This is a genomic window from Microbacterium esteraromaticum (assembly GCF_028747645.1).
GTDB classification, from domain to species: domain Bacteria; phylum Actinomycetota; class Actinomycetes; order Actinomycetales; family Microbacteriaceae; genus Microbacterium; species Microbacterium esteraromaticum_C.
The window spans coordinates 1,991,468-2,049,138 of record NZ_CP118100.1 but is presented as its reverse complement, the minus strand read 5'-3'; the positions used below and the strand labels follow the sequence as shown (position 1 = coordinate 2,049,138).

The following is a 57,671-nucleotide window of genomic DNA, read 5'->3' as shown; positions in this document are numbered from 1 at the left end:
GCGACCACCGGATCGAAGCCCAACCGGTCGACCAGCGTCGAGACGACGGCGAGATCGCCCTCGTCGTCGCCCGCGATCGCGATGGCCTTGCGCCCCGGCGCTCCCGCCGGGCGCGCCTCGTCTTCGAGATCCTGATACCCCATGTGCCCGAGCGCCTTCACTACGCGTGCACCCGGCAGATGCCGCTGAACCAGCTCGCTCGTCGATGAGCGCGGATCCTCAAGATCAGGACGGATACCATCGGTCGCCCACCAGTAGTTCATGGCGTCGATCACCAGCATCCCGTGCAGTTCATCCGCGGGTACCTGCGGAAGGCGACCGAGCGGGAGCGCTAAGACGACAGCATCCGACTCGGCGATCACCGACGCCGGCGTCGTCGCCTCCGCGCCGACGGCCGACATCGCCGCCGCGATCAACGCGGGATCGCGTGAGGTCGCCACCCGCACCCGGTACCCGGCGGATGCCGCCAACCCTGCCAGTACCGAACCGAGGCGCCCCGCGCCGAGGATCCCGAGCGCAACGATCGGGCGCGCATCGCGCTGCCCGGCGCGTTGCCCGCTACTCTGCCCGTCCGAGCCCGTCTGCACGCCGCCATCGTACGCCGTGCTGGGCGCGGGGTCGGAATGATCCCGCGACTGTGGCGGTTGCCCCTGGCATGAGCGCCACCACCCCGAACGCGACCGCGCAGCGCGCAACGTTCGAAGCGATGATCGCCGCCGATCCGCAGCGCCTGCGGCGACGCAGCATCTCGTTGGGCGTCGCACCCGGCGACGCCGACGACGTCGCCCAGAACGCCCTGCTGCGCGCCTGGCGTTCGATCGAGCAGCTCGAGACACCGGGTGTGGGCGCGATGTGCTCGTGGCTCGACACGATCGCGCGCAACGCGGCGAGCGACCTCGCCCGACAGCAGGCGCGACGCCGCACGGATGCCGTCGACGACGATCCGGTCGGGCTCACCGACGTCGCTGATGAGGTCGAGATGCGTCGCATTCTCGACGGGGCGCTGCAGGCGATCCACGCGCTGCCGGCCGAGCTGCGTGAACCTCTGCTGCTGAGCGTCGTCGACGGACTCTCGGCGACCGAGATCGGCGAGCGGCTACAGGTGACTCCCGCCGCGGCGCGCCAGCGCATCAGCCGCGCACGCCGATCACTGGCCACGTGCCGACGAGCGGGGATGTCGGAGCACGTCTGACCGCCGACCGGTGAACGCAGAGGGGCGGTGTTCCGTTCGGAACACCGCCCACACGTTCGGTGCGATCAGGCCGTGCCGAACGGGTTGTCGATGACGTAGCGCCAGCCATGCTCGTCGTCGTGCACGGCAACGTCTGCCGTGGTGCCCGACAGCGCGATCTGCGACCCGTCGGGGCCGGTGCCCTCGATGGTCCAGTCGGCGACCGCCAGACCCGCCTCACCGGTCTGGAAGACGTGACGGACGGTCATCGTGATCGGCAGATTCAGCGACAGGAACTGCTCCAGCGCGCCGCGAACGGCCGCTTCGCCCTGCACGGGCTGCCCCGGTGCCGGCACGAAGACGACATCGGGGGCATTGAGGGCCATCAGGCCGTCGAGATCGCGGGCGTTGAACCGCTCCGCGAAGGCCAGGTTGAGGGTGTCGAGGGTGGTGACCTTGTTCGTCATGGTGCTTCTTTCGCTGTGAGTGGATGCCGCAGAACGGCCTGTACAGAGGAAGACGCCCGATGGCGGAACGTGTGACAGATTCGTCAGCCGAGAACTCCAGAGGTTCGGCGCACTGCCGTGATGCGTTCAGATCAAAGGCCGTCGCCGAGGCCTCGCGTCAGCCGAGCATGGAATGCACTCGTGAAATCGTTCATGCCGACGAACTCGACACTCTTCCCATGCTGCTCGTACTTCGTCTCGATGGCGTCGAGTGCCGCGACGGTCGATGCGTCCCAGACATGAGACTTCGAGAAATCGACCACCACGCGCTCGGGATCGCCGGCGTACTCGAACATCGTCGTCAGGTCGTTGCTCGAGGCGAACAGGAGCTGGCCCTCCACGGTGTAGTGCGCGACCTGAGTACCGTCCTGGTCGACGACCTCGCGCTTGACGTCGACAAGGTGCGCGACGCGGCGGACGAACATGACGCTGGCGACGAACACTCCGACCACGACACCGATGGCGAGGTTGTGCGTAGCGACCACCACCGCGACAGTGATGACCATGACGGCCGTCTCACTCTTCGGCAGCTTCTTCAACGTCGACGGCCTGATCGAGTGCCAGTCGAAGGTACCGACCGACACCATGATCATCACGGCGACCAACGCCGCCATCGGGATGATCGCGACCACGTCGCCGAGCACCACGATCAGGATCAGCAGGAACACCCCCGCCAGGAAGGTCGAAATGCGCGTGCGAGCACCCGAGGCCTTGACGTTGATCATGGTCTGCCCGATCATGGCGCAGCCACCCATGCCGCCGAACATCCCCGAAGCGAGGTTTGCGACGCCCTGGCCCCAGGACTCCCGAGTCTTGTTCGAGTGCGTGTCGGTGACGTCGTCGACGAGCTTCGCGGTCATCAAGGATTCCATCAGGCCGACCAGCGCCATCGCGAGAGCGTAAGGAGCGATGATCGACAGGGTCTCGAAGGTGAATGGCACGTTCGGGATGAACAGCTCGGGAAGGCTACGCGGCAACTCGCCCTCGTCGCCGACCCGGGGCACGCTGATCGCGAAGACGAGCACGGCGGCGGTGACGATGACGATCGACACCAACGGGGCGGGGACCACCTTGGTGAGCTTGGGCATGAACACCATGATCAGCAGGCCCACCGCGACGAGCGGGTACACCAGCCACGGCACGTCGATCAGATGCGGCAGTTGCGCGGTGAAGATGAGGATCGCCAGAGCGTTGACGAATCCCACCATGACGCTGCGCGGGATGAATCGCATCAGCTTCGCGACCCCGAGCGCGGCGAGCACGATCTGCAACACCCCGGCGAGCAGCACGGTGGCGATGAGATAGTCCATGCCGTACTCGCGGGTGAGTGGCGCGACGACGAGCGCGATCGCGCCCGTCGCGGCGGTGATCATCGCGGGGCGTCCGCCGACGAACGCGATCGTCACAGCCATGATGAACGACGAGAACAAGCCCACCTTGGGGTCGACTCCGGCGATGATCGAGAAGCTGATCGCCTCGGGGATCAGCGCCAGCGCCACGACGAGACCGGCGAGGACTTCGCGCGTGAGGATGCGCGGGGTCTTCAGCGCGGTGAGTACTGAGGGCTCGGGCCGATACCGATTCCGGTCGTCGGCGGTCGTGGCAGCTGTCGTCATGAGGCGTGCCTCCAGGGTGGGGTGGGGCCGATGTGACACATCGAAGAGTGAGTGTGCGCTCTGCGCGCGCCCGACAGGATCCCGCTGGGGTCTTCGGTCGGAATGAAGCCCGCCAGATCATGCGGGCGTGAACGTCAACCCTAACGCAGGCGCTCGGATACCCCCCTCGAACACGTGCGTGCGACCGGCCCCTCACACCGATGGGGCGACCGGGCTCAAGAGCCCCAGCGTGCCTCCGACACATGCGGCGGGTGGCTGCCGGTGTCGTACACACGCACCCAGCGCACGTCCACGGCGAACAGCGCGTATCCGTCATCGAGGGCGCGTGAACTCGGGAAGTGGCGGCAGTACTCCTCGCCGAGCCGGGCGCGCTCCGCACCCTGCGTCGCGCGGGCCTCGCCCTCGAGCTGCACGGTGACAGCGGCACCGGTCACGGCCACGGCGATGCGCGGGTCGCGGGCGATGTTGGCAACTTTGCGCGAGTCGACTGCCGCGTCGAACACCAGCACCGCATCATCGCCGGCGTACATCACGACATACGCCGCCTGCGGTTCGCCCTGCTCTCCGACCGTTGCCACGACCCCCGACCCGCAGACGCGGACGAAGTGGGCGACGGCGGCTCGGTCTGCAGCATCGATGCTCATGCTCTGAAGCTACGCCGATCGGCGTGGTCGCGCGAGGTCTTTTTTGAGGATGAGGTTGTCTCTTCGAGAAGAGGCCCTCGCTCGTCTCAGCGGAAATCCCTCGACCGGTGCGTCACACCGGTGCGCAGGTCTTCGAACGCATCGGCGAGCACGTTGATGACGCCCTCGACCGAGCGCTCCAGGATGCCGCGCACGATCAGCGCCGGTGAATCACGCGCCACCCGCCGATACCGGTTCCAGACCCCCATCGAGCACACCACGTTGACCAGCCCGTGCTCATCCTCCAGATTCAGGAAGGTGATGCCGCTCGCGGTCGCCGGACGCTGCCGGTGGGTGACCAGACCGGCCACCTCAATACGGCGCCCCTCTTCATGCGAGCGCAGCTGATCCGACGAGAGCACCCCACGCTCGGCCAGCGCCGCACGGAAATGCGTGATGGGGTGGTCGTCTGTCGAGATGCCGGTCGCCCACAGATCCGCCGCCAGCAGTTCATGACTGCTCTGGTCGGCGAACAGAGGCGGTTGCACCGATACAGCAGTGCCCGGCAGGAACCTGGCGCGATCCTGGGCTGCGGCCCCGGCCATCCAGATCGCCTCGCGCCGGCTGATCCCCAGGCAGTCGAAGGCTCCGGCCGTGGCCAGCGCCTCCAGTTGCGCCGCCGTGGCATCCGTCCGCCGCACCAGATCGTGCAGATCTCGAAAGGGACCGTGCTGCTCCCGCGCGGCGACGATGCGTTCGGCCAGGGCTGAGCCGATCCCACGCACACCGGCCAGCCCCAGGCGCACGGCGAACCGGCCGTCGCGGCGGTGGGCGGCCGACTCATCCGGCGCATCACGGTCGAACGGGCGCGGCTCGGGCGGATCGACGGTGCGTCGGCAGGAATCCAAGCCGGTCGGCCCCGGTGACGCCGCATCCGTGAGCAGCGCCAGGTCATCGGTGGCGGACGAGGCGTGCAGATCGGGGCGCAGCACCTGCACGCCGTGCCGTCGGGCATCGGCGGTCAGCGACGCCGCCGAGTAGAACCCCATCGGCTGAGCCCGCAGCAGCCCCGCCAGGAACGCGGCGGGATAGTGCAGCTTGACCCATGAGCTGGCGTACACGAGCAGCGCGAACGACAGCGAATGCGACTCGGCGAACCCGAAACTCGAGAACGCCTGGATCTGCGCGTAGATGCGGTCGGCGGCATCGCCCACCAGCCCCTTCTCGGCCATGCCCCGGTACAGCGATGCGCGGATGCGATCGATCCGCTCCAGCCCCCGCTTCGATCCCATCGCCCGGCGCAGCAGATCGGCCTCATCGGCCGTGCAATCGCCGAGCACGGTGGCCATTTGGATCAGCTGCTCCTGGAACACCGGGATGCCCAGCGTGCGCCGCAACACCGGCTCCAGCGCCGGATGGGCATAGGTGACCTTCTCGTGCCCCAGCTTGCGGCGCACGAACGGATGCACCGCACCACCCTGGATCGGGCCCGGCCGGATGAGCGCGATCTGGATCGCCAACTCGTAGAACTGCCGGGGCTGCAACCGCGGCAGCAACCCCATCTGCGCGCGGGACTCGACCTGGAACACCCCGATCGAATCCGCCCGGCACAGCATGTCGTACACCGCGGGCTCCTCTTTGGGCAGCGTCTGCAGCGTCCAGCGCTCGCCCGTGGCCCGGGCGATCAGATCGAAGCTGTGCTGCAGGGCCGAGAGCATCCCCAACCCCAGCAGGTCGAACTTGACCAGCCCCATCCACGCCGCGTCGTCCTTGTCCCACTGGATCACCGTGCGATCGGCCATGCGGGCGTTCTCGACCGGCACGACCTCGCCGACCGGGCGGGCGGTGAGCACCATGCCGCCGGAATGGATGCCCAGATGCCGCGGCGCCTTCAGCAGCTCACCCGCGTAGCCGAGCACATCAGCGGGGATGTCGGTGTCGGCGGACGCCTCGATTCCTGCGCCCCATCCGTCGACCTGCTTCGACCAGGCATCCTGCTGACCGGGGGAGTGCCCGAGCGCCCTGGCCATGTCGCGCACCGCGTTCTTCGGCCGGTACTGGATGACATTCGCCACCTGCGCCGCGCGCTCGCGCCCGTAGCGCCGGTACACCCACTGAATGATCTCTTCGCGCCGGCCGGAATCGAAGTCGACATCGATATCGGGCTCCTCTTCGCGGGTGGTCGCCAGGAACCGCTCGAATGGCAGCCGGTACAGGATCGGATCGACCGCCGTGATGCCGAGCAGATAGCAGACCGCGCTCGCCGCCGCCGACCCCCGGCCCTGGCACAGGATGCCACGACGACGGGCCTCTTCGACGATCTCGTGCACGATCAGGAAGTACCCGGGAAAGTCCTTCTCTTCGATCACGTCGAGCTCGCGCGCGATGCGCGCCCGCCCCTCGTCATCGAGTCGCGGATATCGGTGCGGTACGGCGGCCCACACCAGCGCGCGCAGATGACTCATGGTGGTGTGCCCCTCGGGAACGGGCGTCTGCGGCAGGGCAGGGCGCGCTCGCCGCAACGGGAACGCGCACTCCGCGGCGATCCGCAGGCCGTGCTCGATCGCCCCAGGGTAACGGCGGAAGCGACGGGTCATCTCGGCGCCGCTGCGCAGATGCGCGCTGCCGTGTGAGGGCAACCAGCCATCGAGATCGTCCATGCTGCGGGTCGCGCGTACCGCCGCGACCGCCTCGGCGAGCCCGGCCCGGTCGGGCCCCGCGTAGTGCACGTTGTTCGTGGCGACCACCGGCAACCGCAGCTCACGGGCGAGGTCTGCGAGAGCATCGTTGCGACGCGTGTCGAGCGGATCGCCGTGGTCGATCAGCTCGACGGCGATCTGGTCGTGCCCGAACAGATCGATCAGCCGGCGCAGCGGCGTCTCGGCATCGCCCTGGGCGAGCCCCCGCCGCACACCTCCTTTGCGGCAGCCGGTCAGGATCGTCCACTGCCCGTCGGCGCTGGCCGCAAGATCATCGAGGTCGTACAGCGGGCGCCCCTTCTCGCCACCACGCAACTGGGCGCGGGTGATCGCCCCCGAGAGGCGGTGATATCCCTCGACGCCGCGGGCCAGCACCAGCAGATGATCACCCACCGGATCGGGCACACCGCCCTGCGGGGCGGGCAGATCGAGCGACAACTCGGCGCCGAATACCGTCTGCACCCCGGTGAGCTCAGCGGCCTCGGCGAAACGCGCCGCGCCGTAGAAGCCGTCGTGATCCGTGATCGCCAGTGCGGTGAGGCCCAACGCCTCGGCCTCGGCGAGCAGATCATCGGGGGAGGAGGCCCCGTCGAGGAACGAAAACGAACTGTGCGCGTGCAGCTCGGCGTACGGCACGGCATCATCCGGACGGGAACGCGGCGGAGGCACGACAGGAGGGCGGTGCCTGCTCAACGGACCGGGATCGGCACGCTTCGGGGAGGGCTCGGCGGATGCCGGTGCCTGCTCGCGAGTGGGAGCGCTCAGCGTGCGCTCCAGCTCGGCCCAGGAGAGCTTCGGATTGTTCCAGCCAGCCATCAGCGGTACCGCCCCTCTGCCCACCACCGACCCTCGGAGCAGAACACCAGCCATGCACGCTGCCGCGCATCCACCAGTTGGAAGCGGTGCCCGGCCTTCGCGCGCTCGCCGTCCCACCGGCGCTCGTGCAACGGCCAAGGGCCCGCCCAGGCGACGATCTCGCTGCCCTCCAGCAGCGCAGGGGGATCCGACAGCTCCCCGCGTCCATCGACTGCGACCGACTGGCCGTCAGACGCGGTCACGGTGATCGGGTGCGCGGGGGCGAACACCTCGGCGGGCAGGGGGCCCGGCAGGCGTCCTGGCCAGGGCAGGGCGGGGTCGCGCTCGAGCACCGGTCGCTCGCCCCAGGGTGTCAGCACCTGCCGATCGGTGAGCATGCGCCCGCCCGACACCGTCGCCGTGACCACTCCACGGTGGCCGAGTAACGTCTGCACACGTGAGACGGCGTGATGCAGACGCTCATCGGTGCCCGAACCGAACAGGCCGGGTTGATGGCGGGCGGCGTCGTCGACCGAGAGCGGGGCGATCCGCACCGATACGATCCCGCGGAACGATCGGGCGGCGTCGATCTCTGCAACGGGTGTGCGCTCGATGAGCGTTTCGAGCTGCCAGCGCACCCGGTCGACCAGTTCACTCGCGTCGAAGCAGGTCGGATGCAGCCAGGGCCGCGAGAACACGCCCCCGTCGTCATCGGTGAGGTCGATGCGCACCTCGGTGCACACCAGCGAGGCGTCGGCGAGGCCGAGCAGCACGGCATCCGCTGTCTGACGCACCGCGAACGCGATCTGATCCGACTGCGCCAAGGGGGTGTCGAACTCGACCGTGCGCGACAGTTCGGGATCGGGCGGACGGCTCGAGAGCGGACGGGAATCGGCGCCCCCGGCCAGCGCGTGCAACCGGGCTCCCTGCTCGCCGAGCCGATCGCGCACCATGACGGCGTCCAGCGCGGCGAAACCGCCGAGAGTCGAGATGCCGAGCCGGTGCAGCAACCCGGTCAGCGCCTCATCGCCGAGCACCGGCAGAGGCAGTGGGGCGAGGAAGTCGCGCGACCCCCCGGGAGGGACGGCCACCCAGGCAGGAGCGCCCTCGGTGCCGGCCGCAGTGCGCGCTGCCAGCTCAGCCGTGAACGCCCCGTCGGCGACACCGATCCGAACCTCGGGGTACCCCGCTTCGCCGAGCACCGCGAGCAGCGCAGAAGCAGCCTCGGCCTCGCCGCCGTGGTAGCGCGACACCCCGCGCGAGCGCAGGCCCGCGAGCCCCGGCCGCAGCAGATGTACACCGGGCACATGCTGCTCGATCAGACGCAGCACCGGGACGAAGGCGCGTTCGTCCACGGCAGGGTCGTGCGGCATCATGCGCAGCGCGGGCGCACGACCCTGCGCCAGTCGGCGGCGCTGGCCGATGCGCACACCCTGCTCGCGCGCCGACGCGGTACAGGCCACGACAGTGTTGCCGTGCACGAGAGCGGTGGGCGGGTGCGGCGGCGGAGCCCCGAGCGCCGCGCGCAACGGCCAGTCGGGGAACCACAGCACGTGCATTCTGCTCGGTGCATCCATCAGGCCACCGCCCAGCTCGGATGGTTCGGCAGCGGGGTCTGCTCGCGGTCGATGCGGCGCACAGGTGCGACAGGCAGAACAGGCGCGACAGGGGCGATCGGCGCCGGCTCGATGCCGCCCAGACTGCCGGGAAGCCGCACCTGCAGGCTCTGCGGGCGCGGCGAGGTGCGGGTCTGCGCCGTCACCGTGACCGTACGGTCCGACAACAGCCCCCAGCCCTCACCGATCCCCTCCCACTGCGGGTCGTGCAGGCTGATCATCCCCTCGCTCTGCGGCCACTGCGCGGTGCTCAGCAGCGTGCATCCGCGATCGCGCAACCGGGCGGCGAGCCGCGCGGCTTCCTGATCGCGCACGGCAGAGCCCGGGCTCATCGCGATCAGCGGTACCACCTCGGCCAGCGCCGATACCACCGCCAGCCACCGATCGCCGGGATCGGGCACGAGGATCAGCCGCGAGAGGTCGATGCCGAAGGCGGCGGCGGCCTCGAGTCCCAGTGTCGGCATGCCGACCGCCGCGCACCAGCCGCCGCGACGCGACGAGGCGCTCATCAGGGCGAAGATCAGGCTCGGTGACGGCGAGACCGAATAGACCGCCCCGGTGTGCAGGCCCCGTTCGGGGAGCAGGTCCTGCAGGGCGGCATCCACCGGGATCACGGCATCGTCGCTGCGCCGGCGCTGCATGCGCCCGATCTCCCGGCGCAGCCGGAGGATCTCTCCGGCCCGTCGGTCGGCGGGGGAGGTCATCGTCGTCGCGATCGCTCCGTCAGGCATACACCCATCCTCGAATACATGTTCGAACAGTTCAAGTCCACCTCGAACGCTAGTTCGCACATCCGACATTCGTGGTTATCCACAGCCCGGCCCGAGCAGACGCGCCGATCGCTAGCCTGCGAGGGTGTCCCTCCACTCCATCGCCGTGATCGTCGTGCACCTCGCCCTGGCGGGAATCGGCGCGTGGTTGATCGTCATCGACGCCCGCACGCACCGCCTGCCCAACCGCATCGTCCTGCCGACGCTCGGGGCGCTCGTGCTGCTGGCGATCATCGAGGCGCTCGCGACAGGAGACGGGGAACGGCTGGTGCGTGCACTGCTGGGTGGGCTCGCGCTCGGCGCCTTCTACGCCGTCATGCACCTGATCTCGCGGCAGGGGATGGGCGGCGGTGACGTGAAGCTCGCGGCCGTGATCGGGCTGGTCCTCGCCTGGCACGGCTGGCAGGTGCTGGTGCTCGGCGCCGCCGCAGCGTTCCTGCTCGGAGCCCTCTACGCCATCGTGCTCATGCTGCTGCGCCGCGCGAACCGGCACACCCGCATCGCCTTCGGGCCCTGGATGATCATCGGGGCCGTCCTCGCCATCGGCCTGGCCTGACGTGGCAGACGCAAACCCGCCCATACGAGGAAACCCACCCCGATCGGCGAACACGGCGCTATGGTGAGCACATGGCACTCGCACGACTCCACGGCGGCCCGCTGGACGGGCAGATCCTTCCGCTCGACGATGTCGAGCAGCAGACCCTGATCGTTCCCTACAGCGAAACGCAGGTGATGTACCGGCGCGAAGGCGAGGCGACCCATACGGGAGCCGACGACGGCCCCACCGAGGTGGCCTTCTGGTTCGCCGAGGCCAGCGACGACATCACGCCCAGTGACGACTGACCCGCAGCGCACGTTCGAGGTCGAGCGCAAGTACGACGCCGACGCCGACACCGCGCTGCCCGTCTGGACGGATGTGCCCGGTGTCACCTCGGTCAGCGCCGGAGAAGCCCGCGAACTGGATGCCCGCTACCTCGACACCGCCGATGCCGTACTGGCCCGGAACGGGGTCGCCCTGCGGCGCCGTACCGGGGGGACTGACGCCGGGTGGCACGTCAAGGGCCCGCGCCAGGGCGACGGCCGCCTCGAACTCGGCTGGCCATTGGACGAGGACGGACGGATTCCCGAGGCCGTCACCGAGTTCGTCGCGCAATGGACCACCGACGAGCTGACCCCCCTCGCACGCATCGAGAACTCCCGGACCGCCTACCTGCTCAGCGGCCCCGACGGTGTCATCGCCGAGTTCGTCGACGACCGGGTGCGCGCCACCGATCTGCGCGCCGAGCCGCAGGTGCGGCGCGCATGGCGTGAATGGGAGATGGAGCTGGGGCCCGCGGCGCCGGCCGACGAGCACGGACGCGCCGTGTTCTTCGACGCCGTGGAACGTGCGGTCGCCGCGGCAGGTGGGCGTCCGCCCTCGTCGGGTTCGAAGCTCGCCCGCGCACTCGGGCTCTGACGGCGGCCGCTCGGCAACGCTCACCTCGGCAACGCTCACCTGGGAAACGTGCACGACGGTAACGCACACGGCGGCTTCGCGCACAAGCCCTTTCCCCGGGCAGGGTGGCGTGCTTCAGTGGGGCCATGCGCCCACACGTCCAGCTCCGCTCCCTGCAGACCCTCGTCCCCGACGTGCCGCTCGAGCAGGGCGCCGTCCGCGACGTCTTCGCCGGTCAGCCCGGGATCTCACGCCTGACCAAACGGCTCGTGACCGCCTCGTTCGACGGTTCGGGAATCGAGACCAGACACACCGTGCTCACCGAGCTCGACCTCACCGCCGATGCGCCGGACCCGCAGTTCTACGACCGCGAGTCCGGCGCTCTGCTCGTGCCCGGCACCAAGGCCCGCAACGAGACCTACGCGCGTGAGGCCGACCGGCTCTTCGTCGCGGCGGCGCAGGGCGCGATCGCCGCTGACCCCGACATCACGGCATCCGACGTCACCCACGTCGTCACGGTCTCGTGCACCGGATTCCACGCGCCGGGACCCGACTACGCGATCGTGCGCGGGCTCGGACTGTCGGATGCCGTGCAGCGCTACCACCTCGGATTCATGGGATGCTACGCGGCCATGCCCGCGCTGCGCGCGGCGACGCAGTTCTGCCTGGCCGACCCCACCGCTGTGGTGCTCGTCGTCAGCGTCGAACTGTGCACGCTGCATCTGCGCTCGTCGGACGACCCCGACACGATCATCGCGTCATCGTTGTTCTCGGACGGCGCCGCTGCCGCCCTGGTGACGGCCCGATCGTTTGAGACCGACGTGCCCGCCTTCTCACTCGACGGGTTCCACACCGCGATCGTGCCCGACGGCAAGGACGACATGGCCTGGACGATCGGCGACAGCGGCTTCGAGATGGTGCTCTCGACCGCGGTGCCGCAGCTGATCGGCGAGAACATCGACGAGGCGCTGCGCCCGCTGTGGGCCGCGGAGGACGCACTGGTCGAGGCGTTCGACGATGGACGGATCGGCGCAGCCGTGCAGCACTGGGCGATCCACCCCGGTGGGCGCAGCATCCTCGATCGGGTGCAGGGGCGCCTGCAGCTGAGCGACGGGCAGCTGCATCCGGCTCGCGAGGTGCTGCGCACCTGCGGCAACATGTCCAGCGCCACGGTGCTGTTCGTGTTGCAGCGCATCCTCGATGACCCCGACGCGCTCGCCGGACAGCGTGTCGCCGCGATGGCGTTCGGGCCCGGGTTGACGGCAGAGAGCGCCATGCTGACCGTGATCGGCGGGACCGGTGGCGGTTGATCTGCGCGTGCGCGCCGTCGACGCGCGGGAGCAGATGGATGCCGCCGATGCCGACCCGCGGATGCTGGCGCGCACCTATGCGCGCTTCGCGGCCGTCAACGCCGTCGTCTCGGATCCGCGTGGTCTGTACCGGCGCCTCGTGCGCCCGAGAGCCCGGCGAGGCGCTTGCGGCGGCGCGCTGCGCGTGCTCGACATCGGCTGCGGCGGAGGCGACCTGGCACTCGCCCTGGCGCGGCGCCTACGGCGGGACGGGCACCCCGCGCAGGTGACCGGAGTCGACATCGATCCGCGGGCGGTGGAGTGGTCGACCCGGGCCGACCCCGAGGGGCTGGTGCAGTGGCGCTGCACCTCCAGTGCCGACCTCGTCGACGCCGGGGACCAATACGACATCGTGCTGTCCAATCACGTGCTGCACCACCTGACCGAGAGCGGACTGCACGCACTGCTGGCCGAGTCGCGTCGGCTCGTGCGCACCGGCGGGGTCGCCGAGCACAGCGACATCGCCCGCAGCCGAACCGCGTACGCGCTGTTCGCCGCCGCGACCTGGCCAGTCGCCGGCAACGTACTGGCCGGGTCGTACATCCGGGCCGACGGGCTCACCAGCATCCGACGTTCCTACACGCGCGCCGAGCTCGCCGCGCGCGTACCGCCGGGCTGGCGCGTCGAGAAGCGGATGCCGGCGCGCCTGCTGCTGCGCTGGGAGGCGCCCCATGGGGCGCCCTGACGTGATCATCGCGGGCGCCGGACCGGTGGGCCTGCTGCTCGGTTGCCTGCTCGGCGCGCGCGGTGCCCACGTGGTGATCTGCGAACGGCGCACCGGCACCGATGACCGCACGCGCGCCATCGGCGTGCACCCGCCCGGACTCGACGCCCTCGATGCCGCCGGCGTCGGCACAGCCCTGCGCGCCGAGGCGGTCGCGCTGGAACGTGGCGAGGTGCATGCGCGCGGTCGGATGCTGGCATCCATCGCCTTTCCCGCGGAGCGCACCGTGCGGATTCTGCCCCAACGACGCACGGTCGCGCTGCTGCGGGAACGACTGCACGCCCTCGGCGTCGAGGTGCGCACGGACTGTGACGTCACTCAGGTGAGTCAGGACAGGGGTGGGGTGAGCGTCGGCCTGCGCGGCGCGGCCGGAGAGACATCCGAGCACGCGTCGCTCCTGATCGCCGCCGACGGCGTGCACAGCGGGCTGCGTGCGGCGCTGGGCATCCGCTGGCGTCGTCGCGGCGGCACGGCGCGCTATTCGATGGTCGATGTTGCCGACGCGGACGACTCAGCGGTCGCGCGGCTGTACTGCGAACCCGAGGGACTGGTGGAATCCTTCCCGCTGCCGGGCGGGCGCCGGCGCTGGGTCGTACGGCACCCGCCGGGCGTGCCCGCGCTGTCAGGCGAGGACTTCGCGCGCGCGGTGCACACGCGAACGGGCATCGCGATCACGCCCGTCGCGCCGAGCGCGTTCACCGCCGCCCAGCACCGCGCCGCGCGGACCGTGGCGGGTCGCGTCGTGCTGCTCGGCGATGCCGCGCACGAGATCAGCCCGATCGGCGGGCAGGGCATGAACCTGGGCTGGGTGGATGCCCGAGTCCTGGCCGATGCGCTCGGGCAGAGCGGTCCGGGCGGCCTCGCCGCGTACGAACGCCGGGCCGCGCGGGCCGCCGCCGACGTGCAGCGCCGGGCGACGTTCTACATGTCGATGGGGGCGCCGGCTCGTGGCATCCGACAACACGCGCGCGAGGGCGCGATTCGGCTCATGGGAGCGGCGCCGCTGCGGAACGCCGCCGCGGCGCTGGTGACGATGCGCGGGATCTGACAGCGCCCGAAAACGCGAGAAGTGCCCGGTCCGCAACGGACCGGGCACTTCGACGACGGGTGTCACATGTTGATCATGTGACCGGCGAGGCCGTGGAAGCCCTCCTGCAGTGCCTCCGACAGCGTCGGGTGGGTGTGCACGTTGCGCGCCGCCTCCAGGGCGGTGAGATCCCACTTCTGCGCGAGCGTGAGCTCGGGCAGCAGCTCCGAGACATCGGGGCCGATCAGGTGGCCACCGATGAGCTCGAGGTGCTCTGCATCGGCGATCAGCTTGACGAAGCCGACCGGCTCGCCCAGGCCGTTGGCCTTGCCGTTCGCGCTGAACGGGAACTTGGCGACCTTGATCTCGCGCCCCTCGGCCTTGGCCTGCTCTTCCGTCAGACCGAAGCTGGCGACCTGCGGCTGGCAGAACGTCGCACGCGGCATCATGCGGTAGTCGCCCAGCGTCTGGGTCTCGGCGCCGCCGATGGTCTCGGCGGCGACGACGCCCTGCGCCTCGGCGACGTGTGCGAGCTGCAGCTTGGCGGTCACATCGCCGATGGCGTAGATGCCCTCGACGTTGGTGCGCATGTGGTCGTCGATGTCGATCGCACCGCGCTCGGTGAGCGCGACGCCGGTGTTCTCCAGGCCGAAGCCCTCGACGCGCGGGGCGAAGCCCACTGACATCAGCACCTTGTCCGCGGTGATCTCGCCTGGCTTGCCGTCACGGGTCTCGTACGTGACGTGCACGCTGGAGCCGTTGTCGGTGACGGTCTTGACCGCGGTGGAGGTGAGGATGTCGATGCCCAGCTTCTTGTACTGGCGCTGGATCTCCTTCGAGACCTCGACGTCCTCGTTGGGGAGCGCGCGGTCGAGGAACTCGACGATGGTGACCTTCACGCCGTAGTTCGACAGTACGTAGCCGAACTCCATGCCGATGGCGCCGGCGCCGACGATGACGATCGACTCGGGCAGCTCACGCGAGAGGATCTGCTCTTCGTAGGTGACCACGTTGTCGCTGAGCTGCACGCCCGGCAGCAGGCGCACGGTCGACCCCGTCGCGATGATCACGTTGTCGAAGGTGACCTGCTCGGTCGAGCCGTCGGACTTGGTGACCGTGATGGCCTTGGGACCGGTGAAGGCGCCGCGGCCCTCGTACTCGGTCACCTTGTTCTTCTTCATCAGGTAGTGGATGCCCTTGACGTGCGTGTCGGCGACCTTGCGGCTGCGGTCGAACGCGACGCCGAAGTCGAAGCTCACGTCACCCGAGATGCCGAAGAAGTCGGCCTTGTGCGTGAAGGTGTGCGCGATCTCAGCGTTCTTCAGGAGGGACTTCGAGGGGATGCAGCCCACGTTCAGGCAGACACCGCCCCAGTACTTCTCCTCGATGATCGCAGTGGAAAGGCCGAGCTGTGCGCTGCGGACGGCGGCGACATAGCCGCCGGGGCCCGCGCCGAGGATGACGACGTCGTAGTGTGGCATGTTCTCAGCCTATCGCCGCGCCGTCGATCGCGCGGAGGATGCCTGGGTGAATCGGTAGAACGCACTCCCAGGCGCTCGATCCGATCCGATAGGCTGGGAGGCCGGAGGAGGGAGAACCGTGACAGACGACAGCACGAACAGCGCCGGAGGCGCGATCCATCGCAGCGGTGAGCAGCGTCACGATGTGACGCAGACTTTCGGTCACGAATCGGATCTCTCCTTCGTGCCCTTCGGTGCCGACCTCACTGAGGTGGAGGCCGCGGCGATCGCCGCACTGCCCTCGGGCTCGGCACTGCTTCTGGTGCGCGCTGGTGCACTCGCCGGCGCCCGCTATCTGCTCGACGCCGATGTGACGACCGTGGGGCGTCACCCCGAGGCCGATATTTTCTTCGACGACGTCACCGTCTCGCGCCGCCACGCCGAGATCACCCGATCGGGTTCGGTGTTCGAGATCGTCGACCAGCGATCGCTCAACGGCACCTATGTCAACGGCGAACGCGTCGACCGCAGCGAACTCGCCGACGGCTACGAACTGCGCGTCGGCAAGTTCCGCATGAACTTCTTCGCCTCGCCCGCCGACCGCGCCACGGCGAACGGCTGATGACCCCGGGCGGTGCCGCCCGAGGGCGCTCCGCGCCGTCGGGTCTTCTCAGCATCGGTCAGGTGCTGGCCCGGTTGACGCCGGAGTTCCCTCAGCTGACCACGAGCAAGCTGCGGTTCCTCGAGGTGCAGGGCATCGTATCGCCGGCCCGCACGCAGTCCGGCTACCGAAAGTTCTGTGCCGCTGACGTCGAGCGCGTGCGCGCGGCGCTGATCCTGCAGCGCGATCACTACCTGCCGCTCAGCGTCATCCGCGAACAGCTCGATGAGGCCGAGGCCGACGCCGACGGCATCCCGATGGTGGCCCCGCCCTCCATCGCGACGCCGGTGCACCAGCACCGACGCGACGACCTTCTGCTGCGTACGGGCGCCACACCGCAGCTGTTCAACGACGCCATCAGTGCGGGGCTCATCAACGCGGCAGAGACGTACCCGGAGCAGGTCTCGACCCTGCTGTCGGGCCTGGTGGCCCTCGCCAAGCACGGCATCGAACCGCGCCACCTGCGCACCATGCGGCAGAACGCCGAGCGCGAGGCGGCTCTGATCGAGTCGGCGCTGGCCACCTTGCTCGCCCGCACGGATGCCGCCTCGCGGGGGCGCGCCTCGGAACTGGCGCCCGAGCTGGCCACCCACATCGACGACGTGCGACGCCTGCTGGTGAAGCAGTCGATCGAACGCGTGCTTTCGTAACGAACAGGTTGCGACACACCTTCGCGTTGCATCGGATGTCGTTGCCGGAGCGGGGGGTCTGCTCTAGCGTTGAGGTAGTCGATCAGGAGGAGACTGAGATGGATGCGGAAGGGCTTGCGGAAGACCCGCAGTTCGTGACCGAACTCCTCTTCACCGACGGGCTTCCCGCCATGGATGACGCCGTAGGGTACCGAGGCGCGGTCGCCGCCCGTGCGGCCGGCATCACGTACCGGCAGCTCGACTACTGGGCACGCACCGAGCTGGTCGTCCCGACCGTGCGCGGCGCCTCGGGCTCGGGCTCGCAGCGCATGTACGGCTTCCGCGACATCCTCGTGCTCAAGCTCGTCAAGCGCCTGCTCGACACCGGCATCTCGCTGCAGCAGATCCGCACCGCCGTCGAGCAGTTGCGCGTCGCCGGCATCCGCGATCTCACCGGAACCACCCTGATGAGCGATGGCGCATCGGTGTACCTGTGCACGTCGAACGACGAGGTCATCGACCTCGTCAGCCGCGGCCAGGGCGTCTTCGGCATCGCCGTCGGCAAGGTGCTGCGCGAGGTGGAGTCCACGCTGGTCGAACTCGACACGGCCGCGCCCGACCCGGTCGACGAACTAGCTGCACGGCGCAAGAAGCGCACGGCGTAACGCCCCGGGCATCAGCCATCCGAAGCTGATCGGCTTCTGCACGCATCCGCGCGCAGGCGCCCTTCTGCGGTGGGCGCAACGCGCCCCGCAGAGAGAAGACGGCGTTTCTACGCCTGCGAGCCGCTCTCGGGCACGGCAACGCGGCCGGTGCGGATGATGCGGTCCAGCAGCAGGTCGAAGTCGGCGGCCAGCTCCTGCGCCGAGTCGCCCGGCCAGATGTGCAGCGGCTTCGCCGCGCCCTGAGCCTGCTGCAGCGACGTGCGCTCGGGCAGCTGCGGGCTCAGCACCAGGGGGCCGAACATGTCACGCAGTTCCTTGATGCGGAACTGGTGCTCGATCGACTGCGGACGCACGCGGTTGACCACGATGCCCAGGGGCTGCAGACGGGGGGAGAGGCCACGGCGGATCTCTTCGATCGCGCGCAGCGCGCGGTCGGCGGCAGCGACCGAGAACAGGCCCGGCTCGGTGACCACCATGACGCGGTCGCTGGCAGCCCAGGCCGTGCGGGTCAACGCGTTCAGCGACGGAGCACAGTCGATGAGCACGAGGTCGTATTCGCCCTCGACAGCGGCAAGTGCCTCTTCGAGCTTCCAGACATCGCGCACGCTGGGGTGCGGTCCGTCGAAGTTGATGGCAGAGGGGCTGCCGATGAGCACATCGATCGTGCCCGGGTGCACCTTCGCCCAACCGCTGGTGGTGATCGCCTGGCGCACCACCTTCTCTTTGGGGTTGGCCAGCACGTCGGCGATGTTGAGTCGCCCGGCGATCTGGATGTCCATCCCCGTGGAGACGTCGGACTGCGGGTCGAGGTCGACCACGAGGGTACGAAGACCGCGGGCGAAGGCGGCGGAAGCCAGACCGAGAGTCACGGTCGTCTTTCCTACGCCTCCCTTGAGGGAGCTGACGCTGAGTACGTGCACGAGCTACACGTTACCGTGCCCTAGTCTGGGTTGACACTCAGCCCCCGCCCAGCGCGCACACAAGCTGCGTGCTTCGACCTCTCCAGAGGTGTGCATGTTTCAGAAGATCCTGGTGGCCAATCGCGGCGAGATCGCGATTCGCGCATTCCGTGCGGCATATGAGGTAGGGGCGCGCACCGTCGCGGTGTTCCCCTGGGAGGATCGCGGATCCCTGCACCGTCTGAAGGCCGACGAGGCGTACGAGATCGGTGAACGCGGCCACCCGGTTCAGGCGTACCTGGACGTCGACGAGATCATCAAGGTCGCGATCGACGCCGGTGCGGATGCCATCTACCCGGGCTACGGATTCCTCTCAGAGAACCCGGAACTGGCCGAGAAGGCGGCCGCCGCGGGCATCACCTTCATCGGTCCGCCGGCCGCGGTGCTTGAGATGGCCGGCAACAAGGTCGAGGCTAAACGGCACGCGATCGAGGCCGGCGTTCCCGTGCTGCGCTCGACCGAGGCATCCGATGATGTCGACGCGCTGGTGGCGCAATCGGACGAGATCGGCTTCCCGCTATTCGCCAAGGCCGTCGCCGGTGGTGGCGGCCGCGGCATGCGCCGCGTCGAGACCAAGGGCGAGCTGGCGCCGGCGCTGGCCGAGGCGATGCGCGAGGCCGGCGCCGCTTTCGGCGACGCGCGCATGTTCCTCGAACAGGCCGTGCTGCGTCCCCGCCACATCGAGGTGCAGATCCTCGCCGACGGGCACGGCGGCACCGTGCACCTGTTCGAACGCGACTGCTCGGTGCAGCGCCGGCATCAGAAGGTGATCGAGATCGCCCCGGCACCGAACCTGGACGACAGCATCCGCGCCGACCTGCACCGTCATGCCATCGCCTTCGCGAAGTCGATCGGCTACCAGAACGCCGGCACCGTCGAGTTCCTGCTCGAGACCGCGGGGCCGCGCGCCGGCGAGGTCGTCTTCATCGAGATGAACCCCCGCATCCAGGTCGAGCACACGGTCACCGAGGAGGTCACCGACGTCGACCTGGTGCGCGCGCAGATGCAGATCGCTGACGGCGCCACTCTCGCCGACCTGCATCTTGAGCAGAGTGATATCCACCTGCGCGGCGCCGCCCTGCAATGCCGTATCACCACCGAGGACCCGACCCAGGGGTTCCGCCCCGACACCGGCAAGATCACCACCTACCGCTCGCCCGGCGGGGCGGGCATCCGGCTCGACGGTGGCACCACGGCCGCGGGTGCGCAGATCAGTCCGTACTTCGACTCGATGCTCTCGAAGCTCACCTGTCGTGGCCGATCGTTCGAGAGCGCCGTCTCGCGGGCCCGCCGTGCGCTGGCCGAGTTCCGCATCCGCGGGGTATCGACGAACATCCCCTTCCTGCAGGCGGTGCTCGACGATCCGGCCTTCGCGGCCGGAGATCTGTCGACGTCGTTCATCGACGAGCGTCCCGAGTTGCTGCGCGGCCGCGTCTCGAAGGACCGCGGCACCAAGATCCTCAACTGGCTCGTCGACGTCACGGTCAACAAGCCGCACGGCGAGAGCCCCTTGGCAACACCGCCCGCCCAGAAGCTGCCCGCGATCGATCTGAGCGCGCCGGCGCCGTCGGGTTCGCGACAGCAGCTGCAGCAGCTCGGCCCGGCCGGGTTCGCCGCTGCGCTGCGCGCCCAGCAGCTGCTCGCCGTGACCGAGACGACCTTCCGCGACGCGCACCAGTCGCTGCTGGCCACCCGCGTGCGCACCCGTGATCTGGTGGCCGTGGCCCCCCATGTGGCCAGGATGACCCCGCAACTGCTGTCGGTCGAGGCCTGGGGCGGTGCGACCTACGACGTCGCACTGCGCTTCTTGGGGGAGGACCCCTGGGAGCGCTTGGCTGCGCTGCGCGAGGCACTGCCCAACATCAACATCCAGATGCTGCTGCGTGGCCGCAACACCGTCGGCTACACGCCGTACCCGACCGAGGTCACCGATGCGTTCGTGCGTGAGGCGGCCGCGACCGGCGTCGACATCTTCCGCATCTTCGACGCGCTCAACGACGTGTCCCAGATGCGCCCGGCAATCGACGCGGTCCTTGCCTCCGGCACCACCGTCGCCGAGGGGGCGCTCTGCTACACCGGCGACCTGCTCGACCCCGCTGAAGAGCTGTACACGCTCGATTACTACCTGCGCCTTGCCGAGCAGATCGTCGACGCCGGCGCTCATGTGATCGGCATCAAGGACATGGCGGGCCTGTTGCGCCCCGCGGCGGCCGGCAAGCTCGTCCGCGCACTGCGCGAGCGGTTCGATCAGCCGGTGCACGTGCACACGCACGACACGGCCGGCGGACAGCTGGCGACCCTGCTGGCCGCCAGCGACGCGGGAGCGGATGCTGTCGACGCGGCCGCTGCGCCGATGTCGGGAACCACCAGCCAACCGTCGCTGTCGGCACTGATCGCCGCGCTCGCTCACACCGAGCGCGACACCGGCATCGACCTGCAGGCGGCATCCGACCTGGAACCGTACTGGGAGGCCACCCGGCACCTGTACCGCCCGTTCGAGTCGGGGCTGCCCGGTCCCACCGGCCGCGTGTACCACCACGAGATCCCCGGTGGTCAGCTGTCGAACCTGCGGCAGCAGGCGATCGCACTGGGCCTCGCCGATGATTTCGAGCTGATCGAGAACATGTACGCCGCGGCCGACCGCATCCTGGGCCGTGTGCCCAAGGTCACCCCCTCGTCGAAGGTGGTCGGCGATCTGGCGCTGCACCTCGCCGCGGTGAAGGCCGACCCCGCCGACTTCGAGGCGAACCCCGAGAAGTACGACATCCCCGACTCGGTGGTGGGCTTCATGTCGGGTGAGCTCGGCGACCTGCCCGGCGGCTGGCCCGAGCCGTTCCGCAGCAAGGTGCTCGCGGGACGCGCGGCGACGACCCGCGTCACGCCGCTCACCGAGACGCAGCAGGCCGCACTTGATGGCACCGCCGAGCAGCGCCGCGGAATGCTCAACGAACTGCTGTTCCCGGTTCCGACCAAGACGTTCCGGCAGAACCGTGACGAGTACGGCGATCTGTCGGCGCTCGAAACCAGTGACTACCTGTACGGGCTGGTGCCTGGCGCGGAGCACGCCGTCGACATCGAGCGCGGAGTTCGCCTGTACGTCGGCTTGGAGGCGATCGGCGAGGCCGACGCCAAGGGCATGCGCACCGTGATGACGACACTGAACGGGCAGCTGCGGCCGGTGTCGGTGCGCGACCGGTCCGTGGCCGTCGACTCGCACGAGGTCGAGAAGGCCGACACGTCCAAGCCCGGGCAGGTCGCAGCTCCTTTCTCGGGTGCAGTGACGCTGAAGGTCGAAGAGGGCGCCGTCGTGCGGGCCGGCGATGCGGTCGCCTCGATCGAGGCGATGAAGATGGAAGCGGCCATCACCGCGCCCGTCGGAGGCGTCGTGGAGCGGCTCGCGATCGCCTCGACTCAGCAGGTCGACGCCGGTGATCTTTTGGTCGTCATACGTGCGGAGCACTAATCTTGTGCGGGCGCATTTTCGCGCCGAAGCCTGGAGATGAACCGTGACCCCGAAGAACCCTGTCGATCCCGCCGAGGACGATTCCCTGGGAATGCTGGATGACGCACCGTCGTCCGACATCGCCGGAATCGGGCTCCCCGGTGCCACCGCGCAGGTGAGCGTCTCGGTGCCGACGGGAGCGGACGATGACGATCTCGTCGACGACGAGGTCATCGATGGCGAGATCGCTACGCCCGAGGTCGTCTCGGAGCTGATCCTCGACACCTCCGCCGTCGCCGACGCCGACACCGTCGCGCGCATGGAGCAGCAGGCGCCCGACATCGTCATCGAGCTGCCCGCCGAGCAATTGGCGCCGCCGGCGTCCGAGCAGGTCGATGCGGTCGTGTCCGATGAGAGCGCGGACGCATCGGCTGCCCGCATCGACGAGGCTCCGGTCGACGGCCCCGCCGCTCCGGAGACCGCGGAGATCGTGATCGACATGGATGCCGAGGAAGAGACGGACGCCTCCGAGCGCGCCGAGACCGAGGTGGATGCCGTCGCTCAGCCTGCAGGCGCACCTGAGACGGAGAACACCGTCGACGCCGACGAGGATGCTGGTGCCGACGATGCGGGCAACGATGACGAAGCTGGCAACGACGACACCGATGCCGGTAGCGACGACGCCGAGGCCGCCGTCGACTCCACCGACCGGGCGGATGACCTGGATGCCTCCGAACTCGCCCGCCTGGAATCGGTCGTGGCGGCCGCCAAGGCGCAACTGCACGACGCCATGACCCCGCAGCGGGTGACAGCAACCCCGTCGCCCGCACAGAACGACGCTCGGCCGCTCTCGGTCGACCCCGCAGAGGAGAACACACCGGTGGCGAACGAACATCGCGCAGCGGGCACCCAGCCCGCGGCCGCCGTGGCGCGGGTATCCGAAGAGCCGCGCCCCGCGGCCGACATCACGCTGGCATCCAAGCGCCTCGACGACCTGGGTGAGGCGAGCCGCGAGAGCGCCGACCTGCTCACCGCCGATCGTCTGCTCGAGCCGTCGCGCATCGCCAAGCCCGAGCCCGAGGGCACCTGGAGCCACCTGCTGTACACCCTCTCCGGCGGGCGCATCAACGTCGGCGACAGCCGCAAGGCGCGCGAGCGCAAACAGCTGAACGCGCGCATCTCCGCGCAGATGCCAGGAACCGCTCGGTTCGTACCGGTGCTGTCCCGCAAGGGCGGCGTGGGCAAGACGACCGTGACCGCCCTGCTGGGCATGGCACTGGCCGATGCACGTGACGACCGAGTGATCGCCGTTGACGCGAACCCCGACCGCGGCACGCTCGCAGAACGCGTCGTGGGTGGGCACACGAAATCGGTGCGCGACCTGGTGCGTGCCCAGCACGACATCCGCGGGTACCACGACATCTCTGCACTGGTCGCCCGGGACCACACGCGTCTGGACGTGCTCGCCTCAGACGCCGACCCGCGTGTCTCAGAGGCGTTCGGCGACTCCGACTACCGGGACGTTGCCACCGTCGCCGCCCAGTACTACTCGCTCGTGCTCACCGACTCCGGTACCGGGATCGTTCACGCGGTGATGGGCGCCACGCTCGACCTGGCCGACCAGCTCGTGATCGTCTCGGGACTCAGCGTCGACGAGGCGCGGCTGGCGTCCGAGACGCTGACGTGGCTCGAGACGAACGGGCACGCCGACCTGGCACGTCGCGCGATCGTCGTACTGAACCAGTCCACGCCCGGGGCGCCGCTGGTGCGCCTGAGCGAGCTGGAATCGCACTTCTCGACGCGGGCCGCGCACGTGCTGCGCATCCCCTACGACCCCCAGATCGCCGGTGGTGGCCCGATCGACTTCGCCAGCCTGCAGCCGGCTACTCGCCAGGCTGCGCGCGAGGTCGCCGCCGTGCTCGTCGAGGGCCTGCGGACGCGGGGCGCCTGATGACCGTCCGCGAGATCCGCCTGTACGGCGACCCGGTGCTGCGCACCGTGAGCGCACCCATCGAGCAGATCGATGACGGCGTGCGGTCACTGATCGCCGACCTGCTCGACACGGTCGAGCTGCCCGGACGCGCCGGCGTGGCCGCCAACCAGATCGGATTCGCGCTGCGCGCCTTCAGCTACAACATCGACGGCGACATCGGCTACGTCATCAACCCGGTGCTCACCGAGGTGCGTGGCGAGGCGGTGCCGACCGGTGAGGGCTGCCTGTCGGTGCCGGGACTCTGGCACGACACCCCGCGCTACCCGTGGGCCCGCGTGGAGGGCATCGACCTCGACGGCCGTCCCGTTGTGCTCGAGGGCGAGGGGCTGCTCGCCCAGGCCCTGCAGCATGAGACCGACCACCTCGACGGCAAGGTGTACCTGAGCCGCCTCGAGGGAGAGACCCGCAAGCTGGCCATGCGCCAGGTGCGGGAGAGCGACTGGTTTTGAGCGAGCGCCAGCGAGTCGAAATGTGGTGAGAGAACGAGAAATGCCCCCGCGGTTGCGGGGGCATTTCTCATCTGCGGATGCTGATCAGCCCAGCGGCGTGGTCGTGGTCTGCACCTGCTCGTCGTAGATCCCGGCGATGTCGGCGGCGAAGTCGGTCAGGATGACGTTGCGCTTGATCGACATCTTCGGCGTGAGGTGACCGCTGGCCTCGGTCCACTCGGTCGGCAGGATGGTGAACTTGCGCACCGACTCGGCGCGCGACACGGCTTTGTTGGCGCGGTCGATCGCGCGCTGTACTTCTTCGCGCACCGCTGCATTCGTGCTGGCCTCGGCGAGCGACATCTCGGCGGGGAGCCCGTTGTTCGCCAGCCAGGTCGGCAGCATCTCGGGGTCGAGGGTGACGAGGGCCGAGATGAACGGCTTCTTGTCGCCCAGCACCACGACCTGACCGATGATCGGGTTCGAACGGATGGGGTCCTCAAGCGCGGCGGGGGAGACGTTCTTGCCACCGGCGGTGACGATGATCTCCTTCTTGCGGCCGGTGATGGTCAGGAAGCCCTCGGAATCGAAGCTGCCCAGGTCACCGGTGCGGAACCACCCGTCATCGAACGCCGCCGCGGTGGCCTCGGGGTTGTTCCAGTACTCCTTGAAGACGTTGACGCCCTTGACCTCGATCTCGCCGTCCTCGGCCAGACGCACGCCCACGCCGGGCAGCGCAGGGCCGACCGTGCCGATCTTGGACTTGTGCGCAAGGTTCACGGTCGCCGGTGCGGTGGTCTCGGTGAGACCGTAGCCTTCGAGGATCACGACGCCGAGGCTGTGGAAGAAGTGGCCGAGACGCGGACCCAGCGGAGCCGAGCCCGACACCGCGTACTTGACCTTGCCGCCCATCGCCTCACGCAGCTTGCTGTAGACGAGCTTGTCGAACAGGGCGAACTTCAGCCGCAGCCCGAACGGCACCTTCTTGCCCTCTTCGAGCAGCTTGGAGTGCTCGACGGCCACGGCGGCCGCGGCGCGGAAGATCTTGCCCTTGCCGCCGGCCTCGGCCTTCTGCTCGGCCGAGTTGTACACCTTCTCGAACACGCGCGGCACGGCGAGCAGGAAGGTGGGCTTGAACGACCCGAGCGCGGGCAGCAGCTGCTTCGTGTCGGGCTGGTGGCCCGTGCGCACGCCGGAGTGCACGGCGAGGATCGAGATGAAGCGGGCGAACACGTGAGCGGTCGTGATGAACAGCAGTGTCGAGGCGCCGGGCATCGAGACGACCTCGTCGAGGGCCTTGGCCGAGTTGCGGGAGAGCTCGACGAAGTTGCTGTGCGTGAGCACGCAGCCCTTGGGGCGTCCTGTTGAACCGGAGGTGTAGATCAGCGTCGCGATGTCTTCGCCCCGGGCGAGGTTGCGCCGACGCTCGATCTCAGCATCCTCGATGTCCGCGCCCTGCGCGGTGAGGGTGTCGATGGCTCCGAGGTGCATCTGCCAGACCTCGCGCACCAGCGGCAGGTCGCCACGCACCTCGTCGGCGCGGGTGAAGTGCTCGGGTGACTCGACGATCAGTGCGGTTGCGCCGGAATCCTCCATGATCCACTGGATCTGCGAAGGCGAGCTGGTCTCGTAGATCGGCACCATCACTGCACCGGCGTAGAACAGTGCGAAGTCGATCAGCGTCCACTCGTAGGTGGTGCGCGCGATGAAACCGACCTTCTCGCCGGGCTGCACGCCGGCGGCGACGAAACCCTTGGCCAGGGCGATCACCGCGGTCTCGAAGTCCTTCGCCGAGACATCACGCCAGCCGTCGCCGTCCGGTACGCCGAACAGGGCGAGGTGAGGCGTCTTCTGCACGCGCTGCGCGAGCAGATCGGAGACGTTCCCCTCGGGGTCGGCGGGGATGATCGCGGGGACTTCGAACTGGGCCACGGCAGCTCCTTCGGTACCTGTCGAGCGGGTAATCATCCGAGTCTATGGCATGGAATCAGGTCGCAGTCCAGATGGAACTGGGTCGCGAGACGCCGTGCGGCGCTAGACTGCGAGACGATGTTCTACTGGCTGATGAAGTATGTGGCGATCGGCCCGCTGGTCAAGGCGATCTTCCGCCCCTGGATCACCGGGCGAGAGAACGTGCCCGCCACCGGCGCCGCGATTCTGGCGAGCAATCACCTGTCGTTCGCGGACTCGATCTTCCTGCCCCTGCTGCTCGATCGTCCGATGTCGTTCCTCGCCAAGAGCGACTACTTCACCGGCAAGGGCATTCGTGGCTGGGCGACCAAGGCGTTCATGAAGGGCACCGGTCAGATTCCCATCGACCGCTCCGGGGGCAAGGCCTCCGAAGCCTCGCTGAACACCGGCCTGCAGATTCTGGGGCGCGGTGATCTGCTGGGCATCTATCCCGAGGGCACTCGCAGCCCCGACGGGCGCCTGTACCGGGGGCGCACCGGCATCGCCCGGATGGCGCTGGAGGCCAAGGTCCCGGTCATCCCCGTGGTGATGGTCGACACCGACACCGCGATGCCGATCGGCAAGCGGATCCCCAACGTGATGCGTGTGGGGGCGGTCATCGGGGAACCGCTCGATTTCTCGCGCTATGCGGGGATGGAGAACGACCGCTACATCCTGCGCGCCGTCACCGACGAGATCATGATCGCGCTGCACCGTCTGGGCGCGCAGCAGTACGACGATGTGTATGCCTCCACCGTCAAGGACCGCCTGCCCGCAACCGCCAAGCGCTGAACGCCCGCGACAACGTCGAAACACGGCGGATCGGCGTCGTTTCCGAGGGCTAAGCTGGGGCGATGCACTCCTCGCATTCTGATCTCGACCTGTGGCGCTCCCTTCCGATCAAGCAACAGCCGCAGTGGCCGGATGCCGAGCATGTCGCCGAGGTCTCGTCGCAGATCGCGGCGCTGCCGCCCCTGGTGTTCGCCGGTGAGGTCGACAACCTGCGCGCGCGTCTGGCACGTGCGGCATCGGGCGAGGCGTTTCTGCTGCAGGGGGGTGACTGCGCCGAGACGTTCGCCGGCGCGACGGCGGATCAGATCCGAAACCGGATCAAGACGGTGCTGCAGATGGCCGTGGTGCTCACCTACGGCGCATCGATGCCGGTCGTGAAGATGGGGCGCATGGCCGGGCAGTTCGCCAAGCCGCGCTCGAGTGACACTGAGACGCGGGGCGACGTGACGCTGCCCGCGTACCGCGGCGACATCGTCAACGGGTACGACTTCACCGAGAAGTCTCGTCAGGCCGACCCGGGTCGACTCCTGCAGGGCTACCACATGGCCTCGTCGACGCTGAATCTGATCCGCGCGTTCACGCAGGGTGGGTTCGCCGACCTGCGCGAGGTGCACTCCTGGAACAAGGGCTTCGCCCAGAACCCGGCCAACCAGCGCTACGAGCGCATGGCCGCCGAGATCGATCGCGCGATCAAGTTCATGGAGGCTGCGGGCGCTGACTTCGAGGAGCTCAAGCGCGTGGAGTTCTTCACCGGGCACGAGGGTCTGCTCATGGACTACGAGCGACCCATGACCCGCATCGACTCGCGCACCGACAACCCGTACAACACCTCGGCGCACTTCCTGTGGGTGGGGGAGCGCACGCGCGACCTCGACGGCGCGCACATCGACTACTTCTCGCGCATCCACAACCCGATCGGCGTCAAGCTCGGCCCGACCACGACGCCCGAGACCGCTCTTGCGCTGATCGACAAGCTCGACCCGAACCGCGAGCCGGGACGACTGACGTTCATCACCCGCATGGGCGCGGGCAAGATCCGCGACGCGCTGCCCCCGCTGCTTGAGGCCGTGCGCGACTCCGGCGCCAACCCACTGTGGGTGACCGACCCGATGCACGGCAACGGCATCACCACCCCCAACGGGTACAAGACGCGCCGTTTCGACGACGTCGTCGATGAGGTGCGCGGCTTCTTCGAGGCGCACCGCGCCGTCGGAACGTTCCCGGGCGGCATCCACGTCGAACTCACCGGCGACGACGTCACCGAGTGCCTGGGCGGCTCGGAGCGCATCGACGAGGCCGGCCTCGCGACCCGCTACGAGAGCCTGTGCGACCCGCGCCTGAACCACATGCAGAGCCTCGAACTGGCGTTCCTTGTCGCCGAGGAGCTCGAGAAGCGCTGACGCGACGCGGTCAGGGGAGCTTGCGGAGGGCATCCTCCGCAGCGACCCAGCCGAGCATCGCGCACTTCACGCGGGCGACGTACTTCGACACACCGCCGAGCGCTGCGGCATCGCCGAGCAGCTCGGGGTCGGGGGCGATGCGCCCGCGTGAGCGCATCGCTTCGCGGAACACGGCGATCCGATGCTCGACATCGGCGATCGGGAGGCCCTCAACGAGCTCGGCGAACAACGAGGCGGATGCCTGCGAGATCGCGCAACCGTGTCCTTCCCACGCGATCGCCTCGACGGTGCCGTCCGCCGCGGTGTGCACCTGCAAGGTGATCTCGTCTCCGCAGGTGGGGTTCAGCTGGTGGGACTGCGACGGCACGGCGTCGCGCAGCCCGAAGCCGTACGGGGTGCGGGAATGATCGAGGATCAGCTCCTGGTACATGCCCTGCAGGTCGGACGAGGCCATCATGCCCTCCGGAAGAAGTCGATGCAGCGGGCGACGCCGTCGATGACGGCATCCACCTCGTCCGCGGTGTTGTACAGATAGGTGCTCGCACGCGTCGACGAGGTGACGCCGAGGCGGCGGTGCAACGGTTGTGCGCAGTGATGACCGACGCGCACGGCGATGCCGGCGTCGTCGAGGAACTGCCCGACATCGTGCGAGTGGATGCCGGCGACATCGAAGCTCGCCAGTCCCACCCGCGGAAGATCGATTCCCGCGCCGAGCACACGCACGCCGTCGAGGGCCGAGAGGCCTTCGATGAGCCTCGCGCCGAGCTCCGCCTCATGCGCGGCGATCCTCGGCATCCCGACTCCCTGCAGATACCTCACCGCCTCTGCCAGTGCCACGGCCTGCGACACGCGCTGCGTGCCCGCCTCGAAGCGCTGGGGCGGCGGAAGGTACTCTGCCTCGGTCGAGGTGACCGTGGTGATCATCGAACCGCCCGTCAGGAACGGCGGCATGATCTCAAGCAGCTCGCGACGCCCGTACAGCGCGCCGATGCCGGTGGGACCGAGCATCTTGTGTCCCGACAGCACCGCGAAGTCGACATCGAGCGCGTGCACGTCCAGCGCGACATGCGGAGCCGACTGGCAGGCGTCCAGCAGCACGAGTGCTCCGACGGCGCGTGCCGCGGCGATCAGCTGCTCGACGGGGTTCACCACCCCGAGGACGTTCGACACGTGCGTGAACGCCACCAGGCGCGTGCATGGTCCGATCAGCTCGGCCGCGGCATCCATGCGCAGCGCGCCGTCGTCGTCGAGCGGGATCACCCGCAATGTCGCGCCCGTGCGCGCGGCGAGCTCCTGCCAGGGGATGAGGTTGGCGTGGTGCTCCATCTCGGTCGTCACGATCTCGTCGCCCGGGCCGAGACGCAGCCGTGCGCTCTCGGCGCCGCCGCGGCCGATCGACGCGTTCGAGAACGCGTAGGCGACCAGGTTGATCGCTTCGGTCGCGTTGGAGGTCCAGACCACCTCGTCCTCGTCGGCGCCGATGAAGTCGGCGAGAGCGGTGCGGGCGTCCTCGAACGCGAGCGTCGCTTCGGCGGCCAGCGTGTGCGCACCGCGGTGCACGGCCGAGTTGAGCGTCGTGGTGAACGCGCGTTCGGCATCGATCACCGCGAGGGGACGCTGCGAGGTCGCCCCCGAGTCGAGGTAGACGAGCGGATGCCCGTTGACCCGCGTCTGCAGGATGGGGAAGTCCGCACGCAGGCGCTGGACCTCCTCGTCGCTGAACGCAGGGGGAGACGCGGTACCGATGCTCATTGTTCTAGCCTCTCATCCGCTGGCGGTGCTGGGGCCGGCGGGCGGGACGGGGTGGTCAGCCGCTGACGTTGATGACGATGTAGATCTCGGTGCCGGCGCGGTGCATCGTGCCCGACTCGGGATCGGTGCTCTGGGCCTTGGTCAGGCCATTGGGCACACCGTTCCAGAACGGTGCGTAGTCGACCGTGAATCCGGCATCCTCGAGCTTCTGGCGCGCCTCGTCGCGGGTCAGTCCCGCAACATCGGGCACCTCGAACAGCTGCGGTCCCTTCGACAGGGTCAGTGTCAGCGCGTCACCGGGGCGCCAGCTGCCCCCACCGGGACGGTCGGTGCTCTGGCGGATCACCGCGCCCGCCGCCACCGAGTCGCTGAACTCCTCGGGACGCTCGTCGGCGACCTTCAGCCCGGCATCGGAGAGGGTCGTGATCGCGTCGTCGAGCGACTTTCCCGTGACGTTGGGAACCGGACCGAGCGACATCTGGATCAGCGCCGTGTCGTCCTCGAAGACGTCGCAGCCGGTACCGCACGCGTAGCTCTCATCGCTGCCCCGCGGGGTGATCCGCACGTTCAGCACCAGGTCGCGGTCGAGGTCGGCGAAGTAGCTCGCCGTGTCGTCCTCGACGTTGACGTTGTTCGCGGTGAGGATGTCGCGCACCTCTTGCTCGGTCTTGCCGCCCAGATGTGGAAGCGTGTGCTGAGCGGGACCGGACGACACGACGAGCGTGACCGTGCTGTCCTGCTCGACCCGTTCGCCCGCGCCGGGCCGTGACTCGATCACGTCGCCCTCGTCGACATCCACAGAGGACTCGTCGGTGCGTTCGGGAATCAGCCCCTCGGCCGTCACGACCGCCGCGGCATCGTCGTAGCTCATCCCAGCGACCGACGGCACGCCCACGAGCGATCCCGGACCCGAACCGAACCACCAGCCGACGCCTCCGGCTGAGACCGCGAGCAGCAGCACGAGCGACAGCAGGAGGGCGCCGCGCGCGCGACGTCGCGACGTGCGGCGCCGTAGCCGGGCCGCGTTGTCGGCATCCACCGGGACGTCCTCGGTGTGGTCGGCCGTGATGACACCCGGAAGGATCTTCGTGACCGCACCGGAGTCGTGATCGCGGTGCGCCGCGGTGGTCGTGGTGACCACGGGCGCGATGCCCAGATCGCGTTCGATCTCGCGCAGCCGGGTGAGCATGGCGCCCGCATCGAGCGGGCGATCGTCGGGGGACTTCTCGGTCGCCCACAGCACGAGCTCGTCGAGCTGCTCGGGGACCGCCGTGTTGCGCGTGCTCGGCCGCGGCACCTGCTCGGTCGCGTGCTGATACGCGATCTGCATGGGCTGCTCGCCCTTGTACGGCTGTTCGCCGACGAGCATCTCGTAGAGCATGATGCCCAACGCGTAGATGTCGCTACGGGCATCGGCTGTGCCGCGGGTGACGAGTTCTGGTGCCAGATAGGCGATCGTGCCCAGCAGCTGAGCGCCCGTGGCGGTGTTGGCCGTCGTGGCGCGGGCCAACCCGAAGTCGCCGATCTTGATGCGGCCGTCCTCGGCGAGCAGCACGTTCTCGGGCTTGACGTCGCGGTGCACGATGCCGGCGCTGTGCGCGGCGGCGAGTCCGGACAGCACGGCGTCCATGATCGTGATCGTCTGCGGGACGGTGAGACGCTTCTGCTCGCGCATCAGCTCGCGCAGGGTGATGCCCGGAAGGTACTCCATCACCAGGTACGCCAGTTCGCCGTCCTGACCCTGGTCGAACACGTTGACCACGTGCGGGTCGGCGAGCCGGGCGGCGGCGCGCGCCTCTTGGATGAAGCGGCTCTGGAAGGCCGAGTCGTCACTGAGGTGCGCGTGCATCACCTTCAGGGCGATGCGCCGTTCCAGGCGCATGTCGGTGGCGACGTAGACCGTCGCCATCCCGCCTCGTGCAATTCGTGCGCGTACCCGGTATCGGCCGTCGACAAGCCGCCCGATGAGGGGGTCGGCCTGCGGAGTAGTCACAGATGAAGTCTATGAAGAAGCGGCTGTGAGGCTCGGCAACGGCGCACCTGCACGAGGTATCGATCCGGTGACGTCCGGCGCGTCATCGGCGTGTCGCGCTCACAGGGAGGCCAGCCAGCGGAAGGACTGCTGCTCCCACTGGCCGTACCGATCGGGGTACGCCGAGATCTGCACGGCCTGTGCGGCGCCGGTGAACGACATGTTCTGCCAGCCCGAGATGTCGAGCAGGCCGCGCGTCGCACGCCCGTTGGGGTCTTGCTTTCCGCCGTAGAAGACGCGGATGCTGCGATCGGCGTCGAGGATCTGAGCAGCCGTTCCCCAGCCCTGACTCGGGCGCTGCTGGAACAGGCCCAGCGAATCGCGATCGCCGTAGTCGAGGTTGCGCATGGAGGACTCGACCATGGCGGTTGCCAGCGCGATCGCGATTCCGCGGTCGGAGATGCCCAGCTCGCGCCCGACACGGATGATGTGTGCGGCGTGCGCCTTCTGGGTCGCGTCGAGCGTCGCGTAGCGCTGGGCGCTCGCCGCCGGTGCTGCCACCGGCGCGCTCAGGCGCACCGTCTGGCCGGGATAGATGATCGCGCCGCTGCTCAGGTTGTTCGCGCGCAGCAGCACGCTCACCGACGTTCCGTACTTCTTTGCGATGCCGTAGAGGGTGTCGCCGGCGACGATCCGATGAGTCTTCGCTGGGGAGGGCGTGCTGGGCGTGCCCGTGGTCGGGGCGCCCGTCGTCGGTGTGGACGGAGCGGATGCCGTCCCACCGATCCGCAGTTTCTGGCCCGGGTAGATCACGGCGTTGCGCCCCAGGCCGTTCGCGGACACGATGGCGCTGACCGAGGAACGGTACTTCTTTGCGATCGCGTAGACCGTGTCGCCCCGTTTCACGGTGTGCACTGCGCCGCCGGTCTGCGTGACCGGCTGTGGAGACGACGTCTTCGGTGGCTGTTGCGCGGTTGCCGGCGGTGTCAGACGGAGTTTCTGGCCGGGGTAGATCACCGAGCGTGCGTTCAGGCCGTTCCAGTTGAGCACGTCTGCGGGGCGGAGTCCGTTGCGGATCGCGATCGCGTACACGGTGTCACCGGCGCGGACCGTGTGTGTTGTGGGACGCGTGGATGCCGGCGTGACCGCCGCCGGGATTGGCGTCGCAGCGTGCGGACGCGGGTTCAGCGCGGTGGGGCTCAATGCCGTGAGATCGGCGGTGCGAGCAGCGGGCGCGCTCTGTTGCGCGTGTGCGGGTGAGACCGTCAGGGCAGCGGCGAGGGCGCCGACCACGGCTGCGGGTGCACCGAATCGGAGCGGCGCGGTGTGCGAGGTGCGAGCCGTCATGTCAATCTTCTCCCCCTGAGTCGCTGAGAAAACGCTGACACGGTTGTATAGCGTTGTCAACCGAAGTGGTAGAAGTGAAAGCTGTTACTCATGCGGTTTCGGCGCGTTCGACGGTGCCAACGGCGCGGTGTCGGCCCCGGGGTGAGATAGTGGAGGGGTGACTGAGAACGCACCGGATACCTCTGCCTGGCTGACGATTCCCGAACTCGTCGACGCCCTTGACGAGACGCCGGGCCGCGTACGCCGCCTGCTCGACGAGCGCTACCTGATCGGCTCGCGCCGCGGTGGTGCGTTCGCCGTTCCCGCGGTGTTCATCGCCGACGGTCGCCCGCTACCCGCGCTGCGCGGCACGGTGATCGTGATGCAGGACGCCGCGTTCTCGGACGACGAGATCATCGATTGGCTCCTGGCCGAGGAAGAGACGCTTGGCCGCTCGCCGATTGCCGCTCTCCTGGCGGGCCATAAGAGCGAGGTTCGACGCGTGGCGCGCGCCCTCGCGTAACCCCGTTCGCCGCGTGTGCGTGATGTGACCGACTGCGGTCACGCGGAACGGGCGATCGCGGCCTGCGCCAGCGCACCCAGCTCGTCGGCCGCGCCGGACTCGACCGGTAGCGCGCCCAGCGCCCGCTCCGCGGCCGCGGTGTAGTCGTCGATCATCTTCTCGACGTGGGTGAGCGCGCCGCTGGAACGGATCAGCGTCTGAATCGTCTCGACGTCAGCATCCGATAGTCCCGCATCGCCGAGGCCCGCATCCAAGCGCTCGCGTTCCTCCGGCGTCAGCCGCTCGCGCGCGACGGCGACGAGCGCGGTGCGCTTGCCCTCGCGCAGATCGTCGCCGGCGGGTTTGCCGGTCACTGCGGGGTCGCCGAACACGCCGAGCACGTCATCGCGCAGCTGGAAAGCCATGCCCACGGGGTGTCCGAACGCGCGCAACGCGTCGAGCAATCCAGGCTCGGCGCCGGCAAGCGTCGCCCCGAGAACGATCGGCTCCTCGACGCTGTACCGCGCCGACTTCAGTGCGGCCACGCGCAAAGCCCGGTCGAGCGGCGAGGTGGTCGGAGAGGTGTTCCACGCCGACTCCTCGGTGACATCGAGCAGCTGGCCGATCGTGACGTCGCGTCGCATTCGGGCGTACTCGGCACGGGCGGCAGCGGCATGCGGATGCCCGACAAGGGTCTGCTCGAGCAGGTCGTCGCTCCAGGCGACGAGCAGGTCTCCGAGGAGCACGGCGGTGGAACGGCCGAACGCCTCGGCGTCGCCGTGCCATCCCGCCCGGCGATGCGCCGCCTCGAGAGCGCGGTGCGACGCCGGCTTGCCGCGGCGGGTGTCGGAGTTGTCGATGAGATCGTCGTGCACGAGCGCGGCGGACTGGAAGATCTCCAGTGCAGCAGCCAGGCCCCACACCTCGTCCTGCGGGCTCGCGACGCGCCCGGATGCCGCATGCCAGCCGGCGTGGCAGAACCGGGCGCGCAGTCGCTTGCCGCCGGCGAGTGTGGCGGCTGCCGCATCAATGAACAGGGCGGCGTCGGGGCCGTACTCGGCACTGCTGCCGCGGATCTCATCGAGGAAACGGCCGAGGCGGGCGGCTACGGCATCGAGCGCGAGCGAAGAAGACACGATTCCCAGCCTAGATGCAGGAATCCGGGGGTGCTTGGCTAGCCGAGCGGGCCGCGCGCGGCTAGACTGGATAGACCGAACCGAGGGGGTTGGACATGCCTCTTTCCGAACAAGAGCAGCGCATGCTCGACGAGATGGAGCGCCATCTCCTGCAGCATGACGCAGACGTGGTCAGCGCGCCAACAGGCGACCGCGCGCTGAGCTACCGAAACCTGGTCTACGGGGCCGTGCTGCTGCTCGTCGGCGTCGGTGGTCTCATCGCCGCCGTAGCGCTCGGCGCCAGCCTGGGCCCGGTCGGCAGCATCGTCATCGGTGTCGTCGCGTTCCTCGCGATGCTCGGTGGTGTCATCCTCGCGTTCACCCCGGTGCGACGCGCCGGCGGCGGCGCGCCCGCACAGGCCCCGCGCGGCGGCGCCAATCCTCAGGACACCTCGTTCATGGACAAGATGAACGACCGCTGGGATCGGCGCCAAGAAGAACGTTGATCTGATCCGCTGACAGAGCCCGGATGCATAGCATCCGGGCTCTTCTGCGTTTCGGCGGTGATTTTCCTCCACTGTCCTCCACCCCGTGGATCCGCGTGATCACGGGGTTTTTGCCGCCCGAACCGGGAGGTGCCTGGGAATGCGTCAGAAAGGGGGAGTGAAAGTGGAGGGAAGTGGAGTAAAGTGGTGCGCACCTCGGTCGGCCGGACGCAGGGGGGTGATGACCGGTGCTTTTGGGGACGCATTCGCCGAAGCTCGATGACAAGGGCCGGGTCATCCTGCCCGCGAAGTTCCGTGAGGATCTCGGCGGGGGAGTCGTCGTCACCCGCGGGCAGGAACGCTGCCTCTACGTGTTCAGCACCGCCGAGTTCGAGCAGCTCCATGAGCGCATCCGTCAGGCCCCACTGAGCAACAAGCAGGCGCGGGACTTCCTGCGCATGTTCCTGTCGGGTGCGAGCGCCGAGATGCCCGACAGTCAGAACCGCATCACGCTCCCCGCCCACTTGCGCCAGTACGCCGGCCTGGGCAAGGAGCTGGTCGTCACCGGAGTCGGCGCCCACGCCGAGATCTGGGATGCGGCCGCCTGGAACGACTACCTGGAAAGCAATGAAGAGTCCTACGCCGATCTGGAACAGGAGGTGATTCCCGGATTGTTCTGACCCCGGTTGTGATGCCTCGCCGCTCCGCCCCGACACACTTCCCCGGTGCCGGGTCGAGCGGAGAGGAATCAGAGCCGGAGGTCACGGGAGAGAGATCATGAGTATCCGCGACATACACACACCTGTATTGCTGGACCGCTGCGTCGAGTTGCTCGAGCCCGCACTGCGACACGACGGCGCCGTGCTCGTCGACGCCACCCTCGGCATGGGAGGACACTCCGAGGCGTTCCTGGAGCGCTTCCCGAACATCCGCCTGATCGGACTCGATCGAGACACCGACGCGCTGCGCATCGCCGGTGAGAGGCTGGCGCCGTTCGGGGACCGCGTGACGCTCGTGCACACCGTGTACGACGAGATCGGCCTGCACGCGCAGGGCGCCGACGCGATCCTCTTCGACCTGGGCGTGTCGTCGCTACAGCTCGACGAGGCGGACCGCGGTTTCGCGTACTCGAAGGACGCACCGCTGGACATGCGGATGGATCAGACGAAGGGCCGCACGGCAGCGAGCATCATCGCCGAGTACAGCGAGGGGCAACTGCGACGCATCTTCGAGCGCTACGGCGAAGAGAAGCTGGCCGGTCGCTACGCCCGCTTCATCGTGGCGGCGCGCGACAAACAGCCGATCGTCCGATCGGGTGAGCTCGTCGACCTGCTGGTCGCCGCGACGCCGGCCGCCGCACAGCGCGCCGGTCACCCCGCCAAGCGCGTGTTCCAGGCGCTGCGTATCGAGGTCAACTCCGAACTGAGCGTGCTGGCCGACGCGATTCCGTCCGCCATGGACGCACTGACCGTCGGCGGTCGCATCGCCGTGATGTCTTATCAGTCGCTGGAGGACCGACTGGTCAAGCAGGCCTTCGCCGCCGCCTCGGCATCGACCGCACCACCAGGGCTTCCGGTCGAACTACCCGAGCACGCTCCACGCTTCCGGGTGCTGACGAAGGGGGCCGAACTCGCCGATGACGACGAGCGCGCGCGCAATCCGCGTGCGATCCCGGTGCGCCTGCGGGCAGCCGAGAAACTGCGAGAGCCGACATGAGCCTGCAGACCGCACGTGCGCATCCGCAGGAGACCCCGCGGTCGGAGCCGCGGCGGCGCCTGCGCGCGCTGGTCGCGCCGGAGCCGCGGCGGCGACCGAAGGTCGCCTACGCCGCACTCGCCGTCGCGGGGGCCCTCGCCATCGGCGCAGCGCAGGTGGGGATCTCGTTCGCGACCACGCAAGACGCCTTCGTGCTGGCGCAGCTCACCAGCCAGCAGCACGATCTCGACCTGCAGAAGCAGGCGCTGCACGAGAACATCGTGGGATTGAGCTCGCCGCAGTCCTTGGCCAGCAGGGCTGACACCCTGGGTCTCGTCGTCGCTGGTTCGGCGTCGTACCTGCGAGTGAGCGACGGAACCGTGCTCGGGTCCGGAGACGTCGCCGACTGGACGTCGACGGTCAACCCCAACGGCTCCACGTCGGTGGGCAACGCGCTTCTTTTGCCGCCGCCGGAGATGCCGCCGCAGGACGAAGCACCGGCGGACGACGCCACGGCGTCGGACACCGGGCCCGCGCTGCCACCGACCGTCACCGACGGACTGCCCTCGCCCACGACCCGATAGCCGCACTGAAAGCCCGCCCGGACGGAGACCCGCATGACGACACGAGCCACCCGCGGTCCGCGGCGCCGCACCGTCGTCGCCCTCGCCGTCGTCCTGATGGTGCTGGCGGCGTTCATCTTCCGTCTGGTCGACATCCAGATCGTGCATGCCGACGAACACGTCGCCCAGGGCGTCAACGACGGCAATCTCGGCACGACGAGAACGATCGAGGGCACCAGGGGAGACATCGTCGACGAGCACGGCACCGTGCTGGCATCCAGCGTGCTGGTCTACGACGCCGAACTGTCGCCGTTGGTCATCGACACTATCGAGAACGATCCGAAGAAGAAGCCCGAGATCCCGTGGGCAGAGGCCAGTGAACGAATCGCACAGGTCACCGGGGACGACGGCGCGGAACTGCGTGCCGCGGTGGAGGAGCGCCTCGCGGAGAATCCGGAGTCGCAGTATCTGCCGGTCGCCAAGGGGCTCAACACCGAGCAGTATCTCGAGCTGCGCGAACTCGACCTTGTGTATCTGCACATGAAACCTCGCTCGGTGCGGGTCTACCCGAACGGCGCGGTCGCGGGGAGCGCCGTCGGTTTCCTCAACGGGTCGGGAGAGGCGCAGTACGGTATCGAGCGCATGCAGGACCAGTGCCTGTCGGCGACCGACGGCGAAGTGACGTACCTTCGCGGCCAGGGCGGCGTCAAGATCCCGGGCAGCGAACGCACGACACCTGCGGTGGACGGCGGAACCGTGCAGCTCACGATCGACAGCGACCTGAACTGGTACCTGCAGCAGATGATCGCTGAAGAGGCGAAGAAGCAAGGCGCGCAGGCGGGGTCGGTCACGGTCGTCGAGGTGGCGACGGGCAAGATCCGTGCGATGGCCGAGTACCCCACGGTCGACCCGAACGACATCGACTCGGTTTCGCAGAAGTACTGGATGTCGCAGATCTTCGCCGATGCCTACGAACCGGGATCGACATTCAAGCCGGTCACCGCGGCCATGGTGATCGACCAGGGCGCTGCCACGCCGCTCAGCAGCGTCACGGCGCCGTCGCGCGAGGTCTTCCCCAACGGGGCGGTCGTCAACGACCCGTTCTACCACCCGGTGTACGACTACACCTTCGCGGGAGCTCTGATCGACTCGTCCAACGTGTCGATGTCGAAGTTCGGCGCGAAGGTGTCGGCGCAGTCCCGCTACGACTACCTGCAGCGGTTCGGGGTCGGCGACGCCACCGGGGTCGGTTTTCCTGCGGAGCAGCAGGGACTGATCCACGACCCCAACACCTGGGATAACCAGACGCTGTACACCACGACGTTCGGCCAGGCCTTCACCGTCACACCGGCGCAGATCGCCGGTGCCTATCAGGCGCTCGGCAACGGCGGGCTCAAGGTGCCGCTCTCGCTCGTTGAGTCGTGTACCCTCGCCGACGGCACCGTCGTCAAGCCAGATTCTCCCGAGCCGGAGCAGATCGTCTCGGAGCAGACCGCCGACCAAGTGAACCGGATGCTGGAGAACGTCGCCGTACAGGGTGGACTGGCCAGCGCCGTCGAGGTGCCCGGCTACCGGATCGGCATGAAGACCGGTACCGCACAGAAGCCCGACGGCAAGGGCGGATACAAGCCGGGCATCTACTTCACCAACATGGCGGGGATCGCTCCGATCGAGGATCCGCAGTACGTCGTTCTGGTCACGTTGGACGAGCCGACTAAGATTAGGACTTCGGCGGCCACCGCCAGCGCCTTCCAGAAGGCGATGACGCAGGTGCTGAAGACGTACAAGGTCGCGCCCTCGTCGCAGCCGATGGATGAGCTGCTTCCCAAATTCGACTAGCCGGCGACCCGCCGCCGCGCATGGAGATGCCACATGATCGCCCTGTCGCTCGCAGAGATCGCCGAGATCCTCGACGGTGAACTGCGCCTGTTCGGAACCGATACCGAGGCCACAGTCGTCGATGGAAACGTCGACACCGATTCGCGTGAGATGACGCCGGGCGCCATCTTCGTCGCCAAGCCGGGTGAGCACACCGATGGACACCGCTTCGTCGGTTCGGCGGCCGCCGCCGGTGCCGTGCTCGCGATCGTCGAGCGTCCGGTGGAGGCGGACATCACCCAGATCGTCGTCTCGGATGTCATCGACGCGCTGGCGGCGTTCGCCCAGGCCGTCGTGGCGCGCGTACGCGCCGCTGGCGACCTGAAGGTGGTCGGCATCACGGGATCGAACGGCAAGACCACCACGAAGAACTTCCTTGCGCGCATCCTCGCCGACGAGGGTGAGACGATCGCTCCGGTGCGTTCGTACAACAACGAGGTCGGCGCTCCGCTCACCATGCTGCGGGTGACCGAGAGCACCAGGTTCCTCGTCAGTGAGTTCGGCGCAGCAGGCGCCGGCAGCATCGCCCGGCTCGCAGGGCTGGTGACTCCGGACGTCTCGGTCGTGCTCATGGTCGGCCTCGCTCACGCGGGCGGTTTCGGCGGCATCGAGGCGACGGCCGAGGCGAAGTCCGAGCTGGTCACTGCGGCGCGCGCCGACGGTACCGCCGTGCTGAACACCGATGACCCGCGCGTCTGGGCGATGCGCGATCTGGCGCTCGGACGCGGGATGTCAGTGGTCGGGTTCGGACAGAACTCCGGCGCCGACGTGCGCGCCGAACAGCTCGAGGTCACCGCGTCGGGTACCTCGTGCGTCGTCCTCGCGGGTGGCGAGAGCGCGCCACTGCGCCTCAAGGTGCTCGGTGCGCACCACGTGAGTAATGCCCTGGCGGCGATCGCTGCGGCCCGCGTGCTCGGTGTCTCCACCGCGGATGCCATCGCGCGCCTCGAGACGGTCGAGATCGCCGAGCGCTGGCGCATGCAGCCGATGGGTGGTGAGGGCGTGCAGATCATCAACGATGCATACAACGCCAGCCCCGACTCGATGGCCGCCGCGCTGCGCACCCTCGCGCAGATCACCGGTCCTGACGAGCGGACGGTCGCCGTGCTCGGTGCCATGAGCGAGCTCGGCGAGACCGCCGGCGATGAGCATGACCGCATCGGCCTGCTCGCGGTTCGACTGAACATCCGCCGTATCGTCGTGGTCGGTCCCGAGGCGCGACGGCTGTATCTCGCCGCCGTCGGCGAAGGATCGTGGGACAGCGAGGCGGTGCACCTGCCGGATCAGGATGCTGCCTTCGAATACCTCAAGACCGAGCTGCGTGCGGGTGACCGCGTGCTGGTGAAGTCATCCAACTCCGTCGGGCTCCGGCACCTCGGCGATCGTCTGGGAGAATTGTTCTCGTGAGATCCTTGCTCATGGCGACGGCGATTTCGCTCGCCTTCACCCTTTTCCTCACCCCCGTCTTCCTGAAGATCTTCCGCCGGATCGGCTGGGGGCAGGTGATCCGCACCCCGGAGGACATCTCCAACCCGAGCCACGAGGCCAAGCGCGGTACGCCCACCATGGGCGGCGTGATCTTCATCCTCGGCACGATCGTCGGATACTTCGCGGGCACCTTCTTCGGCGGTACGACTCCGGCGCTGTCGGCGATCCTGGTGCTCTGGCTGATGGTCGGCTTCGGCGTGGTCGGATTCGTCGACGACTACATGAAGGTACGCAGCCAGCGCAGCCTGGGATTGTCGGGCTGGCGAAAGATCGTCGGGCAGCTGCTGGTGCTGATCCCGTTCGGCGTGGTCGCCCTGAACTTCCCCAATGCCCTCGGCCAGTACCCGGCCAGCGGCCACGTATCGCTGTTCCGTGACATTCCCTGGCTCAACCTGTTCGCGTTCGGCGCCGTGCTCGGGTGGATCCTGTACCTGCTGTGGATCGCCATCCTCGGCGTCGCTACGTCGAACAGTGTCAACCTCACTGACGGCCTCGATGGCCTCGCCGCCGGTGCGGGTGTCTTCGTCGTCGGCGCCTACAGCTTGATCGCCTTCTGGCAGTTCAAGCAGTCCTGCGTCGGACAGGCGATGGCGGCGGCCGGCTGCTACGAGGTGCGCGAGCCCCTCAACCTCGCCACGGTCTCGGCCGCATTCGCGGGCGGACTCGTCGGGTTCCTGTGGTGGAACGCACCCAAGGCCAAGGTCTTCATGGGTGACGTCGGGTCGATGGCGATCGGCGGTGTCATCACTGCCATGGCAGTCCTGACCCGCACCGAGCTGCTGCTGCTGGTGATCGCCGGTATCTTCGTGCTCTCGTCGGGCTCGGTGATCCTGCAGCGCGCCTACTTCAAGCTCACCCGCGGCAAGCGCCTGTTCCTGATGAGTCCGTTCCACCACCACCTCGAGATGCGCGGGTGGGCCGAGGTCACGATCGTCGTTCGGCTGTGGATCATCGCGGGGCTCCTCGCCGTCTCGGCCGTCGGCCTGTTCTACGTCGATTGGCTGATCCAGGTATGAGCGCGCGTCTGGACGGCCTCACCAGCTGGCATGCCGACTGGTCGGGCCTACGCGTCGCCGTGCTGGGCCTGTCGATGACAGGGTTTTCGGTGGCCGACACCCTCACCGAACTCGGTGCCGAAGTGCTCGTGCTCTCCGAGGGGGCATCCGAGGAGTACGCACGTCTGGTACCGGTGATCGGAGCGCGGCTCGAACTGGGGCCGCTCGATGAGGTCCCCGATGCGCTTCGAGCGTTCGACCCGGAGGTCGTCATCGCTTCACCGGGCTTCGCTCCGGCGCATCCGATCGTCCGCTGGACGCGCGAGACCGGTATCGCGCTGTGGGGCGACATCGAACTCGCGTGGCGCGTGCGCGACAAGGTCGTGCGCGCCGACGGCACCCCCGCCGAGTGGGTGCTGATCACCGGAACCAACGGCAAGACCACCACCACGCAGCTCACGGCGACGTTGCTGAGCGCCGGCGGTCTGCGTGCCGCGCCGTGCGGCAACATCGGCGTTCCCGTGCTCGATGCCGTTCGCGACCCGGGCGGATTCGACGTGCTGGTGGTCGAGTTGTCCAGTCATCAGCTGTGGTACCTGGGGCAGTCCGAGCCCGCGGGCCAGCCGATTCCCTATGCGGCGACGTGCCTGAACCTCGCCGACGACCATCTCGTCTGGCACGGCAGCGCCGACGCCTACCGTGACGCGAAGGCCGTCGTCTATCGCAACACCCGCATCGCCTGCGTCTACAACAAGGCAGACCTCGCCACCCAGCTCATGGTCGAGGAGGCCGACGTCGTCGAGGGCGCTCGGGCGATCGGCTTCGACCTTGGCACGCCGGGGCCCAGCGACCTGGGGGTCGTGGACGGCATCCTCGTCGACCGCGCCTTCCACGCCGATCGTCGCCACAGCGCACTCGAGCTGATCACCGTCGACGAACTGCGCTCGGTCGGGCTCTCTGCGCCGCACATCGTGATGAACATCCTCGCGGCATCGGCGCTGGCGCGCTCGCTGGGAGTCGAGCCGGCCGCGATTCATGACGCGCTGCGCACCTTCGAGCTCGACGCGCACCGGATTCAGCTCGTCGCCGAGCATGCGGGCATCCGCTGGGTCGACGATTCGAAGGCGACGAACCCGCACGCCGCTGCCTCGTCACTGCGCGCGTACCCTGGTGCGATCTGGGTCGTCGGCGGTGACCTCAAGGGCGTCGACCTTTCGGACTTGATCGCCGAGGTCGGCGTCGGCGCCGGCGCCGCGCTGATCATCGGCATCGACCGTGAGCCGGTGCTGACCGCGTTCCAACGACACGCGCCACTCGTGCCCGTGTACGAGGTCGTTCCCGGTGACACTGGAGAGGTCATGGATCGCGTCGTGGAGCTGGCGGCGGAGATCGCCGAGGGGCAGGGCACTGTGCTCCTGGCACCCGCGGCGGCATCCTTCGACCAGTTCACGGGATACGCGGACCGGGGAGTGCGCTTCGCGCAAGCGGTGCGCACATGGATCGAGCGGGGGAGCGCGGATGACGCAGAGGAATCGCCCGCGCAGCGCTGACGGCGAGCCCGTCGACGAGCGCCGCGGACTCGCGGCCCGGGTGACACTCGGAAGGCTGTTCACCCCGCCCTCGACCGAGTTCGTGATGATCGCCTCCACGGCGGTACTGCTCACGTTGTTCGGCCTGGTGATGGTGCTCTCGGCGACCAGCGCGAATCCGACCGCACCGTTCGACGACGCACTCAAACAGGGCATCTTCGCGTTGATCGGCCTGCCGCTGATGCTGCTGATCAGCAGGCTCCCGGTGAAGTTCTTCGGCCGCATCGCTTGGCCGGCACTGATCTTGGCCACGGCGATGCAGCTGCTCGTCTTCGTGCCCGGAATTCGGGTGTCGTCCTACGGAAACACCAACTGGATCAAGATCGCAGGCTTCCAGCTGCAGCCCTCGGAGTTCCTCAAGCTCGCGCTGGTGCTGTGGATCGCCTACGTGCTGCTGCGCAAGCAGGCCCGGCTGGGTATCTGGCACCACGTGTTCATCCCGGTCGTGCCCGTGTCGATCCTGGTGATCGGCACCGTCATCGGCGGTAGCGACCTCGGTACCGCGATGGTGCTCGTGCTCGCCGTGCTGGGGTGCCTGTTCTTCTCGGGCGTGAAGCTGCGGCTGTTCATCCTGCCGCTGATCCTCGGCGTCATCGTGGTGCTCTTCTACGCGCTCTCCAGCGAGAATCGCATGACGCGCATCCTTGCGGCGCTCAATCCCGAGGCGTGCGACATCAAAGACGAGTGCTATCAGGCGGTGCACGGCGTGTGGGGCATGGCCAATGGCGGGATCTTCGGCGTGGGCCTCGGCAACTCCCAGGAGAAGTACGGCTGGCTGCCTGCCGCCGCCAACGACTACATCTTCGCGATCGTGGGCGAGGAACTCGGCCTGATCGGCGGCCTGATCGTGTTGGCGCTGTTCGGCACCTTCGCCGTCGGGGCGTTCCACATCATCCGCAAGACGGATGACCCGTTCATCCGGGTGGCCACCGGTGGCATCGTCGTGTGGATCGTCGGGCAGGCCCTGATCAACATCGGTGTCGTGCTGCGTGTCTTCCCGGTGCTCGGCGTTCCCCTGCCGTTCATGTCGCAGGGGGGCACGGCGTTGCTGTCGGTGCTGATGGCGTGCGGTGTGCTGTTGGCGTTCGCCCGTACCATGCCCGCCTCAGATCCTTCCGCACCCGAACGGGGTAAGGTCGCCAGGGTGTCTGTACCGAGCGAGCGAAGCGAGACGAAGTGACCACGTACCTCCTGGCCGGCGGTGGCACCGCCGGCCATGTCAATCCGCTGCTCGCCGTCGCCGATCTGCTGCGCGAGCGCGAGAGCGCCGACGTGCTCGTGCTCGGCACGCGAGAAGGACTGGAAGCGCGTCTGGTGCCCGAACGCGGCTACGAGCTGCTGATCGTCGACAAGGTGCCCTTTCCTCGCCGTCCGAACGGCGACGCCCTCGCCTTTCCCTCGCGCTTCCGTCGCGCGGTCCGACGGGTGCGCGACTACATCCGCGAACGCGGCGTGGACGTGGTGGTGGGGTTCGGCGGATACGCCGCGGCTCCGGCCTACGTAGCCGCGCGCCGAGAGAACGTGCCGTTCGTCGTACATGAGGCCAACGCCAAGCCGGGCCTGGCCAATGTGCTCGGAGCTCGTCGGGCCGCCGCGGTCGGCGTCGCCTTCGAGGGCACGCCGCTCAAGCGCGGAGAGGTCGTGGGCATGCCTCTTCGTCGCGAGGTCGTCGACCTCGACCGCCAGGCGCTGCGCGCCGAAGCCGCGGCGGAGTTCGGGCTCGACCCCGAACGCCCGGTGCTGTTGGTCTTCGGTGGGTCGCTGGGAGCCCTGCGTCTGAACACGGCCTTCGGCGATGCCTGGCGCGACGTGCTGGACACGGGCTGGCAGTTGCTGCACGCCACGGGGGAGCGCAGTGACCTCGCCGACCCTGACGTGCCCGGCTACACGCAGCGCCGTTACATCGACCGCATGGATCTCGCCTTCGCGTTGGCCGACCTGATCGTGTCGCGCTCGGGATCGGCGACGGTCAGCGAGATCAGCGCGCTCGGCATTCCCGCCGTCTACGTTCCCTATGCGGTCGGCAACGGTGAACAGCGGCTCAATGCGGCCTCCGCGGTCACGGCCGGGGCGGCCCTGCTGATGGACGATGCGGGCTTCGACGGCGACGCCGTGCGCGAACGCATCGTGCCGCTGTTGTCGGATGCCACGCGTATCGCCGCCATGGCGGAGTCCGCGCAGTTCGTCGGTACCCGTACGGGCACCGAGAACCTCGTCGCGCTCATCGATCGCGCACTGGCGCAAAAGTAGACTGAGGACGCCATGATCAGACCTGACCTTTCTCTTCCCATCCCCGAGACGATCACCTCCGCCCACTTCATCGGCATCGGTGGCTCGGGCATGAGCGGCCTCGCCCGGATGTTCCTCGATGCGGGCATCCGCGTGTCCGGCTCCGACCGCGCCGACAGCGACAACCTGCGCGCGCTGGCCGCGGCGGGGGCCACCGTGCATGTCGGGCACGACGCAGCGCACCTCGGCGACGCCGACACGGTCATCCACACGGGAGCGATCTGGCCCGAGAACCCGGAGTTCGTCACGGCCAAGGAGCGCGGGCTGCACGTCATCCACCGGTCGCAGGCGCTGTTCTGGTTGATCGGCGGAAGTCGACTTGTCTCGGTCGCCGGCGCGCACGGTAAGACGAGCTCGACCGGGATGCTGGTGACGGCTCTGCAGGCGCTGGATGCGGACCCGAGCTTCGTCAACGGCGGAGTGATCGAGCAGCTGGGCGCGTCGAGCGCCTCAGGAACCGACGAGCTGTTCGTGATCGAGGCCGACGAGTCCGATGGCACGTTCCTGCTGTACGACACCTCGATCGCGTTGATCACGAACGTCGACCCCGACCACCTGGACTTCTTCGCTTCGGAGGACGCGTTCTACGATGCCTTCGTCCGCTTCGGCGACGAGGCCCGTGAGGCCGTCGTCATCTCCAGCGACGACCCCGGTGCGCAGCGCGTGCGCGCCGGTCTCGGGCATCCGCACGTGGTGACCTTCGGTCAAGCCGCGGATGCCGATGTGCGCGTGAGTGACATCGAGACCGCCGGCGGCGTCTCTGCCACGCTGACACACGCGGACGCGTCGGCGCGCATGCAGCTGGCGGTACCCGGCGTGCACAATGCGATCAACGCCACCGGTGTCGTTGCCGTTCTGATCACGCTGGGCTACACACTGCCCGACGCCGTGCGCGCGGTCGAGGGGTTCGCCGGCACCGTCCGTCGGCTCGAGCTGCACGGCGAGGCGCGCGGCGTGCACGTCTACGACGACTACTCCCACCACCCGACCGAGGTTCGCGCGGCGCTCGAGGCCATGCGCGGCGTCGCCGGCGCCGGCCGGGTGATCGCGATCCAGCAGCCGCACACGTATTCGCGCACGCAGCACATGTACCGCGAGTTCGCCGAGGTGCTGGAGGAGCTTGCCGACCACACGGTGATGCTCGACGTGTACGGTGCGCGTGAAGACCCGGTCCCCGGCGTGACGGGTGAGCTGGTCAGCGGCGCGTTCACCGACCCGTCGCACGTGCACTACGTGCCCGAGTGGCAGGCCGCCGCCGACTACACGGCGCAGGTCGCCCGCGATGGCGACTACGTCGTCACACTCGGCTGCGGCAACGTCTACCAGATCATCCCGCAGGTGCTCGACGCCCTTCGGCGCATCCCCGAGGCCTGATATGCGACGCCCGGCACCGCTCCCGGCGTCGGCGGACGAGCCTGGGCGGGACCGCTCCGAGGACGGCGCCGACACGCGCGAGGATGCTGCCCGGCCCGCTCGCGCCCGGCGTGGACGCAACGAGGGCTCCGCGGTTGCGGAGGCACCGCACGCACCGGACGAGAACTCGATCACCGAGGTGATCGAGCCTGTCGCCGGTAGGCCCGTCGCTGAAGAGTCCATCGCTGATGGACGCGAGGAGAGCGAGTCGACGGATGCTGAGGTGCGCAGCACCGAGGTGTGGCGCGCGGCCCGTGCCCGGCGCAAGGCGCTGCGTGCTGAGATCCGGCGGTTCACGCAGCGATCCCGTCGACGTCGTATCGTCTGGTGGGCTTCGCTCGGTGCCGTCGCAGCGCTCGTGCTCGGCAGCGTGGTCGCCGCGTACAGTCCGTTGTTCGCGGTGCGCGAGATCACGGTGGTCGGTGCTGAGTCCGTGGATCCGACGCAGGTTCAGCAGGCGTTGCAGGGGCAGATCGGTGTGCCGCTGGCACTGGTGGACGGCGCCGAGGTGAAGTCGGCGTTGACGGAGTTCCCCATCATCGAGACGTATGCGCTGGAGGCGCGGCCCCCTCACGAGCTGCTGGTGCGCATCGTCGAACGCACGCCTATCGGCGTCGTGAAGTCGGATGCCGGGTACTCGCTGCTCGACTCCGCGGGCGTCGTCCTGGCGACCACGCCCGAGCAGCCGGAGGGCCAGCCGCGACTGGAGGTCTCCGGCGGCATCGACTCGGCCGCGTTCCGCAGCGCGGGACTGGTGATGCGATCGCTGCCCGCGGATCTGCGCGCAACCGTCACCGAGGTGCGGGCTTCCTCGGGCGACGACGTCAGCTTCAGCACGAGTGACGGCAAGACCGTCATCTGGGGTGGCGAGGGGGATTCGGTGCGCAAGGCAGAGGTACTGGTGAGCCTGATCGAGGCCGCCCCGGACGCCCGTACGTTCGACGTCTCATCGCCCACGGTGCCCGTCGCGGGATGAGCCGCCAGCGATCCCGGCGACACGCCGTGTCGTTGCGCGCGCGTGCGTGGCTTGCGCATACCGTCGAAGTCGAGAACGCAATACCGGGAAACAGTTTAACCCTCTTGTTGAGGTTTAAGGTTAGTCCCACGTCAGGCTCGAATATCGGAGGCCGGCCATGAGCCAGAACCAGAACTACCTCGCCGTGATCAAGGTCGTCGGCGTCGGCGGTGGCGGCGTCAATGCCGTCAACCGGATGATCGAACTCGGACTCCGCGGTGTGGAGTTCATCGCCGTGAACACCGATGCGCAGGCGTTGCTGATGAGCGACGCCGACATCAAGCTCGACGTCGGACGCGAACTCACCCGTGGCCTGGGCGCGGGAGCAGACCCCGAGGTCGGCCGGCGCGCAGCCGAGGATCACGCCGAAGAGATCGAGCAGGCGCTCACCGGTGCCGACATGGTCTTCGTCACCGCGGGTGAGGGCGGGGGCACGGGCACCGGCGGCGCACCTGTCGTCGCGCGCATCGCCAAGTCGATCGGTGCACTCACGATCGGTGTGGTCACCAAGCCGTTCTCCTTCGAAGGCCGTCGACGCCAGAGCCAGGCCGAGCAGGGGGTGGCCAAGCTCAAAGAAGAAGTCGACACGCTCATCGTCGTTCCCAACGACCGACTTCTGGAGATCAGCGACCGCGGCATCTCGATGATCGAGGCGTTCGCGACCGCCGACCAGGTGCTCCTGGCCGGTGTGCAGGGCATCACCGACCTGATCACCACCCCCGGACTCATCAACCTCGACTTCGCGGACGTCAAGTCCGTCATGCAGGGAGCGGGCTCTGCCTTGATGGGCATCGGTTCCGCGCGGGGCGCGGACCGGGCGATCAAGGCAGCAGAGCTTGCCGTCGAGTCGCCCTTGCTCGAGGCCTCGATCGAAGGTGCCCATGGTGTGCTCCTGTCGATCCAGGGTGGATCGAACCTCGGCATCTTCGAGATCCACGATGCGGCAGACCTCGTCAAGGAAGCGGCGCACCCCGAAGCGAACATCATCTTCGGAACCGTCATTGATGACACTCTCGGCGACGAGGTGCGTGTCACCGTGATTGCCGCCGGGTTCGATGGTGGCGCCCCGTCGCCCCGTCTGGAGCCGATGATCGTCGAGCGCTCGACGTCCGCTCCCGTGCCGGACGTCGAGGTCGAGCAGAAGCAGGAAGTCGAGTCCGAGGCGCCCAAGTCTGCGGCCCCCGCCGGGCCCGCCGCGGTGGCGCCGAGCCTGGAGCCGGCGTTCAGTGACGACGACATCGACATTCCCGAGTTCCTGAAGTGACGCTTGCAGCGCGGTTGTCGGCGATCGACGATCGCATCGCCGACGCCGCGCGCCGCGCAGGACGTGACCCGGGGGAGATCACCCGCATCGTCGTGACCAAGTTCCACCCCGCGTCACTGGTGCGTGATCTGCACGCGCTCGGTGTGACGGACGTCGGCGAGAACCGTCAGCAGGAGCTCACGGCGAAACGCGCGGAACTCGACGATCTCGACCTGCGTTGGCACTTTATCGGTCAGGCCCAGACGAACAAGGCAGCTGCGATTCGCCGGGCATCCGACGTCGTGCACTCCGTCGATCGCACCCGCCTTGCGGACAGTCTGCACCGAGCGGCAGACGATGAGTCACGGCTCGACGTGCTGGTGCAGGTCAACCTCACGCACGATGCCGGTCGGGGCGGCACCACAGTCGCCGACGCCGAGCGCCTCACCGAGCACGTGCTCGGTCTCGACTCGTTGCGACTGCGTGGAGTGATGGCCGTAGCGCCACTTGATGAGGATCCCGCAGCGGCGTTCGCGCGCCTGCGTGACGTCGCAGACGGCATCCAACGGCTCGCCCCCGAGGCCACCTGGATCTCGGCGGGCATGACCGGTGACTTCGTCGAAGCGATCGACGCGGGTGCGACACACCTGCGGATCGGTTCCGCAATCACCGGGCCGCGCCCCGACCGGGGTTAGCCTGAAGGCCAGACCAGCCCGCATCGTTCGAACCGGAGGACACGATGGGTAACCCACTGAAGAAGACCATGGTGTATCTCGGCCTCGCCGACGAGGAAGGGGTCTACGAAGAGGAGAGCGCGCCAGCACCCGCCCGCGCCACGCGCGAACGTGAGCGCGAGCGCGACCACGAGGAGCAGGCGCCGGCCCCGGTCACTCCGCTGCGGCGTCCGACCGCGGTGCGCCAGCCTGCCGGCGGTGCAGTCAACGAGATCCTCACCGTGCACCCCAAGCAGTACCGCGATGCACAGCTCATCGCCGAGAACTTCCGTGACGGCGTGCCGGTCATCATCAACCTCTCGCAGATGAGCGATGCCGACGCCCGCCGCCTGATCGACTTCGCCAGTGGTCTGTCGATCGGGCTGTACGGACGCATCGAACGCGTCACGAGCAAGGTATTCCTGCTGTCGCCCGAGAACATCTCGGTGTCGGGGCAGGGTGGGATCGCACAGGCGGACTCCGCCTCGTTCGACTCCTGATCCGTGGCGACCGTTCTCAGCATCGTCGGCGGCATCGTCGACCTGGTGCTGACGCTGTACATCCTCGTGCTCATCGCCCGGCTGGTGCTGGACTACATCCCGCTCTTCAACAGGGAATGGCGCCCGAAGGGGGCGGGCCTGGTCGCCGCCGAGCTGGTGTACACCGTCACCGATCCGCCCATTCGCTTCTTCCGCAGACTCGTTCCGCCGCTGCGGCTCGGCACGATCGCGCTCGACTTCGGATTCATGCTGACGATGATCAGCGTGCTCATCCTGATGTCGATCGTGCGGGCGCTCACCTGACCACACGCGGAGTGGCATCGTCGCGCCGCACAGACAGGGCGGCTATGCTTGGCTCCCAGGCGCGAACCTCCGGGCGCGCGCACACTGAACCGTTGCGCCGGCTCTCACCGACTGGCAGCCGAACTCATCGAAAGAGGAGCCACCCATGGCACTGACCCCGGATGACGTCGTCCACAAGGAGTTCCAGCACGTCCGCTTCAAGGACGGCTTCGACCCGGAAGAGGTCGACGACTACCTTGACGAGATCGTCGTCGAATGGCGTAAGACTCTCGAAGAGAACAACGACCTGAAGGCCAAGCTCGCGGCGTTCGAGTCCGGCGCAGCCGCCGCACCCGCTCCGGCCCCGGCGGCACCCGCTGCTCCGGCGCCTGTCGACGCCGCGTCGGCGACCGGCACCTCTGCCGGCATCATCGAGCTGGCGCAGCGCCTGCACGACGAGCACATCGCCGAGGGTGAGGCCAAGCGTCAGCAGCTCATCTCTGAGGCTGAGGCTGAGGTCACCCGCATCCGCACCGAAGCGCAGGCGAAGCAGCGCGAGGAGTCCGCACGCCTGGAGCGCGAGCGCAACACCCTCGAGGCGCGCATCACCGAACTGCGCGAGTTCGAGCGCGACTACCGCGGCAAGCTCCGCGCGATGATCGAGGGCCAGCTGCGCGACCTCGACCAGAAGTCGAGCACTGACTCGACGCCTGTCTCGGCCATCGGCCTGTAGGTCACTCTTGACAGGACGTCGTCCCCTTCACAGGTCGGCGGCCGGTGCGATCGTCGCGGTTCTCGCGATCGTCGTACTGGCCGCCGATCAGTTCGTGAAGCAGCTCACCGTGCAGAACATGTCCGAGGGGGAGCGCATCCCGGTACTCGGTGAGTTCTTCGAACTGCTCTATGTGCGCAACCCGGGCGCAGCGTTCTCGCTGGGCAAGGACCACACCTGGATCTTCACGATCGCCCTTGCCGTCGTCGCGGGCGTCGTCATCTGGAAGGCCTTCGGGCTCCAATCCAGGCTGTGGGCCGTCGTTCTCGGCTGTCTGCTCGGCGGCGTGCTCGGGAATCTCACCGATCGGCTGTTCCGCGCCCCCGGCTTCCCGGTCGGCGAGGTCGTCGACATGCTCTCGCTGCCCTGGATGATGCCCGCGATCTTCAACGTCGCCGACATCTTCATCGTGTCAGGCATGATCTCGGTCGCTCTGCTGGTGCTGATCGGCCTGCGTTTCGACGGCACGCGCGACCGCGACCACGAACGTGCCGCCGCTGAAGCTGCTGAGGGCACCGAAGTCCCGGCATCCGACGGCGCGCCCAAGCCCGCCACCCCCGAGAGCTGATCATGCAGTCCCGGAGCCTTCCCGTTCCCGACGGGCTCGACGGCGCGCGCGTCGACGCGGCCCTCGCGAAGATGCTCGGCTTCTCGCGCACGTTCGCCGCGGAGGTCGCCGAGGCCGGCGGCGTCACACTCGACGGCGCGCCGTTGGGCAAGTCCGACCGGTTACGTGCCGGCGGCTGGCTCGATGTCAGCTGGAGTCCCAAAGAGGAACCGCGGATCGTGCCTATCGCGGTGCCAGAGCTCGGCATCGTTCACGATGACGACGACATCGTCGTGGTCGATAAGCCCACCGGCGTCGCGGCACACCCCTCGCTGGGCTGGGAAGGCCCCACGGTCGTCGGCGCTCTGGCAGCCGCCGGATTCCGGATCGCGACGACCGGCGCGCCTGAACGGCAGGGTGTCGTTCACCGGCTGGACGTCGGCACCAGCGGTCTGATGGTCGTCGCCAAGACAGAGTCGGCGTACACGGCGCTCAAGCGCGCGTTCAAGGAACGCACGGTCGAGAAGATCTACCATGCCGTCGTCCAGGGGCATCCCGACCCGCTGAGCGGCACGATCGATGCACCGATCGGCCGGCACCCGAACCACCAGTGGAAGTTCGCCGTCGTGCCGGATGGCAAACCATCGGTGACCCACTACGAGACACTCGAGGCCTTTCCCGGCGCGTCGCTGCTCGAGATCCATCTGGAGACCGGGCGCACCCATCAGATCCGCGTCCACATGGCCGCGCACCGACACCCCTGCGTTGGCGACCCGCTCTACGGGGCGGACCCGACGCTGTCGGCGCGCCTGGGGCTCACGAGGCAGTGGCTGCACGCGCATCAGCTGGCGTTCACCCACCCGGCGACCGGGGAGTGGGTGCAGTTCGAATCTCCCTACCCGGAAGACTTCCAGCACGCCCTGCGCGTGCTCGATCCGGGGCGCTGACCTGGCGTCAGCGCGGCGCGCGACCGCCGCGGAAGTGCGCCGGGTCGTCCTCGGCCATCGCCAGGGCGATCTTGCGCACATGCGCGTCATCGACGTCGCCCATCGCGGCGAGGTCGTAGAACCCGACCTCGGTCAACTCCCCGTCGGCGGGATGCGGATCCCCCGACACCCAGGAGCAGCGGAAGACGATGTCAAGGTAGTCGACCTGATCGCCGTTGGCGTAGGTCACCCGTGGCACCTGCTGCACCAGTGCCAGTCGGTCGACCGAGACGACGATGCCCGCCTCTTCCAGACACTCCCTCGCGGCGGCATCCGCCGGCTCCTCCCCGGGCTCGACGATCCCGGCGATGGTCTGCCACGCGCCGTTGTCGGCACGCTTGCCCAGCAGCACTCTCTCATCGCGGAACACCACCGCGGTGGTGCCGACGAGGGCGAGCGGAGCGGTGCCGATGTGCTCGCGCAACGCGAGGACGAAATCCGGAGTGGCCATGCTCTCAGAGTAACGGCGACGCGGCACCGGGGTCGGATGCCGCGGGTAGGCTCGAGGCATGGCATCCGATTCCTTCGTGCACCTGCATGTCCACAGCGAGTACTCGATGCTGGACGGTGCCGCGAAGCTCGCCTCGATGACCCAGGCCGCCGCCGACTACGGCATGCCCGCGATCGCGGTGACCGACCACGGGAACACCTTCGCCGCGTTCGAGTTCTACAACGCGGCCAAGTCCGCCGGCGTCAAGCCGATCATCGGGCTCGAGGCGTACGTCACCCCGGGCACGCACCGCAGCGACAAGTCGCGCGTCGCGTGGGGTTCCCCCGACCAGAAGAGCGATGACGTCTCGGGCTCCGGCGCGTACACGCACACCACGCTGTGGGCGGAGAACACCGCCGGGATGCACAACCTCTTCCGTCTCAGCTCCCTTTCGAGCATCGAGGGGTATTACTTCAAGCCGCGCATGGATCGCGAGCTGCTCCAGACCTACGGCAAAGGGCTGATCGCCACCACGGGCTGCCCGTCCGGTGAGATCCAGACCCGATTGCGTCTGGGACAGTACGATGCGGCCCGCGCCGCGGCCGCGGAGTTCCAAGACATCTACGGCAAAGACAACTACTTCGTCGAGATCATGGACCATGGGCTCGACATCGAACGCCGCGTCATCACGGATCTGCTGCGGATTTCGAAGGATCTCGGAATCCCGCTGGTTGCGACCAATGACTCGCACTACACCCATCAGCACGAGGCCGATGCCCATGAAGCGTTGCTGTGTGTGCAATCCGGCTCGACGATGGACGACCCCAACCGGTTCAAGTTCAACGGTGACGGCTACTACATCAAGACGGCGCAAGAGATGCGCCAGCTGTTCCGCGACCACCCTGAGGCGTGCGACAACACGCTGCTGATCGCCGAACGCTGCAATGTCGAGTTCGACACCTCGGCCAACTACATGCCGCGCTTCCCCGTTCCCGACGGTGAGACCGAGGAAAGCTGGCTGGTCAAGGAGGTCGAGGCGGGTCTGCACTACCGCTACCCGAACGGCATCTCAGACGCCGTGCGCCAGCGTGCCGAGTACGAGACCGGCATCATCCTGCAGATGGGGTTTCCGGGCTACTTCCTGGTCGTCGCGGACTTCATCAACTGGGCCAAGGACAATGGCATTCGTGTGGGCCCGGGGCGTGGCTCGGGAGCCGGATCCATGGTCGCCTACGCGATGAGGATCACCGACCTCGACCCCATCGAGCACGGGCTGATCTTCGAACGGTTCCTCAATCCCGACCGTGTCTCGATGCCCGACTTCGACGTCGACTTTGACGACCGCCGACGCGGCGAGGTCATCGACTACGTCACCGAGAAGTACGGTTCCGAGCGCGTGGCGCAGATCGTCACCTACGGAACCATCAAATCGAAGCAGGCTCTCAAGGATGCCGGTCGAGTGCTGGGCTTTCCGTTCAGCATGGGGGAGCGTCTGACCAAGGCGATGCCCCCGCCCGTGATGGGCAAGGACATGCCGCTGAGCGGCATGTACGACAGCGCGCACCCGAGGTACAAGGAAGCCAGCGAGTTCCGCGCGCTGATTGACACCGACCCCGAGGCCAAGACCGTCTTCGACCGCGCACTCGGGCTGGAAGGCCTCAAACGACAGTGGGGTGTGCACGCCGCCGGTGTGATCATGTCGTCCGAGCCGCTGCTCGACATCATCCCGATCATGAAGCGCGAGCAGGACGGCCAGATCGTCACCCAGTTCGACTACCCGTCGTGCGAGGCGCTCGGGCTGATCAAGATGGACTTCCTCGGGCTGCGCAACCTGACGATCATCTCGGACGCGCTCGACAACATCCGCATGAACCGCGGCGAAGAGATCGACCTCGAACAACTCACCCTCGATGACCGCGGTGCCTACGATCTGCTAGCTCGAGGCGACTCACTCGGCGTCTTCCAGCTCGACGGTGGCCCGATGCGTTCGCTGATGCGGCTGATGCGCCCCGACAGCTTCGAGGACATCTCGGCACTCATCGCGCTGTACCGCCCGGGGCCGATGGGAGCGAACTCGCACACGAACTACGCGCTCCGCAAGAACGGGCAGCAGCCGATCACCCCCATCCACCCGGAGTTCGTCGAATCACTCGCCGACATCCTGGAAGAGTCCTACGGCCTCATCATCTACCAGGAGCAGGTGATGGCCATCGCCCAGCGCGTTGCCGGGTTCTCTCTCGGCCAAGCAGACATTCTGCGCCGCGCGATGGGCAAGAAGAAGAAATCCGAGCTCGACAAGCAGTTCGAGGGCTTCCACGCCGGCATGCGGGCCAACGGGTACTCGGACGAGGCCGTCAACGCGCTGTGGGAGATCCTGCTGCCGTTCTCGGACTACGCCTTCAACAAAGCACACTCCGCCGCGTACGGCGTCGTGTCGTACTGGACGGCCTACCTGAAGGCTCACTACCCGGCCGAGTACATGGCGGCACTGCTGACCAGCGTCGGCGACTCCAAGGACAAGATGGCGCTCTACCTCAACGAGTGCCGCCGCATGGGCATCCGCGTGCTGCCCCCCGACGTGTCGGAATCGATCAACTTCTTCGCCGCCGTCGGGGAGGACATCCGCTTCGGGCTCGGTGCCGTGCGCAACGTCGGCAGCAACGTCGTCGACGGCATCGTCGGCGCGCGCGAGGAGGGGCCGTACACGTCGTTCCACGATTTCCTGAACCGTGTGCCGATGCATGTGTCGAACAAGCGCACTGTCGAGTCGTTGATCAAGGCCGGCGCCTTCGACTCGATGGGCGATACGCGGCGCGCGCTCGTCGAGATCCACGAGGATGCCGTTGAGGCTGCTGTCGACCGCAAGCGCAACGAGGCCCAGGGGGCGATCGGCTTCGACTTCGACAGCCTGTACGACGACATCGAGGGTGCGCCGCCGGCCAAAGTGCCGGAGCGTCCCGAGTGGATCAAGAAGGACAAGCTCGCCTTCGAGCGCGAGATGCTCGGACTGTACGTGTCGGATCACCCGCTCGCGGGTCTCGAGGTGCCGCTGGCCAAGCACGCCTCGATCTCGATCCACGACCTGCTCAACTCGGAGGACATGCAGGACGGTGATCAGGTCACCGTCGCGGGCCTCGTCACCAGCGTGCAGCACCGGGTGGCCAAAGCCAGCGGAAACCCCTACGGCATGATCACCGTCGAGGACTTCAACGGCGAGGTGACGGTCATGTTCATGGGCAAGACCTACACCGAGTTCCAGCACACGCTGCAGCAGGACGCGATTCTCGCCGTGCGCGGACGGGTCTCGCGCCGCGACGACGGGCTCAACCTGCACGCGCAGTCGACGTTCACACCGGACGTCGGCTCGTTCGATGCTGCGGGACCGCTCTCTTTGCTGGTCGCCGAGCAGCG

Annotated in this window: 52 protein-coding genes (2 of these 52 running past the window's edge); 36 read left to right on the top strand and 16 right to left on the bottom strand. The window is 68.3% G+C overall.

Annotation, left to right across the window (positions count from 1 at the left end; genetic code table 11):
• Nucleotides 1-587: the 5' portion of an NADPH-dependent F420 reductase gene (locus PTQ19_RS09625; protein ID WP_274367151.1), read on the bottom strand. 160 nt of this gene lie to the left of the window's left edge; the window shows 587 of its 747 coding nt (coding positions 1-587); its start codon is at nt 585-587; the stop codon falls past the left edge of the window.
• A 68-nt stretch (nt 588-655) separates the two neighbouring features.
• Between PTQ19_RS09625 and PTQ19_RS09620 the strand changes: the two genes are divergently transcribed.
• Nucleotides 656-1,192: an RNA polymerase sigma factor gene (locus PTQ19_RS09620; RefSeq protein ID WP_274367150.1), complete on the top strand. Its 537-nt coding sequence runs from the start codon at nt 656-658 to the stop codon at nt 1,190-1,192.
• A 65-nt stretch (nt 1,193-1,257) separates the two neighbouring features.
• Here PTQ19_RS09620 and PTQ19_RS09615 read toward each other — a convergent pair whose 3' ends face one another.
• From PTQ19_RS09615 to PTQ19_RS09590, 6 genes are all read right to left on the bottom strand, one after another.
• Nucleotides 1,258-1,638: a YybH family protein gene (locus PTQ19_RS09615; protein ID WP_274367149.1), complete on the bottom strand. Its 381-nt coding sequence runs from the start codon at nt 1,636-1,638 to the stop codon at nt 1,258-1,260.
• A gap of 131 nt (nt 1,639-1,769) precedes the next feature.
• The gene (locus PTQ19_RS09610; protein ID WP_274367148.1) at nt 1,770-3,293 is read right to left on the bottom strand and encodes a SulP family inorganic anion transporter; all 1,524 of its coding nucleotides are present in this window, start codon (nt 3,291-3,293) and stop codon (nt 1,770-1,772) included.
• 215 nt (nt 3,294-3,508) lie between these two features.
• A complete protein-coding gene (locus PTQ19_RS09605; protein ID WP_206549571.1) occupies nt 3,509-3,937 on the bottom strand; it encodes a pyridoxamine 5'-phosphate oxidase family protein in 429 nt (142 codons plus the stop codon).
• 86 nt (nt 3,938-4,023) lie between these two features.
• Nucleotides 4,024-7,431 carry an error-prone DNA polymerase gene (locus PTQ19_RS09600; protein ID WP_274367147.1) on the bottom strand — a complete coding sequence of 1,136 codons (3,408 nt, stop codon included), beginning with the start codon at nt 7,429-7,431 and terminating at the stop codon, nt 4,024-4,026.
• Complete coding sequence (locus PTQ19_RS09595; RefSeq protein WP_274367146.1) at nt 7,431-8,987, bottom strand: DNA polymerase Y family protein; 1,557 nt, start codon at nt 8,985-8,987, stop codon at nt 7,431-7,433. Before PTQ19_RS09595 ends, PTQ19_RS09600 begins: the two co-directional genes overlap by 1 nt.
• Nucleotides 8,987-9,757 (bottom strand): hypothetical protein, encoded by a 771-nt coding sequence (locus PTQ19_RS09590; protein WP_274367145.1) that lies wholly within the window; start codon nt 9,755-9,757, stop codon nt 8,987-8,989. The genes PTQ19_RS09595 and PTQ19_RS09590 overlap by 1 nt, the downstream gene beginning before the upstream one ends.
• Before the next feature lie 124 nt (nt 9,758-9,881).
• Between PTQ19_RS09590 and PTQ19_RS09585 the strand changes: the two genes are divergently transcribed.
• From PTQ19_RS09585 to PTQ19_RS09560, 6 genes are all read left to right on the top strand, one after another.
• Nucleotides 9,882-10,352 (top strand): prepilin peptidase, encoded by a 471-nt coding sequence (locus PTQ19_RS09585; protein WP_206820242.1) that lies wholly within the window; start codon nt 9,882-9,884, stop codon nt 10,350-10,352.
• Nucleotides 10,353-10,423: 71 nt separating this feature from the next.
• Nucleotides 10,424-10,639, top strand: a complete 216-nt coding sequence (locus tag PTQ19_RS09580; protein WP_179410503.1) for a response regulator — start codon at nt 10,424-10,426, stop codon at nt 10,637-10,639.
• Nucleotides 10,629-11,252 carry a CYTH domain-containing protein gene (locus PTQ19_RS09575; protein WP_274367144.1) on the top strand — a complete coding sequence of 208 codons (624 nt, stop codon included), beginning with the start codon at nt 10,629-10,631 and terminating at the stop codon, nt 11,250-11,252. The genes PTQ19_RS09580 and PTQ19_RS09575 overlap by 11 nt, the downstream gene beginning before the upstream one ends.
• A 125-nt stretch (nt 11,253-11,377) precedes the next feature.
• On the top strand, nt 11,378-12,541 hold the full coding sequence (locus PTQ19_RS09570) for a type III polyketide synthase (protein WP_274367143.1): 1,164 nt from the start codon (nt 11,378-11,380) through the stop codon (nt 12,539-12,541).
• On the top strand, nt 12,531-13,265 hold the full coding sequence (locus tag PTQ19_RS09565; RefSeq protein ID WP_274367142.1) for a methyltransferase domain-containing protein: 735 nt from the start codon (nt 12,531-12,533) through the stop codon (nt 13,263-13,265). Before PTQ19_RS09570 ends, PTQ19_RS09565 begins: the two co-directional genes overlap by 11 nt.
• On the top strand, nt 13,252-14,352 hold the full coding sequence (locus PTQ19_RS09560; protein WP_274367141.1) for an FAD-dependent oxidoreductase: 1,101 nt from the start codon (nt 13,252-13,254) through the stop codon (nt 14,350-14,352). Before PTQ19_RS09565 ends, PTQ19_RS09560 begins: the two co-directional genes overlap by 14 nt.
• 62 nt (nt 14,353-14,414) lie before the next feature.
• Here the strand turns inward: PTQ19_RS09560 and lpdA are convergent, their stop codons facing one another.
• Nucleotides 14,415-15,812 carry a dihydrolipoyl dehydrogenase gene (gene lpdA / locus PTQ19_RS09555; RefSeq protein ID WP_274367140.1) on the bottom strand — a complete coding sequence of 466 codons (1,398 nt, stop codon included), beginning with the start codon at nt 15,810-15,812 and terminating at the stop codon, nt 14,415-14,417.
• Nucleotides 15,813-15,930: 118 nt separating this feature from the next.
• Here lpdA and PTQ19_RS09550 point away from each other — a divergent pair, with 118 nt between their 5' ends.
• From PTQ19_RS09550 to PTQ19_RS09540, 3 genes are all read left to right on the top strand, one after another.
• Nucleotides 15,931-16,413, top strand: a complete 483-nt coding sequence (locus PTQ19_RS09550; RefSeq protein ID WP_179410509.1) for an FHA domain-containing protein — start codon at nt 15,931-15,933, stop codon at nt 16,411-16,413.
• The gene (locus tag PTQ19_RS09545) at nt 16,413-17,102 is read left to right on the top strand and encodes a MerR family transcriptional regulator (protein ID WP_206549578.1); all 690 of its coding nucleotides are present in this window, start codon (nt 16,413-16,415) and stop codon (nt 17,100-17,102) included. The genes PTQ19_RS09550 and PTQ19_RS09545 overlap by 1 nt, the downstream gene beginning before the upstream one ends.
• Before the next feature lie 98 nt (nt 17,103-17,200).
• Nucleotides 17,201-17,746, top strand: a complete 546-nt coding sequence (locus tag PTQ19_RS09540; RefSeq protein WP_179410511.1) for a MerR family transcriptional regulator — start codon at nt 17,201-17,203, stop codon at nt 17,744-17,746.
• 107 nt (nt 17,747-17,853) lie between these two features.
• Here the strand turns inward: PTQ19_RS09540 and PTQ19_RS09535 are convergent, their stop codons facing one another.
• On the bottom strand, nt 17,854-18,666 hold the full coding sequence (locus PTQ19_RS09535; protein WP_179410512.1) for a ParA family protein: 813 nt from the start codon (nt 18,664-18,666) through the stop codon (nt 17,854-17,856).
• A 94-nt stretch (nt 18,667-18,760) separates the two neighbouring features.
• On the opposite strand from PTQ19_RS09535, the gene PTQ19_RS09530 reads away from it, so the two are divergent.
• Genes PTQ19_RS09530 through def form a run of 3 tightly spaced genes read left to right on the top strand, consistent with a single transcriptional unit; the run spans nt 18,761 to nt 24,589 of the window.
• Nucleotides 18,761-22,168 carry a pyruvate carboxylase gene (locus PTQ19_RS09530; protein WP_274367139.1) on the top strand — a complete coding sequence of 1,136 codons (3,408 nt, stop codon included), beginning with the start codon at nt 18,761-18,763 and terminating at the stop codon, nt 22,166-22,168.
• A gap of 43 nt (nt 22,169-22,211) precedes the next feature.
• Nucleotides 22,212-24,098 (top strand): AAA family ATPase, encoded by a 1,887-nt coding sequence (locus tag PTQ19_RS09525; RefSeq protein ID WP_274367138.1) that lies wholly within the window; start codon nt 22,212-22,214, stop codon nt 24,096-24,098.
• On the top strand, nt 24,098-24,589 hold the full coding sequence (def, locus tag PTQ19_RS09520) for a peptide deformylase (RefSeq protein ID WP_222446987.1): 492 nt from the start codon (nt 24,098-24,100) through the stop codon (nt 24,587-24,589). The genes PTQ19_RS09525 and def overlap by 1 nt, the downstream gene beginning before the upstream one ends.
• Before the next feature lie 84 nt (nt 24,590-24,673).
• Here the strand turns inward: def and PTQ19_RS09515 are convergent, their stop codons facing one another.
• The gene (locus PTQ19_RS09515; RefSeq protein WP_274367137.1) at nt 24,674-26,500 is read right to left on the bottom strand and encodes an AMP-dependent synthetase/ligase; all 1,827 of its coding nucleotides are present in this window, start codon (nt 26,498-26,500) and stop codon (nt 24,674-24,676) included.
• Between the two features lie 117 nt (nt 26,501-26,617).
• On the opposite strand from PTQ19_RS09515, the gene PTQ19_RS09510 reads away from it, so the two are divergent.
• Together PTQ19_RS09510 and PTQ19_RS09505 are read left to right on the top strand one after the other, a co-directional pair.
• Nucleotides 26,618-27,310, top strand: coding sequence for a lysophospholipid acyltransferase family protein (locus tag PTQ19_RS09510; RefSeq protein WP_274367136.1), 693 nt, complete (start codon nt 26,618-26,620; stop codon nt 27,308-27,310).
• A gap of 62 nt (nt 27,311-27,372) precedes the next feature.
• Complete coding sequence (locus PTQ19_RS09505; protein ID WP_274367135.1) at nt 27,373-28,710, top strand: class II 3-deoxy-7-phosphoheptulonate synthase; 1,338 nt, start codon at nt 27,373-27,375, stop codon at nt 28,708-28,710.
• 10 nt (nt 28,711-28,720) lie between these two features.
• Here PTQ19_RS09505 and sufU read toward each other — a convergent pair whose 3' ends face one another.
• The 4 genes from sufU to PTQ19_RS09485 all read right to left on the bottom strand — a co-directional run bounded on the left by sufU (nt 28,721) and on the right by PTQ19_RS09485 (nt 33,781).
• The gene (gene sufU, locus PTQ19_RS09500; protein WP_274367134.1) at nt 28,721-29,164 is read right to left on the bottom strand and encodes a Fe-S cluster assembly sulfur transfer protein SufU; all 444 of its coding nucleotides are present in this window, start codon (nt 29,162-29,164) and stop codon (nt 28,721-28,723) included.
• Nucleotides 29,164-30,462 (bottom strand): aminotransferase class V-fold PLP-dependent enzyme, encoded by a 1,299-nt coding sequence (locus PTQ19_RS09495; protein ID WP_274367133.1) that lies wholly within the window; start codon nt 30,460-30,462, stop codon nt 29,164-29,166. Before PTQ19_RS09495 ends, sufU begins: the two co-directional genes overlap by 1 nt.
• A gap of 55 nt (nt 30,463-30,517) precedes the next feature.
• Nucleotides 30,518-32,455 carry a Stk1 family PASTA domain-containing Ser/Thr kinase gene (gene pknB / locus PTQ19_RS09490; RefSeq protein ID WP_274367132.1) on the bottom strand — a complete coding sequence of 646 codons (1,938 nt, stop codon included), beginning with the start codon at nt 32,453-32,455 and terminating at the stop codon, nt 30,518-30,520.
• 99 nt (nt 32,456-32,554) lie between these two features.
• A complete protein-coding gene (locus tag PTQ19_RS09485) occupies nt 32,555-33,781 on the bottom strand; it encodes a LysM peptidoglycan-binding domain-containing protein (protein WP_274367131.1) in 1,227 nt (408 codons plus the stop codon).
• A 157-nt stretch (nt 33,782-33,938) separates the two neighbouring features.
• Between PTQ19_RS09485 and PTQ19_RS09480 the strand changes: the two genes are divergently transcribed.
• Entirely contained in the window at nt 33,939-34,283 is a 345-nt protein-coding gene (locus tag PTQ19_RS09480) for an Rv2175c family DNA-binding protein (RefSeq protein WP_179410522.1), read from the top strand.
• A 38-nt stretch (nt 34,284-34,321) separates the two neighbouring features.
• On the opposite strand, the gene PTQ19_RS09475 is transcribed toward PTQ19_RS09480, so the two are convergent.
• On the bottom strand, nt 34,322-35,398 hold the full coding sequence (locus PTQ19_RS09475) for a polyprenyl synthetase family protein (protein WP_338000574.1): 1,077 nt from the start codon (nt 35,396-35,398) through the stop codon (nt 34,322-34,324).
• Nucleotides 35,399-35,493: 95 nt separating this feature from the next.
• Between PTQ19_RS09475 and PTQ19_RS09470 the strand changes: the two genes are divergently transcribed.
• The 19 genes from PTQ19_RS09470 to PTQ19_RS09380 all read left to right on the top strand — a co-directional run bounded on the left by PTQ19_RS09470 (nt 35,494) and on the right by PTQ19_RS09380 (nt 53,791).
• Nucleotides 35,494-35,883 carry a DUF3040 domain-containing protein gene (locus PTQ19_RS09470; RefSeq protein ID WP_274367130.1) on the top strand — a complete coding sequence of 130 codons (390 nt, stop codon included), beginning with the start codon at nt 35,494-35,496 and terminating at the stop codon, nt 35,881-35,883.
• A gap of 227 nt (nt 35,884-36,110) precedes the next feature.
• On the top strand, nt 36,111-36,542 hold the full coding sequence (gene mraZ, locus PTQ19_RS09465) for a division/cell wall cluster transcriptional repressor MraZ (protein ID WP_179410524.1): 432 nt from the start codon (nt 36,111-36,113) through the stop codon (nt 36,540-36,542).
• A gap of 97 nt (nt 36,543-36,639) precedes the next feature.
• The gene (gene rsmH, locus PTQ19_RS09460; protein WP_206820263.1) at nt 36,640-37,578 is read left to right on the top strand and encodes a 16S rRNA (cytosine(1402)-N(4))-methyltransferase RsmH; all 939 of its coding nucleotides are present in this window, start codon (nt 36,640-36,642) and stop codon (nt 37,576-37,578) included.
• A complete protein-coding gene (locus PTQ19_RS09455) occupies nt 37,575-38,141 on the top strand; it encodes a hypothetical protein (RefSeq protein WP_274367129.1) in 567 nt (188 codons plus the stop codon). The genes rsmH and PTQ19_RS09455 overlap by 4 nt, the downstream gene beginning before the upstream one ends.
• Nucleotides 38,142-38,174: 33 nt before the next feature.
• Entirely contained in the window at nt 38,175-39,959 is a 1,785-nt protein-coding gene (locus tag PTQ19_RS09450; RefSeq protein WP_274367128.1) for a peptidoglycan D,D-transpeptidase FtsI family protein, read from the top strand.
• Between the two features lie 33 nt (nt 39,960-39,992).
• Complete coding sequence (locus tag PTQ19_RS09445; protein WP_274367127.1) at nt 39,993-41,405, top strand: UDP-N-acetylmuramoyl-tripeptide--D-alanyl-D-alanine ligase; 1,413 nt, start codon at nt 39,993-39,995, stop codon at nt 41,403-41,405.
• Nucleotides 41,402-42,502 carry a phospho-N-acetylmuramoyl-pentapeptide-transferase gene (mraY, locus tag PTQ19_RS09440; RefSeq protein ID WP_179410529.1) on the top strand — a complete coding sequence of 367 codons (1,101 nt, stop codon included), beginning with the start codon at nt 41,402-41,404 and terminating at the stop codon, nt 42,500-42,502. The genes PTQ19_RS09445 and mraY overlap by 4 nt, the downstream gene beginning before the upstream one ends.
• The gene (murD, locus tag PTQ19_RS09435) at nt 42,499-44,031 is read left to right on the top strand and encodes a UDP-N-acetylmuramoyl-L-alanine--D-glutamate ligase (protein ID WP_274367126.1); all 1,533 of its coding nucleotides are present in this window, start codon (nt 42,499-42,501) and stop codon (nt 44,029-44,031) included. Before mraY ends, murD begins: the two co-directional genes overlap by 4 nt.
• Nucleotides 44,000-45,250 (top strand): peptidoglycan glycosyltransferase FtsW, encoded by a 1,251-nt coding sequence (locus PTQ19_RS09430; RefSeq protein WP_274367125.1) that lies wholly within the window; start codon nt 44,000-44,002, stop codon nt 45,248-45,250. The genes murD and PTQ19_RS09430 overlap by 32 nt, the downstream gene beginning before the upstream one ends.
• On the top strand, nt 45,247-46,320 hold the full coding sequence (locus PTQ19_RS09425) for a UDP-N-acetylglucosamine--N-acetylmuramyl-(pentapeptide) pyrophosphoryl-undecaprenol N-acetylglucosamine transferase (protein WP_274367124.1): 1,074 nt from the start codon (nt 45,247-45,249) through the stop codon (nt 46,318-46,320). Before PTQ19_RS09430 ends, PTQ19_RS09425 begins: the two co-directional genes overlap by 4 nt.
• A gap of 12 nt (nt 46,321-46,332) precedes the next feature.
• A complete protein-coding gene (gene murC, locus PTQ19_RS09420; RefSeq protein WP_274367123.1) occupies nt 46,333-47,733 on the top strand; it encodes a UDP-N-acetylmuramate--L-alanine ligase in 1,401 nt (466 codons plus the stop codon).
• A 1-nt stretch (nt 47,734) separates the two neighbouring features.
• A complete protein-coding gene (locus tag PTQ19_RS09415) occupies nt 47,735-48,748 on the top strand; it encodes an FtsQ-type POTRA domain-containing protein (protein ID WP_274367122.1) in 1,014 nt (337 codons plus the stop codon).
• Nucleotides 48,749-48,905: 157 nt separating this feature from the next.
• A complete protein-coding gene (gene ftsZ / locus PTQ19_RS09410; protein WP_274367121.1) occupies nt 48,906-50,051 on the top strand; it encodes a cell division protein FtsZ in 1,146 nt (381 codons plus the stop codon).
• On the top strand, nt 50,048-50,725 hold the full coding sequence (locus PTQ19_RS09405; protein WP_274367120.1) for a YggS family pyridoxal phosphate-dependent enzyme: 678 nt from the start codon (nt 50,048-50,050) through the stop codon (nt 50,723-50,725). Before ftsZ ends, PTQ19_RS09405 begins: the two co-directional genes overlap by 4 nt.
• A 44-nt stretch (nt 50,726-50,769) precedes the next feature.
• A complete protein-coding gene (locus tag PTQ19_RS09400; RefSeq protein WP_179410537.1) occupies nt 50,770-51,243 on the top strand; it encodes a cell division protein SepF in 474 nt (157 codons plus the stop codon).
• 3 nt (nt 51,244-51,246) lie between these two features.
• Entirely contained in the window at nt 51,247-51,546 is a 300-nt protein-coding gene (locus PTQ19_RS09395) for a YggT family protein (RefSeq protein WP_179410538.1), read from the top strand.
• 145 nt (nt 51,547-51,691) lie between these two features.
• The gene (locus PTQ19_RS09390; RefSeq protein ID WP_179410539.1) at nt 51,692-52,258 is read left to right on the top strand and encodes a DivIVA domain-containing protein; all 567 of its coding nucleotides are present in this window, start codon (nt 51,692-51,694) and stop codon (nt 52,256-52,258) included.
• Between the two features lie 7 nt (nt 52,259-52,265).
• Nucleotides 52,266-52,865 (top strand): signal peptidase II, encoded by a 600-nt coding sequence (gene lspA / locus PTQ19_RS09385; RefSeq protein WP_274367119.1) that lies wholly within the window; start codon nt 52,266-52,268, stop codon nt 52,863-52,865.
• 2 nt (nt 52,866-52,867) lie between these two features.
• Nucleotides 52,868-53,791: an RluA family pseudouridine synthase gene (locus PTQ19_RS09380; RefSeq protein WP_179410541.1), complete on the top strand. Its 924-nt coding sequence runs from the start codon at nt 52,868-52,870 to the stop codon at nt 53,789-53,791.
• A 7-nt stretch (nt 53,792-53,798) separates the two neighbouring features.
• Here PTQ19_RS09380 and PTQ19_RS09375 read toward each other — a convergent pair whose 3' ends face one another.
• Entirely contained in the window at nt 53,799-54,281 is a 483-nt protein-coding gene (locus PTQ19_RS09375; protein ID WP_274367118.1) for an NUDIX hydrolase, read from the bottom strand.
• A gap of 58 nt (nt 54,282-54,339) precedes the next feature.
• Here PTQ19_RS09375 and dnaE point away from each other — a divergent pair, with 58 nt between their 5' ends.
• On the top strand, nt 54,340-57,671 hold the 5' portion of the coding sequence (gene dnaE / locus PTQ19_RS09370) for a DNA polymerase III subunit alpha (protein ID WP_274367117.1). Its footprint extends 187 nt past the window's final position; the window shows 3,332 of its 3,519 coding nt (coding positions 1-3,332); it begins with the start codon at nt 54,340-54,342; its stop codon lies beyond the right edge, outside the window.

Excerpts from the sequence above, each read along its gene's own strand:
- PTQ19_RS09620 (WP_274367150.1), top strand. The coding sequence starts at position 656 with ATGAGCGCCACCACCCCGAACGCGACCGCGCAGCGCGCAACGTTCGAA.
- PTQ19_RS09545 (WP_206549578.1), top strand. The coding sequence starts at position 16,413 with ATGACCCCGGGCGGTGCCGCCCGAGGGCGCTCCGCGCCGTCGGGTCTT.
- PTQ19_RS09400 (WP_179410537.1), top strand. The coding sequence starts at position 50,770 with ATGGGTAACCCACTGAAGAAGACCATGGTGTATCTCGGCCTCGCCGAC.
- PTQ19_RS09510 (WP_274367136.1), top strand. The coding sequence starts at position 26,618 with ATGTTCTACTGGCTGATGAAGTATGTGGCGATCGGCCCGCTGGTCAAG.
- lpdA (WP_274367140.1), bottom strand. The coding sequence starts at position 15,812 with ATGCCACACTACGACGTCGTCATCCTCGGCGCGGGCCCCGGCGGCTAT.
- PTQ19_RS09495 (WP_274367133.1), bottom strand. The coding sequence starts at position 30,462 with ATGAGCATCGGTACCGCGTCTCCCCCTGCGTTCAGCGACGAGGAGGTC.
- PTQ19_RS09445 (WP_274367127.1), top strand. The coding sequence starts at position 39,993 with ATGATCGCCCTGTCGCTCGCAGAGATCGCCGAGATCCTCGACGGTGAA.
- PTQ19_RS09485 (WP_274367131.1), bottom strand. The coding sequence starts at position 33,781 with ATGACGGCTCGCACCTCGCACACCGCGCCGCTCCGATTCGGTGCACCC.
- PTQ19_RS09605 (WP_206549571.1), bottom strand. The coding sequence starts at position 3,937 with ATGAGCATCGATGCTGCAGACCGAGCCGCCGTCGCCCACTTCGTCCGC.
- sufU (WP_274367134.1), bottom strand. The coding sequence starts at position 29,164 with ATGGCCTCGTCCGACCTGCAGGGCATGTACCAGGAGCTGATCCTCGAT.
- PTQ19_RS09540 (WP_179410511.1), top strand. The coding sequence starts at position 17,201 with ATGGATGCGGAAGGGCTTGCGGAAGACCCGCAGTTCGTGACCGAACTC.
- def (WP_222446987.1), top strand. The coding sequence starts at position 24,098 with ATGACCGTCCGCGAGATCCGCCTGTACGGCGACCCGGTGCTGCGCACC.
- PTQ19_RS09455 (WP_274367129.1), top strand. The coding sequence starts at position 37,575 with ATGAGCCTGCAGACCGCACGTGCGCATCCGCAGGAGACCCCGCGGTCG.
- PTQ19_RS09600 (WP_274367147.1), bottom strand. The coding sequence starts at position 7,431 with ATGGCTGGCTGGAACAATCCGAAGCTCTCCTGGGCCGAGCTGGAGCGC.
- murD (WP_274367126.1), top strand. The coding sequence starts at position 42,499 with ATGAGCGCGCGTCTGGACGGCCTCACCAGCTGGCATGCCGACTGGTCG.
- PTQ19_RS09430 (WP_274367125.1), top strand. The coding sequence starts at position 44,000 with ATGACGCAGAGGAATCGCCCGCGCAGCGCTGACGGCGAGCCCGTCGAC.
- PTQ19_RS09595 (WP_274367146.1), bottom strand. The coding sequence starts at position 8,987 with ATGGATGCACCGAGCAGAATGCACGTGCTGTGGTTCCCCGACTGGCCG.
- PTQ19_RS09380 (WP_179410541.1), top strand. The coding sequence starts at position 52,868 with ATGCAGTCCCGGAGCCTTCCCGTTCCCGACGGGCTCGACGGCGCGCGC.
- rsmH (WP_206820263.1), top strand. The coding sequence starts at position 36,640 with ATGAGTATCCGCGACATACACACACCTGTATTGCTGGACCGCTGCGTC.
- PTQ19_RS09590 (WP_274367145.1), bottom strand. The coding sequence starts at position 9,757 with ATGCCTGACGGAGCGATCGCGACGACGATGACCTCCCCCGCCGACCGA.
- PTQ19_RS09415 (WP_274367122.1), top strand. The coding sequence starts at position 47,735 with ATGCGACGCCCGGCACCGCTCCCGGCGTCGGCGGACGAGCCTGGGCGG.
- PTQ19_RS09530 (WP_274367139.1), top strand. The coding sequence starts at position 18,761 with ATGTTTCAGAAGATCCTGGTGGCCAATCGCGGCGAGATCGCGATTCGC.
- ftsZ (WP_274367121.1), top strand. The coding sequence starts at position 48,906 with ATGAGCCAGAACCAGAACTACCTCGCCGTGATCAAGGTCGTCGGCGTC.
- PTQ19_RS09610 (WP_274367148.1), bottom strand. The coding sequence starts at position 3,293 with ATGACGACAGCTGCCACGACCGCCGACGACCGGAATCGGTATCGGCCC.
- PTQ19_RS09450 (WP_274367128.1), top strand. The coding sequence starts at position 38,175 with ATGACGACACGAGCCACCCGCGGTCCGCGGCGCCGCACCGTCGTCGCC.
- PTQ19_RS09390 (WP_179410539.1), top strand. The coding sequence starts at position 51,692 with ATGGCACTGACCCCGGATGACGTCGTCCACAAGGAGTTCCAGCACGTC.
- PTQ19_RS09570 (WP_274367143.1), top strand. The coding sequence starts at position 11,378 with ATGCGCCCACACGTCCAGCTCCGCTCCCTGCAGACCCTCGTCCCCGAC.
- PTQ19_RS09560 (WP_274367141.1), top strand. The coding sequence starts at position 13,252 with ATGGGGCGCCCTGACGTGATCATCGCGGGCGCCGGACCGGTGGGCCTG.
- PTQ19_RS09505 (WP_274367135.1), top strand. The coding sequence starts at position 27,373 with ATGCACTCCTCGCATTCTGATCTCGACCTGTGGCGCTCCCTTCCGATC.
- PTQ19_RS09615 (WP_274367149.1), bottom strand. The coding sequence starts at position 1,638 with ATGACGAACAAGGTCACCACCCTCGACACCCTCAACCTGGCCTTCGCG.
- murC (WP_274367123.1), top strand. The coding sequence starts at position 46,333 with ATGATCAGACCTGACCTTTCTCTTCCCATCCCCGAGACGATCACCTCC.
- PTQ19_RS09470 (WP_274367130.1), top strand. The coding sequence starts at position 35,494 with ATGCCTCTTTCCGAACAAGAGCAGCGCATGCTCGACGAGATGGAGCGC.
- PTQ19_RS09375 (WP_274367118.1), bottom strand. The coding sequence starts at position 54,281 with ATGGCCACTCCGGATTTCGTCCTCGCGTTGCGCGAGCACATCGGCACC.
- PTQ19_RS09580 (WP_179410503.1), top strand. The coding sequence starts at position 10,424 with ATGGCACTCGCACGACTCCACGGCGGCCCGCTGGACGGGCAGATCCTT.